This window comes from Nocardia donostiensis, assembly GCF_002081715.1.
Lineage (GTDB): Bacteria > Actinomycetota > Actinomycetes > Mycobacteriales > Mycobacteriaceae > Nocardia > Nocardia donostiensis.
This window is the reverse complement of sequence record NZ_MUKP01000040.1, coordinates 1-43,360: the sequence shown is the minus strand read 5'-3', so window position 1 is coordinate 43,360 and position 43,360 is coordinate 1. Positions and strand designations below refer to the sequence as shown.

General features: G+C 65.4%; 28 protein-coding genes and 1 pseudogene. 5 read left to right on the top strand and 24 right to left on the bottom strand.

Going from position 1 to position 43,360, the window contains the following annotated elements; all coding sequences use genetic code 11:
- The 7 genes from B0T44_RS21135 to B0T44_RS21105 form a co-directional block, all read right to left on the bottom strand.
- Positions 1–19,831 (bottom strand): LacI family DNA-binding transcriptional regulator (locus tag B0T44_RS21135; protein WP_139795335.1); only part of this gene is annotated, 19,831 nt, incomplete at its 3' end.
- Positions 19,832–19,854: 23 nt separating this feature from the next.
- Positions 19,855–20,340, bottom strand: a complete 486-nt coding sequence (locus tag B0T44_RS21130) for a YbaB/EbfC family nucleoid-associated protein (protein ID WP_175647903.1) — start codon at positions 20,338–20,340, stop codon at positions 19,855–19,857.
- A 76-nt stretch (positions 20,341–20,416) separates the two neighbouring features.
- Entirely contained in the window at positions 20,417–20,767 is a 351-nt protein-coding gene (locus B0T44_RS21125) for a hypothetical protein (RefSeq protein WP_077114429.1), read from the bottom strand.
- Positions 20,768–20,906: 139 nt separating this feature from the next.
- Positions 20,907–22,445, bottom strand: coding sequence for a hypothetical protein (locus tag B0T44_RS28220; RefSeq protein WP_254854112.1), 1,539 nt, complete (start codon positions 22,443–22,445; stop codon positions 20,907–20,909).
- Positions 22,446–22,647: 202 nt separating this feature from the next.
- Positions 22,648–23,175 (bottom strand): YbaB/EbfC family nucleoid-associated protein, encoded by a 528-nt coding sequence (locus B0T44_RS21115; protein WP_077114427.1) that lies wholly within the window; start codon positions 23,173–23,175, stop codon positions 22,648–22,650.
- Between the two features lie 16 nt (positions 23,176–23,191).
- Entirely contained in the window at positions 23,192–23,515 is a 324-nt protein-coding gene (locus B0T44_RS21110; protein WP_077114425.1) for a hypothetical protein, read from the bottom strand.
- Positions 23,516–23,734: 219 nt separating this feature from the next.
- On the bottom strand, positions 23,735–28,519 hold the full coding sequence (locus B0T44_RS21105) for a WXG100-like domain-containing protein (protein ID WP_077114423.1): 4,785 nt from the start codon (positions 28,517–28,519) through the stop codon (positions 23,735–23,737).
- A gap of 212 nt (positions 28,520–28,731) precedes the next feature.
- Between B0T44_RS21105 and dtd the strand changes: the two genes are divergently transcribed.
- Positions 28,732–29,175: a D-aminoacyl-tRNA deacylase gene (gene dtd, locus B0T44_RS21100; RefSeq protein ID WP_077114739.1), complete on the top strand. Its 444-nt coding sequence runs from the start codon at positions 28,732–28,734 to the stop codon at positions 29,173–29,175.
- Positions 29,176–29,251: 76 nt separating this feature from the next.
- Here dtd and B0T44_RS21095 read toward each other — a convergent pair whose 3' ends face one another.
- The 10 genes from B0T44_RS21095 to rpsH form a co-directional block, all read right to left on the bottom strand.
- The gene (locus B0T44_RS21095; protein WP_077114421.1) at positions 29,252–29,815 is read right to left on the bottom strand and encodes a hypothetical protein; all 564 of its coding nucleotides are present in this window, start codon (positions 29,813–29,815) and stop codon (positions 29,252–29,254) included.
- 193 nt (positions 29,816–30,008) lie between these two features.
- A complete protein-coding gene (gene map / locus B0T44_RS21090; RefSeq protein WP_077114419.1) occupies positions 30,009–30,809 on the bottom strand; it encodes a type I methionyl aminopeptidase in 801 nt (266 codons plus the stop codon).
- Positions 30,810–30,868: 59 nt separating this feature from the next.
- Positions 30,869–31,414: an adenylate kinase gene (locus tag B0T44_RS21085; RefSeq protein ID WP_077114417.1), complete on the bottom strand. Its 546-nt coding sequence runs from the start codon at positions 31,412–31,414 to the stop codon at positions 30,869–30,871.
- Positions 31,411–32,733 (bottom strand): preprotein translocase subunit SecY, encoded by a 1,323-nt coding sequence (gene secY / locus B0T44_RS21080; RefSeq protein ID WP_077114415.1) that lies wholly within the window; start codon positions 32,731–32,733, stop codon positions 31,411–31,413. Before secY ends, B0T44_RS21085 begins: the two co-directional genes overlap by 4 nt.
- A 164-nt stretch (positions 32,734–32,897) precedes the next feature.
- On the bottom strand, positions 32,898–33,341 hold the full coding sequence (rplO, locus tag B0T44_RS21075) for a 50S ribosomal protein L15 (protein ID WP_077114413.1): 444 nt from the start codon (positions 33,339–33,341) through the stop codon (positions 32,898–32,900).
- A gap of 2 nt (positions 33,342–33,343) precedes the next feature.
- Positions 33,344–33,523 (bottom strand): 50S ribosomal protein L30, encoded by a 180-nt coding sequence (gene rpmD / locus B0T44_RS21070; protein WP_077114411.1) that lies wholly within the window; start codon positions 33,521–33,523, stop codon positions 33,344–33,346.
- Between the two features lie 2 nt (positions 33,524–33,525).
- Positions 33,526–34,167, bottom strand: a complete 642-nt coding sequence (gene rpsE, locus B0T44_RS21065) for a 30S ribosomal protein S5 (RefSeq protein ID WP_077114409.1) — start codon at positions 34,165–34,167, stop codon at positions 33,526–33,528.
- A gap of 31 nt (positions 34,168–34,198) precedes the next feature.
- Positions 34,199–34,618 carry a 50S ribosomal protein L18 gene (gene rplR / locus B0T44_RS21060; protein WP_077114407.1) on the bottom strand — a complete coding sequence of 140 codons (420 nt, stop codon included), beginning with the start codon at positions 34,616–34,618 and terminating at the stop codon, positions 34,199–34,201.
- Between the two features lie 2 nt (positions 34,619–34,620).
- Complete coding sequence (gene rplF / locus B0T44_RS21055) at positions 34,621–35,160, bottom strand: 50S ribosomal protein L6 (protein ID WP_077114404.1); 540 nt, start codon at positions 35,158–35,160, stop codon at positions 34,621–34,623.
- Between the two features lie 14 nt (positions 35,161–35,174).
- A complete protein-coding gene (gene rpsH / locus B0T44_RS21050) occupies positions 35,175–35,573 on the bottom strand; it encodes a 30S ribosomal protein S8 (RefSeq protein ID WP_077114402.1) in 399 nt (132 codons plus the stop codon).
- 235 nt (positions 35,574–35,808) lie between these two features.
- On the opposite strand from rpsH, the gene B0T44_RS28740 reads away from it, so the two are divergent.
- The gene (locus B0T44_RS28740) at positions 35,809–35,994 is read left to right on the top strand and encodes a hypothetical protein (RefSeq protein ID WP_425436775.1); all 186 of its coding nucleotides are present in this window, start codon (positions 35,809–35,811) and stop codon (positions 35,992–35,994) included.
- Between the two features lie 69 nt (positions 35,995–36,063).
- Here B0T44_RS28740 and B0T44_RS21045 read toward each other — a convergent pair whose 3' ends face one another.
- The 3 genes and pseudogenes from B0T44_RS21045 to B0T44_RS28210 all read right to left on the bottom strand — a co-directional run.
- Entirely contained in the window at positions 36,064–36,555 is a 492-nt protein-coding gene (locus tag B0T44_RS21045; protein ID WP_077114399.1) for an SgcJ/EcaC family oxidoreductase, read from the bottom strand.
- Positions 36,556–36,560: 5 nt separating this feature from the next.
- The gene (locus tag B0T44_RS28215) at positions 36,561–37,502 is read right to left on the bottom strand and encodes an MSCRAMM family protein (protein ID WP_254854125.1); all 942 of its coding nucleotides are present in this window, start codon (positions 37,500–37,502) and stop codon (positions 36,561–36,563) included.
- 6 nt (positions 37,503–37,508) lie between these two features.
- Positions 37,509–38,957: pseudogene (locus B0T44_RS28210) on the bottom strand (MFS transporter); the annotation flags it as partial.
- Between the two features lie 156 nt (positions 38,958–39,113).
- Here B0T44_RS28210 and B0T44_RS21035 point away from each other — a divergent pair.
- Genes B0T44_RS21035 through B0T44_RS21025 form a run of 3 tightly spaced genes read left to right on the top strand, consistent with a single transcriptional unit; the run spans position 39,114 to position 40,249 of the window.
- Positions 39,114–39,626, top strand: coding sequence for a MarR family winged helix-turn-helix transcriptional regulator (locus B0T44_RS21035; RefSeq protein ID WP_077114395.1), 513 nt, complete (start codon positions 39,114–39,116; stop codon positions 39,624–39,626).
- Positions 39,627–39,638: 12 nt separating this feature from the next.
- Complete coding sequence (locus B0T44_RS21030) at positions 39,639–39,878, top strand: hypothetical protein (protein WP_077114392.1); 240 nt, start codon at positions 39,639–39,641, stop codon at positions 39,876–39,878.
- Positions 39,875–40,249, top strand: a complete 375-nt coding sequence (locus B0T44_RS21025) for a PIN domain-containing protein (protein ID WP_175647902.1) — start codon at positions 39,875–39,877, stop codon at positions 40,247–40,249. The genes B0T44_RS21030 and B0T44_RS21025 overlap by 4 nt, the downstream gene beginning before the upstream one ends.
- A gap of 1,362 nt (positions 40,250–41,611) precedes the next feature.
- Here the strand turns inward: B0T44_RS21025 and B0T44_RS21015 are convergent.
- The 4 genes from B0T44_RS21015 to rplN are packed head-to-tail and all read right to left on the bottom strand — an operon-like array spanning position 41,612 to position 43,051.
- A complete protein-coding gene (locus B0T44_RS21015) occupies positions 41,612–41,797 on the bottom strand; it encodes a type Z 30S ribosomal protein S14 (protein WP_077114386.1) in 186 nt (61 codons plus the stop codon).
- A gap of 4 nt (positions 41,798–41,801) precedes the next feature.
- A complete protein-coding gene (gene rplE / locus B0T44_RS21010; protein WP_077114384.1) occupies positions 41,802–42,365 on the bottom strand; it encodes a 50S ribosomal protein L5 in 564 nt (187 codons plus the stop codon).
- 1 nt (position 42,366) lies between these two features.
- Positions 42,367–42,681 carry a 50S ribosomal protein L24 gene (gene rplX / locus B0T44_RS21005; protein WP_077114382.1) on the bottom strand — a complete coding sequence of 105 codons (315 nt, stop codon included), beginning with the start codon at positions 42,679–42,681 and terminating at the stop codon, positions 42,367–42,369.
- Position 42,682: 1 nt separating this feature from the next.
- Positions 42,683–43,051 (bottom strand): 50S ribosomal protein L14, encoded by a 369-nt coding sequence (gene rplN / locus B0T44_RS21000; protein WP_033244618.1) that lies wholly within the window; start codon positions 43,049–43,051, stop codon positions 42,683–42,685.
- Between the last annotated feature and the right edge of the window lie 309 nt (positions 43,052–43,360).

Here is a 43,360-nt window from a genome sequence, read left to right as displayed (position 1 = left end):
TAAACCTGGAACTCAGGAATCCCGGATCGATCGCCGATTGCAGAACAACACGGACAGGGAACCTCACCAATATTGCTGCGGCGAGCGTCCGCTGTTCCTGCTCGGTATGAACCGCGCCGGGACGCCGCAGCACCCTGGACACGGTAGCTTTATCCACACCCGCCAGACGTGCGACATCGAGTTGTGTCGGCTTTCTGTCGACCTGTTCATTAGTGACTCGGACGAAAGACTCAGCCAGCTGTGTTAAGTGCGCGTCCTCCGAAAAGGCTGTTTCGAGTCCGCCGTCCGGGTTGTTCAGCAGTTCCCATATCCGACTGCGCGTCACTTCGACCGGGCTCATTCCCAACAGCACAGCCAGTTCCGACCGAAGTGCCCACACCTGCTCGACCCCGACCGTTTGCGCGGGCGGAAGGCCGATGTCGGGGGCCTGTGGTGAGGGAACTGTTTCGGTGGCGAGTTCCGAGACGTGGGGCTCCGATTCGGCGGTCGCTGCCTGCGCCAGGTCAGTGATAGCGGTGAACACTTGTTGCCGAGATCGTTCGTCGGCCCGTTCGCCAGAGAACACTCCGCGCACAGCGTTCTCGTCCCAGCCCAGCGCTGCCACGAGGTCGGCGACGAACTGCTCTGGCAATCGAATACGAGACAACACATTCTGAGTCATCGGGAACTCGAGGCTCAACGCTGCGGCCAATACCGCGCGCAGCCGGTTCGAACGCACCTGCCGTCCGTTGAACGTATTGGCGACGGCCGCAACGTTCACTCCGGCCAACTCCGCGATCTGCGCGTAGGTAGGACGATCGGAAGCTGCCGCCATACCCGTCACCGCAGTGAGCACAACTTGGCGCAGCTGCGCGGACGGCCCATCCGGATACCCGCCCTCGAATATCCCGCGCACCACCTCGCCGGGCAGGTCGGCCGCCTCGGCAAGAGCCGAGACGAACTCGTCACGCAGATGTATCCGAGACAAAACTTCTGGTGATAAAGGAAATCCACGTCGTACTGCGGCCGCCAGCACCGCACGTGTCGTCTCAGCAGCCACACGGACCCCGATAAACGTCTCGTGAACTGCGTTGACCGAAAGTCCCGCTTCTCTCGCGACCGACGAGTACGTGAGTCGGCCAACAATTTCTTGTCGCACCGACATGTCCGAAAGCGACGGATGCTCCGGCATTCGCGCGGCAGTCAACACTCGTTGCCGCAATTGCTCATCCACATACTGATTTGCGAATACTCGACGCACGATCACGTCGGGCACATCGGCCGCCACCGCGAGATCCGCCACGAAGAGATCGGTCAGACGCAGTTCCGACAACACAGTCGCGGTCATCGGCAGGCCAGCTCGGAAGGCCGCAGCCAGCACCAGCCGCAATCGATCCGGGAAAGCTTCTACTCCGGTGAAGACGTTGCGCACCGTACGGGTATCCGTACCGGCGATCCTGGCAACATCCGCGAACGACGGCTGGCGCGGCAGCAGACCGAGCCGTCTCGTAGCATCACGCACTCGCATCCAGGACACCAAGCTCACGTCGCCGCCCCCGAACACCCGACGCACAGTGTCTTCCGATACATCGGCAGCTCGAGCCACCTCGGCCGTGAACTGCTGTGGCAGCAGAATTCCCGCGAGCTTTTCCGATGACAGCGGATACCCGAGTGCCGTAACCGCAGTGAGGACACTTGTCATCGTGGACGAGGACACCGCTCCGCCATTGAGTGCCCGATGTACAGCACTGACAACAACCCCCGCTTTTTGCGCAATCTGCGAAAGCGTCACCTTCGGAGATGGCAGAGGCCGGTTTCGAACTTCCTCGGGTACCGCGACACCGAGGCGGTCTGCCGCAGCCAGCACCTGCTGCCAGAGCTGCGGAGCGACATCCTGGTTCGCGAAGACACGGTTCACCGTTGCGTAGGAAACATCCGCCGCGGCCGCCACATCGCGCTTGGTGGCTTTACGTTTGGGACGTCCGGGTGCAGGCGGAACCGCATCGATGAGCTCAGGCGCGATCTGCTGTATCGACTCGATAACCCGGGCACGAATATCGGGAGACACCCAGAGCCCGCGGCGTACCCGCTGTACCGGAGCCTTGGATACTCCAGCCGCGTACGCGATCTGCCGAATCGGCCACTCGAGCCTCTGCGGTGCGAGATGTGGAAGGACGTAACGGCTCCGGACTGCCGCCGCCGTTACCTTCTGCCACGTCTCGGCAGACACCACTTCGCCCGCAAGAACGCGTGCCACCGTTTCCGGGGTCACTTCCGCCTCACGGGCCAACTGCGTGGGCGTCGCGGGCGGGTTCACCAGTCCATCCGGCAGCCAGAAGCCCTTCCGGGCAGCGGCATCGACAATTCTTCGGCGCTTCTCCGCAGTCGTCGAACGCCCACTCAAGAAGCCCCGAAGCACATCCGGGCTCACTCCGGCTTCCTCGGCCAATTCCGTCCACCGGAATTTTGGAGTGGAGTGGATCGATACCACCGCGCCATCCCGGAACTCGCATTCGAGATCCAATAGCGCGCCCAATACCTGCTCCCGAACCGTGTCGGGTACTGGTTCCTCCCTGGCCATTCGCTTCACAGCGCGGTACGGCACTCCCGCGTGATGCGCCAGACGCTGGGCGATCCCAGGATCGGATCGCTGTTGCGGCTTCGCGACACCATCGGAAAGTGGGTACCCGATTCTCCTCGCGGCGCGCACCACCTGTTCGTGCGCACGGACACTGACCGCTTTCCTGTTCAGCACCAGAAGAACTGTCCGCAGCGGAAGGTCGGCAACGGCTGCTAGGTCGAATTCAGTAGCGGGTCTGCCGGAGTCGATGACTGACGCAGCGGCCCTGTCCTGCCTTTCCTGAGCGATTTCCTGCTCAGTGCGGCCCACATCGGCACGATGCAACTGATCCGGCCCCGGTTTCGTTGCCTCGGCCTGCGCTCGAGACAACGATGCGACTATTCGCGCTGTAGCAGCGGAGCGCAGTACAGCCGCAGCGCTTCGAGTCAGCCGCATCGCTCGGCTTGCCTCGGGTAGCTGCTGCCCCATCAGGACTGTCAAGTAGTAGATCGTCTTCTGGTCGGCAGGAAGTTCCGCGACCGCGCCCGCGAGACCCCTCAGATCCCCGTCCACTATCTGGGTGAGCTTTCCAGACACGCCCGACAGCCGCGCCATCACCTCTGTGACCAGCTCTTCATAAGCCGGTTCTGCTTCCGGAAGAAGGCTCAACCACTCGTCGATATCGGCGACCGGCGCCGCCGTATCGACCAACGAGATCGCCAGACGATCTAAGGTGTCGCCTTCCCGATCGCTCGCGTTCGTAATCCCCATAGTCATTTCGGTCCGGGCACGCGAATAGCCCCGCAAGAACCTGAGGTTGAAGTATTCACGGAAGCGACCCGGCAAATCGTCTGCCGCCCGGCTCAACTTTGTCAGGTCGGCTCCAACAGCTTCCGCGATCCACGTGGGGAACCGGTCGGCAACCAATCGTTGCAACAACTCGTATTCTGGAGTGCCTGTCGGCGGTATCTCGTTCAACGCGATCGGATACACGGAATAGACCGCGTCGGCCAACGCGTGCACCGCTGCCTCGTCGAGTCCCTCCAACGCCGTGCCCGCACCCAATTTCGCAGCCAAGGATTGTGCAGCTTGCCCGCTCAGTCTCAGGCCATATACCTGCCGCAGCCACTCACGGTGGTTTCTGCTGAGCAGATTCAATGCGTCCTCGATCAGAGCCGGGCGCGCCGACGCCACGACCTGTGCGCGCAATCCGGATTCTGTTGCGTCAGAGCTGTCCTCCCCTCCAACGGCTTGTACTCGTTCGAGCACGCCCGCGCGGATACCTTCGATGAGGCGGCGCTGCACAGCTTTACGTGCGATATCGAGCAGCCACTCACGGACACTCTGCTCCGCGGGATGCGCCCAGTTGTACAGATCCGCAGTGGCGAGCACGTCGTCGACCGCCTCGCGAGCTACTGGCGCAGCCTGCCTGCCACCCAGCATGGCCAGTACAGCCGGAAATATCTGCCTGCCGAAAACCTCCTGCAGACGTCGCGACGCGCCAGAGTCCGCGGCTTGTGCCGCGGCCAGCAATGCCGCTACTTCCCGCTGCCCAGGGGTGTGGCTAGCCGCATCGGGTTGCGGGCTCACGCCCAGCATGACCGCACCGCGGTCACGCGGCTTCGCGCCGTCGAGCAGCGGATGCTCGGGGCGGTCGTGGTGCCAGACGATCGTCTCCACCCGTTCGGCGACGGCCGCCATTTTCGCCACCCAAGCGGGTACCTCGGCGCCGCGCAGTAGGCGGCCCTCTTCGTGGTCGAAGACCACGAGCTCGCCCTCGGTCAGTTCCGGGTGCAACGCCCGATAGCGCGAGGTGACCTTGAACGCGAGCGCCGCATGACCGAGCCCATTCCCGAAGTCGAACGCCAGCGCGACCATCCGGACGTGTTCCAGCTCCAGATGCGTGACCGCGGCGGCGACTGTCTCGAAAGGGTTCTCGTGCCAGTCCGCGGCGAACTGTTCCGCGAACCGAGCCATGCCCAGCCCGTCGCGTCGCACAAGCTCGGTGATCTTCTCCGGAGTGATGTCTGCCTTCGGGCCCAGGACCTTGCTTGCCTCCTCGGCCACCACGACACCGCAGATCTTCTCCTTCGGTGCCGTGGCTTCCGGCCGGGCCGCCGTGGCGTCGGACACCCGCCGAGCCGAGCGACCGGCCACTGCGTCTCGGGAGCGGCCCTCCCGAGGCGGCTGCGCGGGAGTAGCCGTCCGTGCCCGGGATATATAGACGCTCGCCTCGTAACCGGTCTCGGCGACAGCGGCCATGACCGCCGCCGTGACGCCAGGAGGCATGGTCTCGTTACGAAGCACCTGTCCGGCCGCTCTTCTGCTGACCCCGGCTTCGCGCGCCACATCATCCAATGTCACGCGCTTCTTAGCTGCCGTGCCGTCGGTCAGGTTGTAGCCGATCTCTTCGGCGGCCTCCACGACCTGTCGGCGGATGGACGGCTTCGCCTTACCGTGGAGCGCGTGGTTGACCATGTCCACGCCCATACCGGTGGTCTCGGCGAGGTCCAGCTGTGTTCTGCGCTGGGCGACGCCGTCGGGCCGCGACACCTTGCGCGCGTCGAGCGGATATCCGAGGTCAGCGGCGATCCGGCGTACCCGCTGTTTCGTCTCCGCGGAGATGCCTTTCACCTGTCGGTCGTTGACGGCCAGATGCACTGTGGAGATGGTCACCCCGGCTGCGCGCGCCACATCCGCCAATGTGGCCGTTATCGCCGGTTGTGCGGCGGCAGCCTCCGCGGAGGCCGAAACGTCGGGGGCGGGCGGCAATGCTTCCACAATGCTACGGACGCCGCGGCGCAGCATGCTCTCGGCGACGGCCGGTCCGCAGTCCATGACTTCGGCGACCGCGAGGAAGGACATTCCCGCGTAGCGCAGCAGAACCGCTTTTCGCTCGGCCGTGCGGAGCCCGGCGATCGCATCCCACATCTGCCGTACGTCGGCATGCGCCAGTCTCGCCTCGGCCACATCGTTGGTCGCGGCCTTGGCGATCCGCCGCTGGAAACCGGGGAAATCGCTGCGGAAACGCTCGAACTCGAGGATCTCCAGCGCAACGGCCACGGCCCGCCCCGGGATATCGGAGACGGTGCCTTGTCCGACTTCCCTGGCCAAACGCAGGAACGTCCCCCGCAGCGTGTTCTGCACCAGAAGACGTTCGCCTCCGGCACGCGCCACGATGTGCGGCAGGAGCTCCTTCCCGTACCTGCCGTGTAAACGACGAGCCAGCTCCGGCACACCCTCTTCGGGCGCCTCGCCCGGCCGTGCATTCCGCGGTGCCTGTCCCACGTCTGCGCGCCCACCGGTGTCATCCGCACCCACCCGGGCCACCGTGTCGGTTACCGGCCGGTCCACGGCCTCGCTCGGCCTCGACTGCTGGGCTCTCCCCCCGGCACCCGGCCTCGACACTTGCCCGGCTCCGCCTTCGGCGGCATTCGGGTAGACGGCATACCACATGTCCAGACCGAATGGTCCCCGTGCCGCGCTCCGGCCGAACCTCCCCCCGAGCATGTCCAGCACCCCTCGCGGCATACCGGCCCGGTCGGTACGGTCCGGTGCCGATGCCCTCGGCTGCTGATCGTGCTCGGCAGGTCCGCCAGACAAAGCGGTGCCCGCTGGCGGGGCGGGTAGGTTGCTGCGGGAGTTGCCCGGCGATACATAGTCGGCAATTCCGTCGGTGATGGGAGCAACCAGCGCATGCTCCCCTGCGAGATGGGGTCGTGCCACACCGCGCTGTTCCGCCGCCCGGAAACGCTCGATCTCAGCCAGGTCCAGTTCCGGCATGTCGAAAAGCGCGCGATACAAGGCGTACTGCGCTGACCGCCAGTCCGATTCCGGGTTGCCGCGAACATAAACGGCGGACTCGGCCAGCGCTTCGCCCTTATTGAGCCTGCGAACGATGAAAGGGACCCGGAACGGGATGCGGAAGCTGTAGTTGGACAGGTTCCCCAGCCATCGCCTCTTGCGCACCGTGACCTCGCCCGAAGAGGTCAGCGCAGCGAACGCGGCAGCGAGGTGTCGATCCACCCGTGCGCGTGCCGGCGTCTCGCCGCTCAAACCTCCGCCACCGGTCCAGTCGGTCCCATGACCGAGAACTTCGTGGAGGAGCATGTCGACCCAGGCGTCGCCGGTGCCGACTGAGAACCATCCTTTGCGAACTCGGTCGGTCCACCGTGCGACGAATTCGTCCGGATGGGTGGCACAACGAAGATCGATCGTCAGAGCCCGCCCTGAGGAAATCTCGGCGAAAGCACCGGTCAGCGGCGCGAAAGCTACAGAGGTAAGGGGTACATGTGGGGCAATGCGCAACACGTGGTGGATCGCGTGCACGATGTGCTCGGCAGTCTCTTGCGAGATACTGTCTTCCAGCAGACCTCGAACGTCGACGTAATCAGAATCCTCTGGACCGTTGCCGCCACGTACGGTGGTGAGTTGCTTGATGGTCCGGCGCCTCGCGGAAAGTGCGGGAGAATCGCCGGGTCGGCCGACTTCGGGTCCCGGATCGGTCAATCTACGCGAAGCACGTTGCAGCGGCTGGATCTCGCCCAGACGACGGATGAACTGGTCCGTTTCATGACCCTGCGGGTCACGCACCTGCCGTTGCCGACGTTTCACTTCCTCGGTCAGTTCGGCAACCTTGGCGCGCACTCGCCGCAGATCCGGCGTGTCAGCTTCCTGCCCGGCTCCTTCCGATGCCGAGCGTAGCTGCGCGAGCTCGCGCCGAATCGCCGCGACTTCGGCGCTGAAGTGCGCTTCGTAGGCACCCGACTCCAGATCGGCCGGGTCCACCTCCGGCTTTCCGACGGTGTCCTCGGCTTCAGGCTCCGCAGCTCGCTGCGCTGAGCGGGTTCCGTCAGGCAACGCAGGAGCGGTCTCGACCGCACCGTCCTGAGGCAGGCCGGACGGTCGCTCGGTCCTGCCCCCAGGGGGCTGATCGATGTGCAGCCCGGCGAGCCGACCACCCTCGCGCGGCTTCGGTCGTTGCGCCGGGGTCGTGCCTTCGCTGTGCCGAGGGGCGCCTGCCATCGGGATGGCCCCGGTGTCTGCGGTTGCCTCGCCCGACGTCTGATCGAGTCGCTGTGCGGACGACGCCTCCGTATCGGGTGGCGTCGCGACCGGCCCGGAGCCTGATTCCGGCCGGGACTCGGCTGCCGAATGTGCGAGCAGATCCTCCGCTCGGCCTGTGGCGTCTGGCGCGGGCTCTTCCGGACGGCCCGCGATGGCGACATTGTCGTAGTCGAGCCCGGCGATAGCCTGCGATCTGCCGTCGACCAGTGCGCGCCGGGCGATACCGCCCTTTTTGATCTCGAACCCGGTTACAGCGCGTATACCGTGTTGAGCGGGCGCCCACTCCGAGAACGATGTACTCACGCCGTTCTCGAGCACCATCACCTCACCGGCGCCCTTGATCGGAACGGTGCGGCCGTCCTCGAGTGTCTTCTTTTCGCCGACCCACGTGAGGCCCACTGCGTGCGAACCCGGCCGGGCGGCGTCGGTGAAACCGTGGTAGGACACCACCAGCACCACCCCGTCGCCGGTTTCCGCCACGTGGCGGGCGGCGGAGTGGATATCCGGGTAGCTGCCTTCCCGATAGTCGGCGTCGAGCAGTTCCGGCGCCTGCGGAGCACGCACCCCCTGGAGACCGGTCACGTGCCCGCGCAGTTGCTCCGGTGCGGTGCCCCCCACCGCCTCGTACACCGCGCGACCTGCCTGCACCAGGCAGTCCTTCGATTCGCCGAGCCACAGATGTTCGAAGACGGCGCCGCCCGGCTCCTGGTAGTCGGCTCGCGCTGGTACCGCGGTATCGGCTATCACAGCTTCGACCTCGGCGTTCAGCGCCACTGTCAAAGCCTGGTCGATACGGTCCAGCTGGCCGGTGAGTCGATCGTATTCAGCGGCGGCGGCGATCAGCTGTTCGATGTGCCGGAACCGGCTGTCCTTGCCGTGCAGCCAGATATCGGCGAACAGCTCAGGACGTGCCTGCATCAACTGCGTCACTCGATCGGCAGTCAGGTCGGCGGCAGTGAAACCGAACTCGGCCAGGACCTCGGGACCGAGCTCGTGTGCCAGCGCTGTCCGCTCACGCCCTTGCAGTCCGACCAGCTGCTGCAACCGTTCGGGACCGGTTGACAGCCAGTCGAACCCGAGTTCGGTCTGCTCGCGGATCTGCTCATCGACCGCATCACGTTCACCCAGTACTCGGGCGCGTTCCCCGGCGAGAGTGTCGAGCCGGTAGGCCTGCTCCTCCAGGAGCTGTATCCGCCACTTCCACAACTCACGTTTCCCGGCGACGGTGAGCAGTTCGTTCAGTACGTTCCGGATACGGTAGAGCGGCCGCTGGTCGTATCGAACCTTTACCGCCTGCGCGACGTTGTCGAGCAGCGAGCGCAACCGGTCGGTTTCTGCCATCCCCCCGGTGATGCCGAACCCGTTCTCGTCGAGCAGTTGCCGGTGTTCTTCCTGGAGTTCGACCAGGCGACGTTCCACAGCAGGCAGGTGCGCGTGTGCTTGGAACAACGCTGCTCGCAGCCGGTCGATGCCGCGCATTCGCGCGGTGGCATCGACTGCTTGTGCCGCTTCCTCGATCTTGTTGTCCAGATCCCGGCATTCGACGGCTTTCGCGCGCCGACTGTCGGTGGCGCGCTGATTGTCGAGAACTCCGGCGATACGTTCGACCCGGGACGGGGTCAACCGCTCTACGGCGCTACCCACCAGCGGGGCGAGCTGCTGCGCGACCCTCGCGCGGCTGGATCGAAGCGCTGCCAGCTCTTCGGCAGTGCGCGCGTCCGTCCCTACGGCTTCCACCGAAAATGTCGGCGAGACATGAGTTTCCATGCGGAGCCTGGCATCCGCGTCGCCCAGCGCGGTCAGGTCGGTACCGAGCAGGATCGGGATCTCGGCGCTGTCGAGTGCCCGGATTCCGGCGACGACCCGCAATGCGTGCCGGAGTTGCCGATCGAAGTCATCGTTGAGACCGAGCCAATCGGCATTGTCGAGTACTTCGATAACAGCCTCGTCGGCGGTACGCCGCAGGTTCACCCAGCCCTGGTAGAGCTTCCTCGCCGCGGTTTCCAGCTCGAACAGTTCATCGATCAGAAGTTGATGTTCGTGTTCGGCGAGTTTCCCGGTTGCCGCAAGCGCCTGGGCTCGGAACAGAGCTGCTTCCAGCACATCGGTCTGCTCGGCGCGCAGATCGAGACGTTTTATGTCGTGGAAGAGGTTGATCGTATCGTGCAACCAGATGTAATCGTCTGCCGCATCACGCTGGTCCTGGGACGAGTCACCCGAATCGATGATTTCCTGGGCGAGGCGGCGAAGCGACCGGCCCTCGCCGATGGGCAGCTGTCCATCGGCGTGTCTGATCAACTCGATCAGCTGCTCATGGGCGTCCGCCAGTTCCTTGTCCAATTCGACCCGCTCGGCCGAGTCGGGTAGCAGCAGCTCCGCCACCTCCGACTCCTGGACCTCGAGGCGGTCCGCCAACTCGGTGACAAACATGGATCGTGTCGTGCGCCCCAACCGTCGCAGCATGTCCAGTTCGCCCATGCGAGGCTCGACAACGGTCGCGGCGGCGACCCGTTCTCGTTCGGTGTCGCCATAGAGACTGCGCCGCGCACGTCTGGCCCACGCCGAATTGGTTGTTTTCTCGGCGAGCCGCTCCCACAGGCGGGCCGCGGGAACCGACAGCGGACCCGGTGGGAGACCGCGTTGTTTACGTGGCAGGTTCGCGAACGCGTCGCGATGCGGTGCCAGCTGGGTGGAGGCCGCGGCAGCCACGACACGCTCCACACCCGGCTGGTCCGACAAAAGCTTGATCGTCCGGGTCGCGACGTCGGCGTCCGCGCGAGCGGCAGCGATCTCGGCGAGAGCGGCAGCCAGCTGCTGCGGGTCGGAGCCCTGCCACAGCAGCACAGCCGTCGTCTGCTCTGCACCGTGCTGGTCGGCGTAGGTCTCGACCGCTTGCCGCAGCCCGGTACGCAACGACGCCGTCCCGGTCTCGCCCAGCACCAGCAGCAACACCTGGTCGGCAGTGCGCGGGTCGGCGCCGATACCGAAATACCGGGCGGGTTCCAGCGCCCGGATCTGCCATGCGGGGGTGCCGGGCAGTTCCGCCACCCAACGTTGTGCCCGCTCGATGACGGCCGCAGCAGTTTCGCCCGAGGCGACCTGGGCCAGGTCAACGCCGTTCCCGCGGAGCCGATCGGCCGCCGCCTCCCAGATGCGGACGCCACGAGGTCTGCCCCGAGCGACGAGCTCGACGTTCGGGGGCTCATCGTGCGGTGTCCAGACCTCCCGCGCGCCGCCGGACGCGCTTACCCGCGCCACCAGGTCATCGGCCGCAGCGCTTTCGCGGTCACTACGGGTTTCCGGATCGCCGTAGGTGTGTACCACAAGCGTGATCGCAGTGCGGTCGCGCCGGTTCTCGTCGCGGGCGAAGTCGGCGTCCGCGCGGACGATCTCGACCGGATCCTCGGTGACGGAATGGTGCGCAGGCACGTACCAGGTCTCGCTGTCGGCGGCGGTTTCGTCGCCATAACCGAACAGCAGCCGTCCCGGAGCCCCACCCAGCCCGGTTCCCCGGTTGAACGACAGCAGCTGGAACGGGAGACCCAACTCTCGGGCACGTTCGGAGGCCTTTTCCCAGTGCGCCCGAATAGTTTCCAGTTCCAGCAGCCGCTCGTGCTCGGCCTGGTCGAGCTCTCCTTCACGGTCCCGCAGGTCGTCGAACTCCCGCCACCATTCGGCCTGGTTCAGCTCATGCCGTTTCGCTCGCGGAATACCTTCGGCTTCGCCGAGGATCGCGGGATACTCCTGCTCCAACGCTTCGCGCTGCCGGTCCGACGCCCAGGACCACAGTCGAGCGTTGCGCCGTCCTTGTTCGCGCGCCTCGCCCTGATCGGGTGCCTCGCCCGCACGATGCACCATCTGCTCGATATCGGTGATACCTGCTCGCGACAGCGCGAGCGCGGCTTGCTCTCGGCGGGCAGCGGCCTCGGCGGCCGGATCGTCGGGTTCGGAGACACCTACCGCGATATCGATGTCACGCGCGGGCCTGGGCTGCAGGCCTTCGGGTTCGGCGACCGCGAAACCCTCGGCGTCCACGCACAAGCCCAGCACCGTTCGTCCGGTCAACTCGTCAGCGGGCACGAAACCGCGAGTGACGGTGTCGTTACCGGCATCCCACCGATCAACTCGGACTACGTCGTTCTCGACGACAGCCACCAATTCGATCGCGTGTCCGAGTCCGTGCGATCCGGCGACGAACACGAGCATCGATACACCGTTGCCGCTGCCCTCCCGCACGTTCTCCAACGCAGAGACCCAGGTCAGCAGCCGCTCGTAGGCGTCGCGGACACTGTGCAGCTGATGCGCTTTCACCTCTTGTCCGGGGCGCGCCATCCGAGCTTCGACCTCGCTGGTCCACGTGCCCTCCCCCGGCATTGCCGGTTCGATCCCCTCGACACCCCGGCCCGTGCGCGCGCCGTTGGCGGCCAACATCGCGGGACCGCACTGGTCGTCCAGTCCCCGTAACGTGTCGGGCCGCGAATAACCAGCCATACCTTCGGCATCCGCGATCGGTATGTCCCCACGCACAGGAACGGCAGGCACCTCGCGGACGCCGTCGGTGCGACCGACACGCGACGACGACCGGAACATACCGGCTTCATCGACCAACCGAGATACCTGACTCAACCGGTCATCGAGTTGTTGTTCGAGTTCGCGAACCTCGCCCGACAGCGTGTCGATCGCCGTCACGGCGAGGTACATATCCGCGAAATGCGCGGCCAGGTCGGCTTCTCCCCGTTGCTGCGCATCCTCGCGGAGCAACCTTGTCGCAGCGGCACGCTCCTCCGCAGAACCCAGCAGCGGCAACTCCACCCCGGTCCTGCGTGACAGGTCGGCGAGACGGTCGGTCTGCTGCGACAGTTCGTGCTGTGCGGTGCGCAGCCGAGCCGCCAGCCCTTCGAGTTCCCGGCTGTACAGGTCCAGCCAGCCGAACAGTTGTCGGGACCGTTCATAGGATTCGGCGATCGCGATCAGCTCGGCCAACCCGGCCGCCCTGGCCAGGTCGGTGCCTGCCGCTTGGGCGCGCATATCGCGCAGTTGCTGCACTGCTTCCGGTCCCCGGACCCGCTCTCCCAGGGCACGGCGCAGGTCGGCGAAACGTACCCGGTCCGCCCGCCGTTGCCGGTGTGCTGCCAGCAAAGCGGCTGCTGTCAGTTTGATCCCGTCGAGCCGGTCGCCGACCGCACTCACCTCACCGCCCGGGACGGCGGCGGGCTGCGCCGACAGCGCTTCGAGCTGCAACTGCAACTGCGTCAGGTTGTGCCCCAGTTCGACTTGCGGGGCGGGTTCACGTCTGCGGGCAGCGGCGGCCACCTCGGCCAATCCAGCGTCCAGCAGACCGCGCTGCCAATGCAGCGTAGCGATCTGCCGCTCGACCCGGTTCGTCTCCTCGAGCAGCGCGCGGATCTCCAGGAATTCCCGCACTATCGGCACAACGACCGGGTCCAGCTCGGCCCACTGGGCCTCGGTCAGCGCCGCCGGGTCCGTGCCCGGCGCGAGGAGCGCGGTCACCCACAGCTCGATTTCCTCCGCGCTCACCCGCAACTGCTGTACGACCGCACGTGGCTGGAACTGGGCCCCGAGTTGCAGTCCGCGCAGGTTCTGCACTGCCTGCCCCGGTGCGCGCACCGCCTGGAAGACTGCCGCGAACTTCGCCTCGGCCGATGCCTGCGCCAGCTCGTCGAGTTCACGGGCTCGCTGCATGAACCAGTCGAACTCCTCGCCGGTGTCCAACATCCGATCCAGCCGCAACTGCGTATCGCGCAAGGTTTCGTGCAGCACGAGGATCTGATCGATCAGCCGATCGAAACGCTGCAGGTCGTTGATCATCTTCAGCGTTTCGTGCAGCCCGATGAACTGCTGCTCGGCCGGAGTCGTCTCGGTCTTCGCGCGCAGATCCGCCACTTCGCGTTCGTCCGACAGTTCATCGGTCGCTGCCCCGGGCACTATGACCTGTTCGCGCACAGCGGTATACCGCTCGACCCACTCCTGTCGTTCCGGTGAGTCCGGCTCGAGCAACCGGCGCACGTCCGCTGCGCTCCGCCCCAATCGCCGCGCCAGATCGAAGGTCGTCACCCCCCGCTGCGCAACCGCGTCCAGGAGCGACCACACCAGCCATGCCCCCAGCTGACCGGCATCATTCGTGCCGATGTCGTGTAGGCGAGTCTGAATAGTCACCGGCGGCAGCCCGAACTGGACACCAGCACTACCGCGCAGGTCGATGATCCCCGTGAGCTCGTCGACCATGCGACGCAGGTCGTCGCCCCGCCACACCACCGTCGCCGTTGTCTGGCTCGAGGCGCCGTCCTCGGCGGACATTGCCTGATGCGTCTCGGCGGCTCGCATGAGGGCTTCGTGCAGCGTTATCGGATTGGCCGCCCCGAACACGACATGGAAACAGATCTGCTCGGCCCGGTTACTGCGGCCGATTTCCACCAGCGGTTCGTTCAGGGAGAGCACCGACATGGTCGGGGAGCCGGGAAGATAATGGAGCACCCGCAGAGCAGCGTTCAGGCCTTGCAGATGCGCACGGAGTTTCGGCAGCAGATCCACTGCCTCTGGTGTGGCGTCACGATCCCATTCCGCCGTGTGTACGCGCTCTTCGACGACCGACAGTGCCCGCGCGAACCGTATGAGCGTGGCGATATGCCGAACCTCGTGTGGGGCGCCCCGAAGATCAGCGACCTCGCCCGGGTGGACATCGATGAGGTCGTTCAGCGTGGGTCCCAGCGCGGCCAGCGTTTCCTCGATCTGCTGAGCCGAAGGGTCGGAGCCGAGCGCTTTCAGTTTCCGCAGCGCGTGCTCGGCTCGCCGTTCCTTCCCCGACGTGGTATCGAGCCGAGTCGCTACCTCGGCCAACACGTTCCACGGCGAATCCACATCGGGCTCTCCGTGGACCTCGGCCGCCATACCGCTGACGTTGTGGACACGGCGAACGACTTTGCTCTGATCGCCGCGGCCGACGAGCAACACGGTCGGTTTACGCCCGCCATCACGGAACTCTCGCGCCGCGTTGGCGGCCGCGACCTGTTCGGTCAGTTCCTTGACATCGGTTTCCGACCGGAAGGCGAGAATTTCGTCCCAGCGGAGGGAGGGTGTACGGAAATCGAACGTAACGGCCGCGATCATCGCCACCGAACCTGGTGCGCCCTCGTGCTCGGCGAGTGCTGTCACCGCGTCGCCGACGCTGTCCACCAGCGACTCGGGGTCCGATGCGCTGTGCGCTGAATACCAGATCAGAGTGTCGGCCGCGTCCACCGGACCGAGGCCGAGCTGCACCTGAATTCGACCGCCCTCAGACACTGGAACGATTTCGGGGCCGATATCCAGCAACCGTTTCGCCGACAACAGCCGCACATTCACACCACCGGGCACCATATTCTCGGCGATGCCCTGGATGTCTCGTACGATTTCCACTGCCACGCGGTCGAGTTCTGTCTTGCCCGATTCGATAGCCGCCCAGTTGCCGCTGTGCGCGGCGTCGGCAGGTACCGTGCCGGGCCTGGCGAGCAGCCCCGGATACCGCGCCAGCAGCATCCCCCGCAGCCCCCGCCGGGCTGCCTCGTCCACGAGTTCGGCGATCACCCGCCCTCGCGACCGCGCCGCAGAGACCGTGCCCAGATCCCGGTCGGAGGCCAGTAAGGTTTCCACAGAGTCTACGTCGTTGCGCTGCAATACCTCCTGGACTAGATCGTCCATAGAGGAAGCACCGATGTGGATTTCGCCGTACGGGAGGATGCGCGGGTCGACCGAGTTCGGATTGTCGACCTCGATCGGTCGATTCCGCTCATCCATATGCCACACCAGCACCGGCGGCCCACCTTGCGGCGGAGTGAAATCGGGGTCGAAATCACCGTTGGCCGGATCCCGGTATTCGATTCGCCCGGCATGGCGGATCAGTCGGACGGCGTGATACATCGGCCCGCGCTCACCCACCGCGGCGGTGGTCGGATACGCCACCACCATCCGCGCGACGCCCCCGGCTCCGGTACGCAACTCGTCGAACGCCGCAGCGAAGTTCTGCCGCCACTGTTCCGGCACCGGCTCGATACCGTGGCCTTCGGCCAGTACCTCCTTGACCTCGCCTGCCGGTGAGCCCCACAGTGGGTCGGCGCAGTGCACCGGAATGTTCGCCTGGTCGGAGTCGTGCCGGATATCCGCCGTCACCAGTGGCAGGCATTGGTTGGGCAGATCGGCCCACGGTGTGTTCGGGCGCTGATAAGGCAGGGTGCTGTCCGCCAGGCCGGAGCCCAGTTCGGCTTCGTTGCCATGGTTGTGCCGTTCGGGCACCCCGATATGAGTGAATCCGGCGACCGGCCCCAGATCGACCAGCACTGTTTCGTTGCCCGTGAAACGCTGCGGTGGTGGCGAACCGAAGGCGAGAGTGTCCGAGGACGGCATGTGCAGGCCAGGCAACGCCGTGGGCTCTTCCCCAACGGCGAGGGGGGTTTCGAGTACGCCGTCCTGGGATTGGATGGAGGTGACCCGGTGTGTCTCGTTCGAGAAGGCGCGAACGAAATCGCGGACTTCGTCCAGGCCCGTGTGGGTGTATTCGACTCCGCCGTTGTAGCTGTGTTCGACCACGATGTCGTGCTCGGGATCGTGCCGGGCGAAAGCGGTGTGCCCGAAACCATCGGGGTATTCGATCACCAGAAGAACGCTCATCCCAGGTGTGGTCATCACCTTGTGGATCAGCTCGGACAATGTCCGGTGGTGTTTGCGATTCTTGTGCCAATCCCCGCGCACATGCTTCGCGATATCGACCGCGGTGTCACCGCGCAAGGGGTTCCCCGGCGGGGGTTTCACCGGCTGCGGCCCCACCCTGCCGCGCGCGTTCCAGTTCGCGAGCTCGAACTTGTAGGCCGCGTACGTCGCGCATTGCCCCACCAGCAATGGTTCTTCGCCGCGACCGTCGACGGTAACCGGCGTCTTCGCCGCGGTACCTTCGTGTTCGGCCATCCGGGTCGTTTTCGCCGCGGGCAGCGGACCAGTCCCTGATTCCGGCCGTGTCGCGTCCGCCGCAGGCCCGGTTGCCGAGTCCCGCCGCTGGACCGATGAGCCGGGGGCATCCTTCGCCTCCGGGTTCGATGACGCCGTCGTATCCGGTGCCGAAGAGGTGTTCGATGCGGTCGTCGTTTCCGGTACCGACACTGCGGGTTCGTGCCCGGGGACCGTCACCGGCCCAGCCTGTGCGGCAGCGCCCGCGGCGGCCGGATCCCCAGCCGGGGCGGCCTTTTCCGAAGGTGTAGGCGGTGCGACCCAGCCACTGCGACGCGTCCGTGGCCGCTCCACCACTTGCCCGGCGTCCGCGACCGGTGGCGCCTTGGGTTCCGCGACCGGCCCGGGTTTCGGAGTGGGCTGGGAACGGTTCGGCTCGACTCTTTCGACAGGTTCGGTGTACGGGATGCCGAAACTCGGGTTCTCGACGTAGGTCCACTTGCCCGGTACATTCAGATCGCTATCGTGGCGGCCGACCACGAACTCCGACCGCACCCCGCCTGGGAACACCACGGCCCGCCCGCCCGAGGGCAGTTGTTGAGCGAACCCACCCGGCGCTTCGATCACATAGATACGCCCCAGCCCTGCGAACTGCTGCGCGTCCTGCAACGACTCGAAACCCGTCAACGTCCCGAGATCACCTTGGGGAGGAACCCCGTCCACGAATGGGGATGCGCCCGCAGCACCTTCCGGGACGGGGTAGTACACCACCGGGGTGTCGGACTCGCCACGCCAGTTCACCGTCCCCGGCGCGGCCCTGCCCCACCCGGCGAACAACCCCGGCATATCCACCCCCTTTTCGGTGACCGCCGCGGGCATCGGGTTCTTCTTCCCGGCCGGGAAGCCTGTCGCCGCTATCCCCGCCTCGACGGCCGACTGCTCTCGCGCTGCCGCCAGTATCTGATCCGCGACCGAGGTGCTTCCCGACGGTCGCTCGGCGGTCAACGTCGCGTCCCGCGCACCTGATCTCACCCCCGGGCGTCCCTTTGTCGGCGGCTCCGGGTCGGACTTCGGTGTTGGCTCGGGCTTCGGTGCCGGATCAGCTTTCAGGCTGGGCTCAGGTGCAGATCGGCCAGGGCTCGGCTGCTGCGGGGGAGCCGATCCGCCGGAGGTCACCGGATCCGGATGCCCACCGGCCGGACGCCCCGGATCGAAGCCGGGGTTCGAAACATAGATCGTCCCCGCGTCGTTGTATTCGTGCCTGCCGACCACGAACTGCGGTCCCACCCCGCCCAGCAGGACAACCGCTTGGCCACCACTAGACATCGGCTGTACAAAACCGCCGGGCGCATCGAATACAAGCACCACCCCGCCGCCGATCTCCCGAGCATGCTCGATGGAGGTGAAGCCGATGATCAAACCCGAGCCCCCCGGCAGCACGCCCTGCTCGAATTCTGATCCCACCTCAGGGACCGGGTAGTAGACCAACCCACCTTCCGAACCACGCCACTGCGGCACAACAGCTGCGTTATCCGCCCAGCTCGTCAGCACACCTTCCGCATTCACCCCCTCCCGTACCGCCGCCGCGGGCATCGGGTCCGCCCCTGGGGGCAGCCCAGTCGCAGTACTGCCCCGCTGATCGACTGCCGACAACAGCTGCTCGGTATTCGTTCCCGAACCTGCCGGTGCTTCCACGGCCTGCCCGGCAGCTTCAGCCTGGCGCGCAGCCACCACACCGCCACCGCTACCGGCCGCGGGCTTCGCTGAACCGAGTCCGCTCGATCTCCCTTCTACTGTTCTTCCCGCATCACCGCGTGCGGCAACAGATTTCCCGGCACCTCCGTCCGCCGGATTGGCTCGGCCGCCAGTTTCAGCAACCGCCCCCGGGCGGCTACTCCCTCCCTCGGTGCCACCAGTCCTAGTCGGGGCGTTCGGATGTGGCGCGGTGCCGTCCTTCGCGCCACTCGCCGAAAAACCCGGATCCGCCGGGCGTTCGGCCAACCATTTCGCTTGCAGCGTCTTCATCTCGGCGACATGAGCGGTGCTGTAGGAGTTGGCCTCGACACCCTCGTGCGCCTGCCGACGGATTTCGGACAGCTCGGTGAAGTACTCTTCAGCGCGCTGACGCTGCGGTCCTTCCGGAAACCTGTCCGGATGCATCTCCCGGGAAAGCTGGCGGAATAACGCCTGGCCCTCGCTTCTGCTCTGCGCGGTGATCGGCGATGCCTCGGCGACAATACCGGTGCGCGATCCCGAAAAACCCTCCCCCATGCTCCCCGCCGCCGGGGGGCGCGCGGCACTGATCAACCCGAACCCCGCCCCGGCCACCAGCATATGCGGGTCGAACGTGGTGTCCACGTTCTTCCACACCACATCCCCCGTCTTCACCACCTGCACCGTCGCCTGGCCTGCGATGCCACCCGCCCACATGCCCACCATCCCGGCCTGCCCAGCGACAGCACCGGTCAGCAGCCTCTTCGTCATCGCGGGCGCCGCCCACGACGCCATCAGCTTCGACATCGCCATCGCGGCAGGACCACCCGTCAACGGCGCGAACCCCCACGCCATTCCGGAAATCAGCATTGATTCCCATTCGACCCCCGCCCCCGACAGCAACCCCGCCGTCGCGTCGATCGCGGCCCCTGCCAGCGCTGACTTCCCCGCCGCTTTCATCAACGGGTTGGTGAGCACCTTCCCCAGCGGGGTAAGCCCAAGGCTCCCGAATCTGGCCAAGATCGGCGCCAACGTATTCTTCAGTGTCGCCATGCTCATCGCGAGCGACACCTCGCCGACTCCGCGCGCTGCGGTGACGGCCACGACCTCTTTGCCCGCGGCCACGATCCCGGCCTCGATCGCAGGCAACGCCAAACGTCCCCATGGCACCGCCGTCAACGCGGCTCGCGCCGACCACAACGCGTACAACGTGTAGGCCGCGAACCCCAGCTGCATCAGCTGTGTTTTGGTGATGCCATCCGCGCTTTTGTCGACGGACCGCCCGAACTCCTCCATCGCATCCGCGACAGCATCCAGCGAGAACTTGCCGTGCTCTAGCTTCCCCAGCTGCTTCAGCAGCGGTTCGGTCGCCTCGCCCGAATAGATGGCTTCGATGTCCACCATCGTCTCCCGGACGAAGGGGATGACGGCTCGCAAATCCGAGGCAGGTTCCATCCATGCCCGTCGAGCCAATTCGGCCATATCCCCCGCACGAGCTTCGGGGTACTCCATACCGAAATTGAGTATTTCGGCGATTCCTTGAAGCCAGCCGGGAATCTCTATGTTATACGCCACGGCTCAGCCTTGATCCGGAGTGATCACCAAGACGAATCGGTCACCCCGGGCCGTGATGGTTCACCGAGCTGTTCGGCGTCAGGGAATTCCATCCCTTCAGAATCCGCGGCGCGGCGTTCCGGCGAGCCGGGTGGCGCGAGGGAAACTCGCGGTGGCTCCGGCACCAGGTCGATGAGATCCGGAGCGCCGGGCGCGAGCTCGGACAGCTTCGGCACCCGGGCATCGTGTTCCTGCACCGGAGCCATCAGGTCCGCTGTTTTGCGGCGCAGTTCTACCATGGCGGCCTGGGCGGCCTGCGTGACGGCTTTCGCGAGCTCGTCGAAGCTCAGGTCGCCGACGTCGTCGCTGAAAACGGTTTCGATGACCGTGCCTTCGGCGTTGACCGATACCGTGACTCGTTTGCGGGCAGCCGATCCCGTTGCCGTCAGCAGCGCCCACTTCTGCTGCATGGCTTCGATCGACTTCATACCCGCCTGCACGGAGTCGAAAAGATCCGTCAAACGAGCCATGGACATCTCGTCGTCGGTCACTGCGCTTCTTCTCTCAGCGTCACGGCCCACAGACCCGCGATCAGCAACGAAGTGGTCACCTTCGTGCCCTGCCCGGCCGCTCGATCTCGGCTTTGTTGCCCTGTTCCGTGGCGTTCAGCAACTTTGCCGCCGCGCGGAATTCGGGTGCGTACCCTTTGTCCCCGCTCAGGAACTCCGGATAGGACGCGATGACCTCACGCTGGCCCTCCGACGAGGCGATGTAGCCGTTCTTGTTGTCCCCGTTCGCGAAGGCTTGCCCGGTTTTGTCCGTTCCCCAGCATCCCCACAGTGCCGTTTCAGCTCCCGAGATCTTGGTCAGCACCGCCTGGATCCGTTCCGAGAGCGCATCCACCTCTCCTGCCACGCGCTCCGCGTGTTCGCCCTTGAAGTCCAGGTCCTTGCCCATGCGCTCACCTCATCCGTCCAGGGGTACTCGGGTCCACACAGCGCTAGCCCAGTAGCCCGTCAGAATTCTATCGACCAGGCCGAGAATGTTTCCCATTCCGGGGAATGAGGCCCCGGGCAGCCGGGGTGTGACTCTGCCGTCAGGCCTGCGCACCCTGGCGTTCTTGATAACGCTGCTCGAACCCTTCCACGAACGTGGTCGGCGCGATCGATGAGGAGGAGTGCTCCAATACCCCGTCGTCGGCGATGTAGAAGATGGCCCGCCCGATGGCGATCTCGCCTTGTGGCACTGGTACGTACACCATCCAACCAACACTGAAGCGGTCGGCCACCAGCTGATCCAAGGGATAGCCGGTGGTGTCCAACCCGCGACCCACGATGTACTGCTCGACCCGGAAGATCGCTTCTTCCTCGGGCATTCGCTCCGGCAACCGCGTCACCACACCGGCCAAGGTCAACTGGTACATGGCGCCGTCGATGTCGTAGTGCCCGTCATCGCCGAAGACGCCGAGCACCGTGTCACGAGTGACCATGCCTATTTCGGCGGCCGAGACCAGAGCCGCCGCGGCGGCACGCTGTGCCGAACTGGGTTGCTCCGCCACCAGCCCTGCGACGATGCCGCTGACGGTTTCGGCGGTCCACACTCCGGGCACCGCGGTGGCGCAATGCTCCGCCGCCGGAGATTCGCCCCGATACCAGCGTCCGGACTCCCACCAGTAACAGAACGACAGCAGGCCGGTGCCCGCGCGTGGGTTCAACACCGGATTGGCCACCCAATCCGGGGCTCCGGCATAAAATTTCGGCATGTCGGCGCCGCCGTTGTACGCGGCGTCCAGATTCGGCGCTTCCCACACACCGCCAGACAACACGGCCCGCCCGTCGGGCAGGGCGTACAGCGTCGATCCGCCACGCCGGGAACTTTCGAACCAACCCATCGACGGCAGGACCCGGGGACCCCACTCGGAGCCGGCGGCAACGAACGCGGCTGAGATGACCGCCCAGCGCGCCCACATCTCCGGAAAGTCCGGGAATTCGTTCTCCGCCAGAACCGGCCATACTTTCGCAGCCCGGTCGGCGCGCGCCGACTCGGCGGCCTGCTGCGGAGTACGCGACTGCCGGTCGCCGTGACCGACATAGGCTGCCAGCCACACCGGCAGGTCGTCGCGCGGATATTCGGCCAGGTCCGCCCGATAGGCCTCGGGCTCGAACAGTTGCCCCTCCGGGAACGGCTCGTCGCCGAAGTCGTAGTCGACGTCGAACTCGCCATCCGAACTCAATCGCAGCAACAGCCGCCACCACGGTTCACCATCGCGTTCGGCCACCAGCGCGCGCTGCTCGCGCACCAGGTCGAGCACCGCGGTGGGCGGCTCGACACGCACCGAACGCTCATTGTCGGAATAGCGGACCTGCGCCACCCCGGCCGTGACGGTCAGCGCGAACACCGCATCCAACTCCTGCCACCCGTCCGGCCCTACCTCGGCCAGCCCATCGGCGGCGCGGCGCGCCAGCGCGGTTGCCTCGTCCTGAGGTTCGTCGAGAATCTCGTCCGAGAGCTCTTCCTCGTCCGAGAGCTCTTCGGATTCCGCGGGCGCGGGCTCGTCCGGAGCGAGGGTGAAGCTCAGATCCGGTGCCTCGGCCTCGTCTTCCCGACTCGGCTCTTCCTTGTGTTGATCGCTCACTACTCAGATCCTGACCGCGCGTGTGATGTCTTTACCGGAACCGATGCCAGTATGCAGGAGAAGACCGCACCGTTTCCCACGTCTGTGCCGACACCATGCCCTCATACCCCGTGTTCTGGGTAATTCTGGCACGACGGTGCCGCTGCACAGGCTCCCACAAGAGGGAAACGTCCGGCGCGCAAGCCCGAGCCGTGCAGCGTGCTCACCAGCTGGTATCGGTGACTCCACGGTTCGTCCAGCTGTGCTGGTCGTGCGGCTCGACGTCGCTGAATTCCATCACGACGCTTTCGTCTTCCGGCCCGGCGCCATACACTCGCCCCACGGCGGTGTCCGGCGGTGCGGTGGTCACTTCCGGCGCCGGTGGCGTCATGCCGGAGACATCGGGCATGCCCTCGATCAGATCCGACAGCTTCGGCAGCCGAGCCCGGCGATCGTGCAGCGGTGCCATCAACTCCTGCCCCTTGCGAGCGACGTCGGCCGCCGCGGCTTGCGCCGCCTCAGTGAACGCCTTCGCGAGCTCGGAATAGCTCAGGTCCTCGACACGCGGCCCGAATTTTGTGGCGATGACGATTCCATCGGCATTCACGGTGACGTTTACGCGTTTCTTTCGGGTCGACGCACTGCTGGTCAGCTGAGATCGCGCGTTCTGCACCTGAGCGATCATGCGCATCTGCTCCTTGACCTCGCACAGTAGCTCGGTCGTTTCCGCTTTGGCGATTTCGTTTGTCATATCCGGTCGACCCAGCTCATCGAAAGCCGACGCCGTTGGCGTGGTCTTGACGTTCCAGGAGAGTAGCGGCGTCGAGGTGACTGGCGGCGAAGCCGTCGAATGTCGTCGCCATATTCGACGAGCTCGTGGTCAGGTTTTTGCAGGCAGCCAGATAGCCGTCGTTGCCGCCGGGGCCGTTGGCGAAACGATCGCCGAGCTTGTCATGACCCCAGGGTGCTCCGTGACCGGCGAGCAGAGTATCCAGCATGGACAGGGCATCGATAATGCGGTCGCGGACGTGTCCGGTTTTGTGCGCCGCCTGTCGCAGCAGCTCGGGATCGATCTCTATGGTGTTCGCCATTGCGTCGCTCCTCCTGTTCACGTGGGTGCGTTGCAACCCCTGGCTCGTCTGGGTCCATCCCGACGATCGCAGTCGCTGGCGAACGGCCTGTAGCTCGAAAATGAATGCAATACCCCGCGCAAGTTACATGGAACTCTTGCATACACCTATCTGAGTGCACATTGAACTACGCCGTGATTCGCAGCTGATTCCGCCCGCACCCACCGGCGATGTAGCAGATCACGGGGGCGGCTCGGTCGGTGGCAGCGGCAACTCCGCGGGCACAGGCGCTGCCGCGGGCGACGAGGGCCGCGTGGGATGCTCCGGCGCGATCGGGTCTTGCGGTGTGGGCGGAGGCCACGACTGCCGCGGGGGCTGCGGCAGTGTCGCCGGCGCCAGGGTGGCAGGCAATGCGAAGTCATAGCGCTCCGGTGGATGCGGGATACGTGACCGCAACCAGGCTCCCGGTTTCCGGAGAGAACCACCTCCTTCAGTATCGGCCGCACCCGACAGGCCAAGGGACCCATCCCCGGCCCGTATCGGCCCCGATCCGGACGCCGCAGCACCATCACCATCCGGATGTTCCCCCACATCAGGCGGCTCGACACCCTTCGCATCGGCACCGTGAGGGCGAGCGCGGGCCGCAAGCGGGCGCTGGTCACTGTCGCTCCGGGGGCGCGGCGAGCCAGGCGGTGTATCCGCGTCGGAAGGACCCTGGGGCGCAATGCCGTCCGGCCCGTCGAGCCGGGGGGCCGGCTGCGGAGCGTGCGGTGACGTACCGGAAGTGGGGGGCAGGTAACCGGGGTTCGGCGGCAACAGGGGCGGCGCATAGGGGATTCCGGCACGCCAGTCGGTCAACGGTGGCCGGTCGGCGTCCCAGTGATAACCGAGGCCGATCGCATGGGCGTTGGCCTGCTGCCAGGTGGCGAGCGGGTTATCAGCCAGGAAGCGGGCCTCGGCCAGCGCGTCGTGCAACAGCACGAAATCCTGTGGCAAGGGGTTGCCTTCGACCAACCGATTCCAGGCTTCGGCAACATCGGCGAGCTGATCCATCGGTTTGCGCACATAGGTTCCGGCGGGATCGGTGTGGTCGCGTACCCGGTGCTTATCGACCATCAGATGCCGCTTGATCTGCTGGAGTTCATCCTGTTCGAAAACCGGCACATCGTCGCGCATACTTTCGGCGAGCGCATCGACGAGACCGGCAGGATCTACGCCGTAGAGCAGCGATTCGCGAATATCGACAACAGTATCGCGGACCGCGTCGGGATCATCGGTGGCGAACCGTCCGGACAATTCGGCGCCGAGCCGGTCGACCTCGTCGTGAATACGCGCTATCCGGGCGTCGACATCACCGGTCGGGTCGATGCCGGAATGCGGCTCGACCAGCCGCTGCCACACGATTTCCACAGTATGGCGGGCCGCGTCCCGCTGCTGTTCGCGCCGGTACGTGTCGATTCCGTCGACGATCCGATCGATATCTCCGTCGTCGGCTCGGAAACGCTCGTATTCGGCGTCGGCCCAATCCTGAACCCGCTGCCAGGCGGCGATATCACGCTCCCATTCGGCCCGCAGACCTTCGGGAACAACGACGCGAGCGGAGGGCGGGACATGGTCGCCGGCATCCCACGGCCGGTGCATCGGCTGAATATTGCGTTCCGGCGGCGCGAATTCGTAATCACGGAAAACCGTCCCGAACGGCGGCATATGCCGCAACCACGGCCGCGCCTGCACCCATCGGCCGATCCGCGGATGACGTTGGATCCACGTTTTCACCGCCGGATGCTTCGGCACCTGCGCTGCCATCAACAACAAACGCACCACGCCGTAGGAATCACTACCCCAGTGCTGGGAGAACAGATCCTTCGGATCGACGCCCGTGGTGTCGTATTGCTGCGGGGCCTGCGGCGCGTGCACCGGCAACGTGCTTTCCGGGACCTTGCCTGCCTGCACGTCTTCGATAGGCAGGGTGATGTCGTTGACGACATCTGTCATCGCCCAGCCGCTCACCCCGTCGGGCGGGTCTTTTGGGGTGAACTTCTTCGGCAGTGTGCCGGTATCGCGCCCGCCGGTCCAATCCGGCCGCGTCGGGTCGACGTGATGCCACACGCCTGCGGCGTCGCGCCAAGATGTCATGTCCATGCGCCGGCCGCCGACCCAGCCGGTGCTGAGCCGCTCCACCTCGGGTGGGTTCATCCGCTCACCCAACCGCCAGTTGTCCCGCCGATCGGCGAGCACCCGGCGGTACTCGATGGTGGTTTCCGGCCGGGTCAGCGCCTGCGCCACCGCGGCACTTCGACGAAGGGCGTCCGCGAGCGCGGCATCGTGGTCCGCGCGCGGCGCCGTCACCTCAGCGCGCGGACCGAATACGATGATGCGCGGTCGGTCTCCTGCCACGTAGCCGACCCGTTCGGTCGCCATCCAACCGCCTTCGGCTTCGGCCAGCGCCCGCCATACACCTGCGACACGCGCCATCTCGTCCTGGGTGCGGCCGATTGCGTTATGTGCGCGATGCACGTCGCGGGCCGAATCGGCCAACGCGTCGATCTCCCGCTGCCGTATGGCGAACCCGGCATCGGTGATCGCCGCACCGGCCAATTCCGTCCGCGCTCGATCTCGCAACCCTGCGACGGTCTCGCCCAGACGCTGCGCATCCAACGCAGCCTCATCCACCCGACCGGCACCATCCACCATGCCCAGCCGCGATGCCAGATCATCGCGCATCTCCCGCCGCGGCTTGATCCGGCGCAACTCCTCGGCACGCCGCTGAGCCAGCTGGTCCAGTTCCGCGGCAACCTCAGGAATGGGCGGGCGGTCGACTCCCGCAATGCCGCGACCGATCTCGGCGATCTGCTCGTCGAGCCGCTGGATCCGGTCACCGAGGTCATCGAACTGTTCGATACCGGCGATCAATTTCTCGATGATCCGGCGGCGACGCTGCTGCTCGGCCGCCGCAACCGGATGCCGTATCCGCCGGGACGCCTCCTCCATTCCGCCCTCGATATCGACGACATGCGAACGCATCATTTCCTCGATATCGACGATCGAATTACCGCGGTCCCCCGGATCCCGGCGCAGCCAGCTCACCGGGTCCTCGATACCGAGATCTCGGGCACGGTCGATGAACTTGGCACGAATGAATTCGCGTTCCCTGGTCGCCGACTGACGTTGCTCGACCAGCCGGTCGTACTCGGTGCGCGCCGCCAGCCGCCGCACCAACTCCTCGTCACGGACGAGTTGCGGTGCCAGCTCGGCGAGCCAGGCCGCCCGCTCCGAGGCCATCCGCGCATTCCATTCCGCCTGCTCGGCGCGCAGCCTGGACCAGCGATCATCGGGTTGCCCGTCAGCGATATCGCGCAACCACGCCGCGTGGTCGGCAGCCACCCCGGCCTCCCAGTCAGCCTGTTCTCTCCGCATCTGCTCGAACCACTCCGAGCCCGGTCCCCGGTCGCCGAAATCGTCGGAACCCGAACCGGCGAGCGGCGGTTCGGCCGGGGGCTGCGCAGCCCCGTCTCCGGTCGAGGTTTCTGGTTCGGCGGTGGACGGCTCGGTGGGGCCGGTCCGGTCGACGTCTGTCGTCTTCTCCTCGGCTGGGTGAGCGTCGTGTCGCCCGTCGTAGGTTCCGTCCCGGACATCGGGGAGTTCGGACCGCACGACAGCACTATCCGCGCGACCGGCCTGCACCCCTCCCGCTCTCGCATCGCCCGTGCCGTCGATGGCTGCTGCCCCAGGGTGGTTGTGCGTGGTGAGACCGTTTTCGCGGCCAGCGATTCCGGCCTGCTGACGACCGGGATGACCGTCTGGGGGCGCCGTGCCGAAACGAGCGGACCCACCATTGGCTGGTCTCGCGGACGAATCGGCGGCGACTTTGCTCATCCCGGCTCCGTTCGCACCGACCCCACCGCTGATCCCGGCACCGTTGCCTACCTTGGCGCCATTCATTCCCGAACCATGCGTGCCGTTGCTCGACGCCGCCGACTTCCCCGCCCCTGCAGGCGCCGATCCATCGGGCTGCGGCCCGAACTGCGCGGCCTGCCCGGTCGGCGGCACGTACCACTGCGGGTGGCGAGCCCGATAGAACAGGTCGGCCGTCATGCGACTGGCGCCCGTCAGCGCGCCATTGGATGTACCGGCGGTAACCATCCGCCAATCGAATTCGGTTTCAGTGGCGTTTTCGACGGCTTTGTCCCAGCCGTACCGATAGGTGTCGACCGTGAATTGGGCGCCTACACTCGCAGCGAATCCGGCGAATGCACCCGCGGTGCCTGCCGTCGCGCCGGTGACCGCCCCGCTGATCCACGGACGCATTCCATCGATCTTGCTCAACTGATGGCCGACCAGCTCACCCACTGGGCTCGCAGCCCCACCGCTGGCTGCCGAACTCACTGCGGCGACCGTCACCTGCGACCAACTGACGTCCCCGCGGTGGCCCTGCGCTACCTGGTAACCCTGAATCCCCAGTTCCTGCATGGTCCCGATAACGGTGTCGATGGCCATATGCCGGACCAGGAAGGTCGCGGCCTTCGCGCCGACAAGTTCAGCCGTCCAGTGGATGACCTTCTGCATTACGCGCTGCGCGATGACCCGAATACCGACCCGGGTAAACCCGATCGCCGCCGCTTCCACCGCGGGCGCGGTAGGCGGAAAGATCCACGCCGCAGCGATTTCGGCCGCCAGCAACGCCAGCGAGGAAATCATCATGAGCTTGGCGTATTCGATTTCGGTACTCACGCCATCCACCGATTCGGCGACACTGTCGACGAAGTCGGCCAGCCGCTCGATCGACTGGTCGCCACTGCGCAGACTGTCGAACTGCTCGACCATCTTGTCCACGCCGTCGCCCTGCGGATAGGCAGCGACAGTCGCCGCCTTTGCTGCGTCGATGTCGTCGAGTATTTCCCGCAGTGTGGTGGCAGTGGCACGCCAGTCACGGGCCAGGTCCCACATACCGTTTTCATCGCCCGCGGGCCAGTCCGAACCTGCTACCCACTCCAGCCATCGCAGGTAACCGGGCAGCTCAGCCATCGGCTGTCACCTCAGGCCATCGCTGCTCATGTATCCACTCCTCCAGCAGGTGGCCGGGCCCCCAGCACTCGAGTCCGTTCGCTTCGAACGATGGCATTCGAGAACGAATTTCTTGTGAAACGGATGTGAACGCGGATCGACCCCACACCGAGAAGACAGATCGGCGCACCCTGCTTTCGGTGAATTCGCCCCAGCCCGGCATGATCGCAACAGTGCGCGCACTACTGCAACGAGTGACATCGGCTCAGGTAACCGTCGACGGCGATGTGGTCGGGTGCATAGATCCCACTGAACACGGCGCCCCACACGGTCTTCTCGCATTGATCGGGGTCACCCACAGCGATACCGAGAGCACGGCGCGAGCTTTGGCCGACAAGGTGTGGCGGCTGCGCATCCTGGACGGTGAACAAAGCGCTGCCGATCTGGGCGCACCGGTCCTGGTGGTCAGCCAGTTCACCCTGTACGCCGACACCCGAAAAGGCCGACGCCCCTCCTGGTCCGCGGCGGCACCCGGTCCCACCGCCGAGCCGTTGGTCGATGCGTTCGCCGCCGCGCTCGGCGAACTCGGCGCGCCCGTAGCCACCGGTCGTTTCGGTGCCCATATGCAGGTGGAATCAACCAACGACGGTCCGGTCACCGTCATGGTGGAAGCCTGACGCCGCCAGGCGAAACCACGTACTCACCCTGTCGGCAGTTCAGACCACAACCATGGACAGGAGTTGCCGGAATCCGTTATGGATGGGGTGGATAGGGGTGGTACCCCTGCTGCGGGTACCCCTCCGGCGCTGCGTGCCTGCCATGCTGCGCCGGGCCCTGCCCCTGTGCTTGGAACTGTCCATGGGGCGCGTACTGCTGCTGCGGTACGAATTGTCCAGGCTGCGGCTGAACCGGACCCTGCGGGAACTGCCCCTGCGGCGGGAACTGCCCCTGCGGCGGGAACTGGCCCTGCGGTGAGAATTGCGTTTGCTGAGGCGGGAACTGGCCCGGCTGCGGCGGCGGAAATCCCGGCGCGGGCGGCTGGCTGCCCATCTGCTGATTCGTGGTCAACTGCTGCTGTCGTTCGGCAGCCTTGTTGATCTGGCGCGCCTTCCACCAGGCGATCAGGACGATGACAGCTATCAGGATGGCCAGGAAAATGAGCAGGTTCACCCACTCGAATTCCCCGTCGCCGTCTCCTCCGCCGACACTACCGCCGCGACGAGCCTGCAGATCCGTTACCGATGTGTCGATCCCCGCACCGCTGAACGCCGAATGATCGAGCAGAGCGAAAGTGGACAGCACGTCAAAAGAGAGCACGATTCCCCGATTCTTCGTATTCCGACGTCCTCCTCCTGGACGCCGGGCTCCCACCCTAGTTGCCGTGCCCACCTCGCCCGCAAGTCGGAGACAAAACTTGTCCGATAAGCCCGAAATAGGCGATATGGCGTATAGACGTACAGCCCGGCCTCACCAAACGATGAGACCGGGCGCAACGTTGTCCGGTTCGGTGTTACTCCGGTCGCGGCGTCAGAATACGAGGACCGTCCTCGGTAACAGCCACCGTGTGCTCCCAATGCGCGGCGCGGGTACCGTCCAGCGTCACCACGGTCCAGTCGTCGTCGAGCACCGTGGTTTCGCTGGTACCGAGCGTCAACATCGGCTCGATCGCCAGCACCGAGCCGACCACCAGCCGCGGCCCCTTACCTGGTTCGCCCTCATTGGGCAGGAACGGATCCATATGCATTTCCCGGCCGATCGCATGCCCGCCGTAACCGTCGACGATGCCATAGGAGCGGCCGTGCTCCTGCTCGGCGACCGAGGTAGCGACCTCGATGGCATGTGAGACGTCGGTGAGCCGGTTATCGGGCAGCATGGCCGCGATACCGGCATCCATGGCGCGTTCGGTGGCGACGCTGAGCAGACGGTCGGCCTCGATCAGGTTGCCGACACCGAACGTCCACGCCGAGTCACCGTGCCAGCCGTCGAGAATGGCACCGCAATCGATGGACACCAGATCGCCTTCGGCGAGGATCTCCCGTTTGCTCGGTATACCGTGCACCACCCGGTCGTTCACCGACGCGCAGATGGAGGCCGGGAAACCGTGGTAGCCCTTGAACGAGGGGACCGCGCCCGCATCCCGGATGACCTGTTCGGCGACCTCGTCCAACTCCTGGGTCGATACGCCGGGCGCCGCGGCATTGCGGACGGCGACCAGTGCCCGTCCCACGACTGCGCCCGCGGCGGCCATCGCGTCCAGTTCTCCCGCCGTGCGGAACGGCACCACCTTTTTGTTTTTACGTCCGAAAACCATGGTGGTTCAGTTCTCCATCATCAGTGGACCCGCTACCGGGCGCAGTCGGATACGCGGCATCAGCGGCCGAGCGCCGCCAACGCTCGCGCATTGACCTCGTCCACCTCGCCGAGACCGTCGACCGAGACGACCAGCCCGTCGTAATACTGCAGCAGCGGCTCGGTCTCCTCGCGGTACACCCGGAGCCGGTTGCGAATCACGGCCTCGTTGTCATCGGCGCGCCCGCGTGCCAGCATCCGCTGCACCACGGTGTCCTCGGAGACGACGAAGCAGAGCACCGCGTCCAGCTTGGTGTCATTGTCGGCGAGGATCTTCGCCAGCGCGTCGGCCTGGTCGACCGTGCGCGGATAGCCGTCGAGCACGAAGCCGTTGGCCGCGTCGGGTTCGGCGATCCGCGACTGCACCATGCGATTGGTGACATCGCTGGGAACCAGGTTGCCCGCGTCCAGGTATTTCTGTGCTTCCCTGCCCAGCACGGTCTGCTGGCTGATGTTCACGCGGAACAGGTCCCCCGTGGAGATGTGCGGCACACCCAGCTTCTCCGACAGCAGTACGGCCTGGGTGCCCTTGCCTGCGCCCGGCGGTCCGAGCAGTACAACTCTCACTTGAGGAACCCTTCGTAATTTCGATTCATCAATTGGCTTTCGATCTGCTTCACAGTGTCCAGGGCAACGCTCACGATGATCAGTACCGCGGCGCCGCCGAAGATCATGCTCTGCCCGCCGGTGGAACTACCGATATCGAGGAACACGCTCGGCAGTACAGCCACCGCACCGAGGTAGATCGAGCCGGGGAGGGTGATCCGGCTCAATACGTAGCTCAGATGATCGGCGGTCGGTTTACCGGGCCGATAGCCCGGAATGAAACCGCCGAACTTCTTCATCTCGTCGGCCCGTTCCTCCGGGTTGAAGGTGATCGCGACATAGAAGTAGGTGAAGAATACGATCAGACCGAAGTAGATCGTGATATAGACCGGGTTGGTGGGATTCACCAGATACGTCTGGATGATCTCCTGCCACCAAGACATCTCGGTGGCTCCGGCCGACCCGGTCAACTGAGCGACCAGGTTCGGCAGATACAGCAGCGAGGACGCGAAGATCACCGGGATCACGCCGGCCTGGTTGACCTTGAGCGGCAAATAGGTCGAAGAACCGCCGTACATTTTACGGCCGACCACGCGTTTGGCGTACTGCACCGGGATCCGGCGCTGCCCCTGCTCGACGAAGATCACCGCGGTGATAACAGCCAGAGCTGCCACGCAGACCACACCGAACAGCAGACCGCCGCGGCTGTCCAGAATGCTCCTGCCCTCGGCGATGACGCGGGCGGCGATACCGGCGAAGATCAGCAGCGACATACCGTTGCCGATGCCCTTTTCCGTGATCTGCTCGCCGAACCACATGACCAGGGCGGCACCCGCCGTCATCACCAGCACGATGATGACCATGCCGAAAATACTGGTATCGGCCAGAATGTCCTGCTGGCATCCCTGCAGCAGCTGACCTCGGGCGGCGAGCGCAACCAGACCGGTGGCCTGCAGAATCGCCAACGCGATAGACAGATATCGCGTGTACTGCGTCATCTTCGTCTGGCCTGCCTGGCCTTCCTTACGCAGTTCTTCGAACCGCGGAATGACGACCGTCAGCAGCTGGATGATGATGCTCGCGGTGATGTAGGGCATGATGCCGATCGCGAAGACCGACAATTGCAGTAGCGCACCACCCGAGAACAGGTTGATCAGCTGGTAGATACCGGCGTTTTCACCACCGGAGACCAGGTCGATGCACTCTTGGACCGCTTTGTAGTCGACCCCGGGTGACGGTAATGCCGCACCAGCCCGGTACAGCGCGACCAACCCCAGCGTGAAGAGAATCTTCCGCCGCAAGTCCGGAGTCCGGAAGGCCGATACGAAGGCGGAAAACACAAATCCTCCTGGCGAACGACATGGTCATGCCATGGATATTGCAGCGATGCCCCGTTCGGATTAACGCCGAACCCATGACTGGTCTTGGCAGACAACACTTGAACTCTAACAGTGGCACCGGACGAGCTTCACTCGTCCGGTGCCCGCTGTGTGTAACTGCGACGTCAGCCCAGTTCGGTGGCGCTGCCACCGGCGGCGGTGATCTTCTCCTTGGCGGAGCCGGAGAACTTGTCCGCGCTGACCTGGACGGCGACAGCGATCTCGCCCTCGCCGAGCACCTTGACCAGCTGGTTCTTGCGGACCGCGCCCGCGGCGACCAACTCGTCCTTACCGACCGTGCCGCCCTCGGGGAACAGCGCGGCGATGGTGCCCACGTTCACGACCTGGTATTCCACCCGGAACGGGTTGTTGAAGCCCTTCAGCTTCGGCAGGCGCATGTGGATCGGCATCTGACCGCCCTCGAAGGCGGCAGGCACGTTCTTACGCGCCTTGGTGCCCTTGGTACCGCGGCCCGCGGTCTTGCCCTTCGAGCCTTCACCACGGCCGACGCGGGTGCGGTCGGTCTTGGCGCCGGGAGCGGGACGCAGGTGATGCAACTTGATGGTCATTGTCAGACCTCCTCAACTGTTACGAGGTGGCGCACGACGTTGATCAACCCACGGTTCTGCGGCGTGTCCTCCCGGACGACCGACTTGCGGATACCCCGCAGGCCGAGGGTGCGCAGGGTGTCCCGCTGGTTCTGCTTGGCGCCGATCACGCTCTTGATCTGGGTCACCTTGAGATCTGCCATGGTCAGACTCCTTGTCCGGCACGGGCACGCAGCATGCCCGCGGGAGCGACGTCCTCCAGCGGCAGACCGCGGCGGGCGGCGACCTCTTCCGGACGCTGCAGCATCTTGAGCGCGGCAACGGTCGCGTGCACGACGTTGATCGCGTTGTCGCTACCGAGCGACTTGGCCAGGATGTCCTGGATGCCCGCGCACTCCAGCACGGCACGCGCCGCGCCGCCGGCGATAACACCGGTACCCGGGGTGGCCGGACGCAGCATGACCACACCGGCCGCCGCTTCGCCCTGCACCGGGTGGGTGATGGTGGAGGCAATCATCGGGACGCGGAAGAAATTCTTGCGCGCTTCCTCGACACCCTTCTGGATGGCCGCGGGAACTTCCTTGGCCTTGCCGTAGCCAACGCCGACCAGGCCGTTGCCGTCGCCGACGATGACCAGCGCGGTGAAGCTGAAGCGACGACCACCCTTGACGACCTTCGACACCCGGTTGATAGCGACGACGCGCTCGAGCTGATTCTTCTCGGCGGCGCTGTCGCGGCGGTCACCGCCGCGCCGGTCACCGCGGCGGTTGTCGCGACCGCCCTCGGTGGCGCTTCCACTCTGCCCGGCGGGTCCGTTTCCGCCGTCACGCCTCTGACGTCCCGGCATCAGACGTTCCTTCCGTTCGTGATCTTCGTCATCAGAATTTCAACCCGCCTTCCCGAGCGGCGTCGGCCAGTGCGGCAATCCGGCCGTGATAGTCGTGACCACCACGATCGAATACCACGGCCTCGACGCCCGCGGCCTTGGCGCGCTCGGCCAGCAGTTCGCCGACCTTCTTGCCCTTGGCGGTCTTGTCGCCGTCCAGAGCGCGCACATCTGCCTCGACGCTGGAGGCGGCGGCGATGGTCTTGCCGACCGAATCGTCGACCAGCTGCGCGTGCAGGTGCCGCGACGAGCGGTGCACGATCAGGCGGGGACGCTCCGTGGTGCCCTCCACCTTCTTGCGCAGACGGAAATGACGACGCGCCTTCGACAGGCGGCGGCGGGTGGACACGTCCTTGCCGAGCGGGATGCGCTTGGCTTGCTTCTTCTCCTGGCTGGCAGTCGTTTTAGCCATGATCACTTACCCGTCTTTCCGACCTTGCGGCGAACGACCTCGCCGGCGTAGCGGATGCCCTTGCCCTTGTACGGGTCGGGCTTGCGCAGACCGTGGATGACCGCCGAAATCTGGCCGACCTTCTGCTTGTCGATCCCGGAAACGGAGAACTTGGTGGGCGATTCCACCGCGAAGGTGATGCCCTCGGGCGCCTCGATCGGAACCGGGTGGCTGTAGCCGAGCGCGAACTCCAGGTTCGAGCCCTTCTGCTGCACGCGGTAGCCGACGCCGAAGATTTCCATCTTCTTCTCGTAACCCTGGGTGACACCGATCACCATATTGTTGATCAGGGTCCGGGTCAGGCCGTGCAGCGAGCGGGTGCGACGCTCGTCGTCGGGGCGGCCGACCACGATGGCGCCGTCCTCGCCCTTGCTCACGGAGATCGGCTCGGAGACGGTCAGCGACAACTGGCCCTTGGGGCCCTTCACCGCGACGTCCTGGCCGTCGATGGTCACCTCGACGCCCGCGGGAACCGAGACCGGGTGTTTACCGATACGCGACATGTGTCCGTACCCCCTTACCAGACGTAGGCGAGGACTTCCCCGCCCACACCCTGCTGAGCCGCCTGTCGGTCGGTGAGCAGGCCAGTCGACGTGGAGATGATCGCCACGCCGAGGCCGCCCAGCACCTTGGGCAGGTTGGTGGATTTCGCGTACACGCGCAGACCCGGCTTCGACACGCGCCGCAGACCCTGCAGGCTGCGCTCCCGGCTCGGCCCGTACTTCAAGTCGACGACCAGGTTTTTACCCACGGCCGCGTCCTCGGTCCGGTAATCGGCGATGTAGCCCTCACGCTTGAGGATCTCGGCGATATTCGCCTTGAGCTTCGAGTGCGGAGCCGTCACCTGATCGTGGTACGCCGAGTTGGCGTTGCGCAGACGTGTCAGGAAGTCTGCGATTGGATCAGTCATGGTCATAGTTCGACCTCGACACCTTTCTCGCTGCGGTTCCCATACAGCACCCGGCGCACCCTGCAGCGCGCCCGATCGTGGGCCTTCAGCAATTCGGCTGGTCCGGCCGGCAGTTGCCGACCGGATGAGTTCGTATCGCCCGAGCCGCCCGCGCATCAGTACACGCGGACACAGAGGTGCCCAAGCAACCGGTCCAGTGTAGGCAAAAGGGCCTGTCACTCAAAATCGGGGTGGCAAGGAAGTGCCTTCACACGACTACTTGACCAGCAGAAACGAACGGCTTCCGCGACCGACATGCCACTATGTCGAGCCCGCGCAGCCACGCCTCGGCATCCCGGAGTACATGACCTGGGAGGAGCTCGAGCAGCTGCCCGCGGAGATCGCCGAGCAGATCGAGCTTCGAGACGGACGCGTGGTGTGGTTGTGACAGGGTCCGGCAACGCCCCACGGGGGAAGCCGGACAGCCGGCGACTTGCTGATCGCGGCTGGCTCCGGCTCAACCGCGCAGAGTGGTTCGATCGGCTCGTGCGCGGAGCACCCCGCGCAGTTTTTCGGTGTGCTGTTCGAGCAGGTCGGGCCGACCATGATATTGCGCGGGTGTGTTCTGGAACAACATGATTCGCCACCCATCGGGTCGCCGCTGCGCAACGAGCGACTGGACGGCGTTGGCGGCCGGGTTCAGTTCATCCTGACCAGGAGGAATCATTCCGACGATCGCCCGCAACAGAACCACATCATCGGCCAACGGCCGCACCTCACGCACCTGCCACACATAGGACGCGGTCGGATGATCAGCGAATATCGGTGTCAAATGGTCCTCGACCTGCGCCCCGGGCACCTGACTGCCGTCGAAGCCGACCAAGGCTCCGTCTGGGTCGAACAGAGCGGCATAACCGGAGGCCTCACGCCGGTCCCACGCACCGAGCAATTCCTCATACAGCTGCACCGCTGCTTCTTCCCGGGATCTACTTTCCCCACTGGCCTCCATAAGCGTCATTCTGGCATCGAACTCCGGGGGGCGACCATACGTTCGACAGTTTCTTCGCTCGGCTCGAGGGCGACACCGTGACCGAGTTCCACATCCAACCCGGAAACGTCCTGATCCCGCACCTTCACCTGCGCGGTCCGCGGCGCGTATCCGCTGGCCATCACTGTGTAAGTCCCTTCGTCGAGGTTGGCGAAGGTGTAGGCGCCGTCTGGGCCGGTGGTCAGGGTGCCGACCACATTGCCGAGGGGATCGGTCAGCGTCACGATGGCGTCTTCCAGCGGTTGGCCACTCGGGCCGCGCACCACGCCGCGCACCCGCACACCGGGCCGGAGCACTACATCGAGCAGGGCGGTGTCCCGGCTGGTCACCTGCGCGGGGACGGCTGCGGGGTGGTAGCCGAAAGCGCTGACAGCGAGTGTGAACTCACCTTCCGGCAGGTCTTCCAGGACGAATCGGCCGGTGTGGTCGGTTTCTCCGGCAACCAGGACCTCGCCGCGCATATCCAGTGCGGCCACGGTCGCGCCGGGGACGCGGCTACCGTCACCGGCCCGCGACACCGAACCCGAGAGGCTGGCCAAGGTGGTGAGTGTGACGTCGCATGAGATCGAGCCGGCGCCCAAAACGATCGTCGAGGCGTCGGGACGGCGTCCCTCGGCGGAGGCGATCAGCACATACGAGCCCGGCGCGGGCGCAGCCAGTTCGTAGGAGCCATCGTTGCGAGACAGCGCCCTACCCAACTGCTGGCCGGACATGGAGATCAGGGTGAGTGTCGCGCCCGCGACAGCGGTTCCGCGAGCATCATGGACTCGGCCGAACAGGACAGAACCACCCGAGGGCGGCTCAGTGCGCGCTGACGTGCCATTCAGCTCCGCGGCAACGGCTTTCGTCCCGGAACCGTTCGCAGCGGACGCCGTCTGAGGAGCCGAACCGTTGGCAATTGCGGGCACGGCCTCGACCGCGGCGGGCGCATGTTCTTCGACTGGTTCGAGCGCACCGGAGGCCACGGCGACGGCGGCCTTACGCGCCGGGATGGCGAGTGCGATGACCGCGCCGAGAGCAGCCGCGCCGCAGCCGATCAGCAGGCCGACGCGGAAACCGTTCTCGCTCGGAATCGTGTAACCGCCCAGCGTGACGCTCATCTGCGCCAATACCGCGCCGACAACGGCCGACGCCGTCGAGGTGCCGATGGAACGCATCAGGGTGTTGAAGCTGTTGGCTGCGGCGGTCTCCGTCGGCGGCACTGCGGCCATGACCAGCGCGGGCATCGCGCCGTAGGCGAAGCCGACGCCGATACTGATGATGACCGTCACGGCGAGCAGACCCAACGTGGTGCCCATCAACGCCATCGAGGAACCGTAGCCTGCGGCGATGATGAGGCAGCCGACGATCAGGGTGATCTTGGGGCCGCTCAACGCGGACAGTTTCGCGCCGATGGGTGACACCAGCATCATCATCAAACCGGCCGGAGCCATCCACAGACCCATCGCCATCATCGACTGGCCAAGACCGTAACCGGTGAACTCGGGGAGTTGCAGCAGCTGCGGCACGATCAGCGACTGCCCGAACATGGCCATACCGACGACGATGGAGGCAGCGTTGGTGAGCAGCACCTGCGGCCGGGCGGTGACCCGCAGATCGACCAGCGGGTCACCGGAACGCAGCTCCCCCCAGGCCCACAGCAGCGCCACAACGACTGCGGCGGCGAACAGGCTGATCGTGATCGCGCTGGTCCAGCCCCACGACGCGCCCTTGGATACCGCGAGCAGCAGGCACACCAGCGCTGTCCCGAGGCCGATCGCGCCGAGGTAATCGAACCGACCTGTTGCGTTCACCGGGGTTTTAGGCAGCACCACGAAGATCAGCACGCCCACGATCGCGGCCAGCACAGCGGTTCCCCAGAACAGCAGCCGCCAGCTGCTGTATTCGACGACGGCTGCCGCCAGGGGGAGCCCCAGCGCACCGCCGATACCGAGCGAGGAGCTGATCAACGCGATACCCGTGCCGAGACGATGCGGGGGCAGCAGGTCACGCAGCGCGGCGATACCGACCGGGATGAGGCCGACGCCCATGCCCTGGAGCCCGCGGCCGATGATCATCGGCCACAGCGACGACGACACGGCGCACAGCGCGGAACCGGCGACGAGCGGTACCACCGATCCCAGCAGCACCACCCGTTTGCCGTAGAGGTCGCCCAACCTGCCCGCGACCGGGGTGGTCACGGCACCGGCCAGCAGACTGGCGGTCACCACCCAGGTGGCGTTGTCCGCTGTCGTGTTCAGCAGCTGGGGCAGCTGCCCGAGCAGCGGGATCACCAGGGTCTGCGTCAGCGACGCCACGATGCCGGCGAAGGCCAGCACCGCAAGTAGCCCACCGGCGCGGCCTGGGGGTGCGGACGTTTCCACGCGCCAATCTCCTCAATTACCGAAAGTAAGTAAATATGTATCGTACATATAACATGTATGATGCAAGCTAAGCACCCTCCACTACAGGCCGAGTGCTGTGCATCACTCCGGCAAGCTGTCCACTTAACAGAACAACGGCCGGATAGAAAGGACGAAATGGACAAGCCCGTCCACTTGATCGAGTTCGAAACGATGCTGCTCAGCCGCTACACACTCAACCCCCGCTTCAGCAGCACCAAACGCGTACTCGACCGCAGCGCCTACCTGCTACTGAACCGGCTGGAACTCGAAGGGCCCATGTCCATCAGACAGCTGAGCAGCGCATTACAGCTGGACGAGTCCACTCTCAGCCGCCAAACCAACGCGCTCTTGCGCGCCGAACTCGTGGAACGTATCGCCGACCCGGATTGCGGCCTCGCCCGCAAATTCCGCGCGACAGCAGAAGGGCGGCGGCGACTCGACACGGTGCGGGCCACCAACATTGCGGGCATCAGCACAGTGCTGACCGACTGGAGCCCCGACGATGTCGCCACCTTCGCCACCTACCTGCAGCGCTTCAACAACAGCATCGAAGAACGTGCCGGAAACCCATGGCCCCGCCCCGACGGCGAAACTGCTACCGGTTCACCTGCCGAACCGAGTCGGTATGAAACTCTTCATACTCCTTGATAGAATCCGGGCATGAAACGGATCACCATCAGTGTCCCGGATGAAGTCGCAGCCAAGGCCGACAATGCGGTCACACGGGGGGAAGCGGCGTCGGTATCGGCCTGGTTCTCCGCGATCGCTCGCCGGGAACCCGACTGGATCGCGGCGCAAGAGGCAGCCGATGAGATGGCCGCCGAAGCCGGGGTGACCGAGGCCGATCTCGCCTGGGCACGCGCCACGCTCGGCCTCGACACAATCGGCGACGTCGCGTGATCGTGCTCGATACCGGAGCACTGATCGGAATCGAGAAACGAGACGCCCGGACCGCCGCGCTGATACAGGCAGCCATACACGCCCGGCAGCGGATCACACTACCCGCCACGGTCCTCGGCCAGGCCTGGCGCAACAGCTCCCGCCAACACCCGCTGACGCGGCTGCTGGCTGCCGATGGTCTCCACATCGCGGATCTCGATCGGCGTCACGCGCTGGCCATAGGAGCCCTGCTGGCCGCATCGGGCACCACCGACGTGGTCGACGCACACGTAATCGTCTGCGCTCGCGCCACTCGCGCGACCACGATCATCACCTCCGATCCCGACGACCTCCGGCAGCTCGACCCGACGATCCCGCTGACAGTGGTGTGAGCTCAGCGCGCGATGGACGACGAGGCGGTGACGCGGCGGCCCAACCTGGTGATCTCGCTGGCCGCGGTATGACCTCGGAATGCAGGGACAGGACGAAGGGCAGCCGTAACAGGCTGCCCTTCGAATGATGTCGGGGTTCAGATACTGAAATTGACACTGCCGAGGGAGACGTATTACCCGACCGAGCCCCCGCCCCCAGAGCCGATGCCAGCCGAGCCAACGCCAGCCGAACCGACACCAGCCGAACCAACGCCAGCCGAACCAACGCCAGCCGAGCCCACGCCAGCCGAACCGACACCAGCCGAGCCCACGCCAGCCGAACCGACACCAGCCGAGCCCACGCCAGCCGAACCGACACCAGGGACAACAGAGCCGAGGCCGGGGACGGCAGAGCCGAGACCAGCCGAACCGACGCCCGGGACGACAGAGCCGAGACCGGGGACGGCAGAGCCGGTAACAGGATCGGCGGTGGGTGCCGAGGTGCCCGTCGCGGCCGCAGCGGCCGGAGCCCCTACAGCTCCCAACGACAAAGCGATGACCGTTGCCGCGAATGCCTTCCTCTTTGCATTAGTCATTACTCGTCCTTCAAGTTGGATTACATTGCACGGAATTACGCGATCGCGATTCTGATTCTCAACCCACCAGCGATCGAGAAGCCAGACCAAATTCTGAACGCCCAAACCGTAACATGAGCCGACGCCACTCGAGAACACCTTTATCCCGCACTACTGCGGAATGGAGCAGGAAAAAAACCGAAAGACCTTTTCCCCCGAAAGTAGGCGACCGTATTACGGGCACAAGCCGGCCCGACCCCTTTGCCTGGGACGGTAACGGGGCGCCGCTATGGAGTCCGTTCCCTCGTAGACGGATGTTGTCGTACCGATAGGGCAAGGTCGAAGGCTCGGTCTATCTGCTCACTCGGCGCCTACCATGAACACGTGTCGAGGCCGCGGAGCGAACGCCAGGGCTCCACACCCCGGTGATGATCAACCCCAGATTCCTCGGAGCCGGGTTGCTCGAGTCCAGGTAGTTGGATACGTAAGGAACGCCCGAACCCCCATCGGCTGTCGCCAGGAGCTGGAGCTGGAAACGGTGGCACCGAAAGCTGGGTAGGAAGTATCGGCCCAGAATTCGTGGAAAATCTTCTGACCTTCTGGTATTCCGATATCCGGAACCCGAGGCATCGAACGGACGAGCGGCTAATTATATCTCAATAATTTACGGAGGACACGAAAATTACCGCATCGGCGTGCCACGCGCACCCGTTGCGAACGGTCGTCGTGAGCACGAAAGGGACCCGAGCCGCAGCTCGGGTCCCTTTCGCAACGATCTTCCCGACCGGCAACGCCGACCGGGATCAGCTCACCAGGAGCTCTTGTGCACGCCGGGCAGTTCGCCCTTGTGCGCCATATCGCGCAGGCACACGCGGCACAGGCCGAACTTGCGGTACACCGCGTGCGGGCGGCCGCAACGCTGGCAGCGGGTGTAGCCGCGGACGGCAAACTTCGGCTTACGGTTGGCCTTGTTGACCAGAGCTTTCTTAGCCATGTGCTCAGTTCTCCTTGAACGGGAAGCCGAGGTGCTTGAGCAGGGCACGGCCTTCTTCGTTGTTGGTCGCGGAGGTGACGACGGTGATGTCCATACCGCGCGGTCGGTCGATCTTGTCGACGTCGATCTCATGGAACATCGACTGTTCACTCAGGCCGAACGTGTAGTTGCCGTTGCCGTCGAACTGCTTCGGCGACAGACCACGGAAGTCGCGGATACGGGGCAGCGCGATGGAAACCAGGCGGTCCAGGAACTCCCACATGCGGTCGCCGCGCAGGGTTACCTTCGCGCCGATCGGCATACCTTCGCGCAGCTTGAACTGGGCGATGGACTTGGTCGCCTTGCGGATCTGCGGCTTCTGGCCGGTGATCAGCGCCAGATCCTCGACCGCGCCGTTGATCAGCTTGGCGTCGCGGGCGGCGTCACCCACACCCATGTTCACGACGACCTTCACCACGCCCGGGATCTGCATCACATTGGCGTAGTTGAATTCGGAGTTCAGCGCGTCCTTGATTTCCTCGCGGTAGCGGACCTTGAGGCGCGGCTGGATCTTTTCGGTCGTAGTCATGTCAGATGTCCTTCCCGTTCTTACGGGAGACCCGGACCCGCTTGCCGTTCTCGTCGGTGCGGTAGCCGACACGGGTCGGCTTGCCGTCGGAGTCGACGACCATCACGTTGGAGACGTGGATCGGGGCTTCCTGGGTCACGATGCCGCCGGAGGAGGCGCCGCGCTGGTTGGCGGAGTTCGCGACGTGCTTCTTGATGCGGTTCACGCCCTCGACGAGGACCCGGTTCTCCTTCGGGTAGGCCTGAATGACCTTGCCCTTGGCACCCTTGTCCTTACCCGAGATGACGAGCACGGTGTCGCCCTTGTGCACCTTCATGTCAGAGCACCTCCGGGGCCAGCGAGACGATCTTCATGAACTTCTTGTCACGCAGCTCGCGGCCCACCGGGCCGAAGATGCGGGTGCCGCGCGGATCGTTGTCCGGCTTGATGAGCACGGCGGCGTTCTCGTCGAAACGGATGTAGGAACCATCCGGACGACGCCGCTCCTTGGTGGTACGCACCACGACGGCCTTGACGACGTCACCACGTTTGACGTTGCCGCCGGGGATGGCGTCCTTCACGGTGGCGACGATAACGTCGCCGATACCGGCATAGCGACGCGACGAGCCACCGAGAACGCGGATGCAGAGGATCTCCTTAGCACCCGTGTTGTCGGCGACACGCAGTCGCGACTCCTGCTGAATCACTTCAGCCTCCTCGACCTGGACGTAAAAGCACGCCGGATTGCCGACCCGACGGGCATGGTCTGCTGCCACCCGAACACGCGCCTACCAGCGGTTTCGTTCGATCTGGACCGATCAACCACTGGGGGTTCGCCGCCGGATTGCGGGCACAGCTCCCGCAGGCAACCGGTCTAGTGTAAGCGAACGCCCAGCTCACCCCAAAGCTGGGTTGTCGGCGCGCTGGCGCGCGCGGGTTTGCGGCCCCCTTGTGGCTCGCGTTTCAGCCCTCGCGACTTGCGCCTTCGGCGCGTGCGCTGCGAGGGCTGAAACGCG

Bases quoted from the DNA above. Each gene is read 5' to 3' on its own strand.
- rplE (WP_077114384.1), bottom strand. From the start codon at position 42,365: ATGACTACGACCGAAAAGATCCAGCCGCGCCTCAAGGTCCGCTACCGC.
- B0T44_RS21115 (WP_077114427.1), bottom strand. From the start codon at position 23,175: ATGACAAACGAAATCGCCAAAGCGGAAACGACCGAGCTACTGTGCGAG.
- B0T44_RS21130 (WP_175647903.1), bottom strand. From the start codon at position 20,340: ATGGCTCGTTTGACGGATCTTTTCGACTCCGTGCAGGCGGGTATGAAG.
- rplX (WP_077114382.1), bottom strand. From the start codon at position 42,681: ATGAAGGTGCACAAGGGCGACACCGTGCTCGTCATCTCGGGTAAGGAC.
- B0T44_RS21015 (WP_077114386.1), bottom strand. From the start codon at position 41,797: ATGGCTAAGAAAGCTCTGGTCAACAAGGCCAACCGTAAGCCGAAGTTT.
- B0T44_RS21045 (WP_077114399.1), bottom strand. From the start codon at position 36,555: ATGGAGGCCAGTGGGGAAAGTAGATCCCGGGAAGAAGCAGCGGTGCAG.
- B0T44_RS21125 (WP_077114429.1), bottom strand. From the start codon at position 20,767: ATGGGCAAGGACCTGGACTTCAAGGGCGAACACGCGGAGCGCGTGGCA.
- B0T44_RS21035 (WP_077114395.1), top strand. From the start codon at position 39,114: ATGGACAAGCCCGTCCACTTGATCGAGTTCGAAACGATGCTGCTCAGC.
- rplO (WP_077114413.1), bottom strand. From the start codon at position 33,341: ATGACCATCAAGTTGCATCACCTGCGTCCCGCTCCCGGCGCCAAGACC.
- rplR (WP_077114407.1), bottom strand. From the start codon at position 34,618: ATGGCTAAAACGACTGCCAGCCAGGAGAAGAAGCAAGCCAAGCGCATC.
- rpmD (WP_077114411.1), bottom strand. From the start codon at position 33,523: ATGGCAGATCTCAAGGTGACCCAGATCAAGAGCGTGATCGGCGCCAAG.
- B0T44_RS21110 (WP_077114425.1), bottom strand. From the start codon at position 23,515: ATGGCGAACACCATAGAGATCGATCCCGAGCTGCTGCGACAGGCGGCG.
- rpsH (WP_077114402.1), bottom strand. From the start codon at position 35,573: ATGACCATGACTGATCCAATCGCAGACTTCCTGACACGTCTGCGCAAC.
- rpsE (WP_077114409.1), bottom strand. From the start codon at position 34,167: ATGCCGGGACGTCAGAGGCGTGACGGCGGAAACGGACCCGCCGGGCAG.
- B0T44_RS21105 (WP_077114423.1), bottom strand. From the start codon at position 28,519: ATGGCTGAGCTGCCCGGTTACCTGCGATGGCTGGAGTGGGTAGCAGGT.
- B0T44_RS21030 (WP_077114392.1), top strand. From the start codon at position 39,639: ATGAAACGGATCACCATCAGTGTCCCGGATGAAGTCGCAGCCAAGGCC.
- map (WP_077114419.1), bottom strand. From the start codon at position 30,809: ATGGTTTTCGGACGTAAAAACAAAAAGGTGGTGCCGTTCCGCACGGCG.
- rplF (WP_077114404.1), bottom strand. From the start codon at position 35,160: ATGTCGCGTATCGGTAAACACCCGGTCTCGGTTCCCGCGGGCGTCGAG.